This window comes from Mesorhizobium sp. YR577 (assembly GCF_900116595.1).
GTDB lineage: Bacteria > Pseudomonadota > Alphaproteobacteria > Rhizobiales > Rhizobiaceae > Mesorhizobium_M.
Genome location: NZ_FPBI01000004.1, coordinates 1 through 57,671, shown reverse-complemented (window position 1 = coordinate 57,671; position 57,671 = coordinate 1). Strand labels below are relative to the sequence as shown.

General features: G+C 60.8%; 52 protein-coding genes and 3 tRNA genes (1 of these 55 running past the window's edge). 40 read left to right on the top strand and 15 right to left on the bottom strand.

From position 1 onward, the window contains the following. Positions 1 to 577, top strand: the 3' portion of a protein-coding gene (locus tag BM413_RS07235) for an RNA-binding domain-containing protein (RefSeq protein WP_091911866.1). The gene continues 833 nt to the left of window position 1, outside the view; 577 of the gene's 1,410 nt are visible here — the last part of the coding sequence; the start codon falls outside the window, past its left edge; it ends in the stop codon at positions 575 to 577. 249 nt (positions 578 to 826) lie between these two features. Here BM413_RS07235 and BM413_RS07225 read toward each other — a convergent pair whose 3' ends face one another. Next, on the bottom strand, positions 827 to 1,582 hold the full coding sequence (locus BM413_RS07225; protein ID WP_091912256.1) for an HNH endonuclease: 756 nt from the start codon (positions 1,580 to 1,582) through the stop codon (positions 827 to 829). A gap of 365 nt (positions 1,583 to 1,947) precedes the next feature. Next, the gene (locus BM413_RS07220) at positions 1,948 to 2,136 is read right to left on the bottom strand and encodes a hypothetical protein (protein ID WP_091911864.1); all 189 of its coding nucleotides are present in this window, start codon (positions 2,134 to 2,136) and stop codon (positions 1,948 to 1,950) included. 538 nt (positions 2,137 to 2,674) lie between these two features. On the opposite strand from BM413_RS07220, the gene BM413_RS07215 reads away from it, so the two are divergent. From BM413_RS07215 to BM413_RS33030, 3 genes are all read left to right on the top strand, one after another. Continuing rightward, complete coding sequence (locus BM413_RS07215; RefSeq protein ID WP_139238561.1) at positions 2,675 to 3,511, top strand: hypothetical protein; 837 nt, start codon at positions 2,675 to 2,677, stop codon at positions 3,509 to 3,511. Further along, positions 3,508 to 4,218, top strand: a complete 711-nt coding sequence (locus BM413_RS07210) for an AbiV family abortive infection protein (protein ID WP_091911860.1) — start codon at positions 3,508 to 3,510, stop codon at positions 4,216 to 4,218. The genes BM413_RS07215 and BM413_RS07210 overlap by 4 nt, the downstream gene beginning before the upstream one ends. A gap of 210 nt (positions 4,219 to 4,428) precedes the next feature. Next, on the top strand, positions 4,429 to 4,602 hold the full coding sequence (locus BM413_RS33030) for a hypothetical protein (RefSeq protein WP_162931635.1): 174 nt from the start codon (positions 4,429 to 4,431) through the stop codon (positions 4,600 to 4,602). A gap of 55 nt (positions 4,603 to 4,657) precedes the next feature. Here BM413_RS33030 and BM413_RS07205 read toward each other — a convergent pair whose 3' ends face one another. Next, a complete protein-coding gene (locus BM413_RS07205; RefSeq protein WP_091911859.1) occupies positions 4,658 to 5,587 on the bottom strand; it encodes a lysylphosphatidylglycerol synthase transmembrane domain-containing protein in 930 nt (309 codons plus the stop codon). 275 nt (positions 5,588 to 5,862) lie between these two features. Here BM413_RS07205 and BM413_RS07200 point away from each other — a divergent pair, with 275 nt between their 5' ends. After that, entirely contained in the window at positions 5,863 to 7,227 is a 1,365-nt protein-coding gene (locus BM413_RS07200) for a Ppx/GppA phosphatase family protein (protein WP_091911857.1), read from the top strand. Next, complete coding sequence (locus tag BM413_RS07195; protein WP_091911855.1) at positions 7,224 to 7,946, top strand: RlmE family RNA methyltransferase; 723 nt, start codon at positions 7,224 to 7,226, stop codon at positions 7,944 to 7,946. Before BM413_RS07200 ends, BM413_RS07195 begins: the two co-directional genes overlap by 4 nt. Before the next feature lie 21 nt (positions 7,947 to 7,967). On the opposite strand, the gene BM413_RS07190 is transcribed toward BM413_RS07195, so the two are convergent. From BM413_RS07190 to BM413_RS07175, 4 genes are all read right to left on the bottom strand, one after another. Next, positions 7,968 to 9,395, bottom strand: coding sequence for a DHA2 family efflux MFS transporter permease subunit (locus BM413_RS07190; RefSeq protein ID WP_280141828.1), 1,428 nt, complete (start codon positions 9,393 to 9,395; stop codon positions 7,968 to 7,970). Between the two features lie 203 nt (positions 9,396 to 9,598). After that, on the bottom strand, positions 9,599 to 9,802 hold the full coding sequence (locus BM413_RS07185; RefSeq protein ID WP_091911852.1) for a hypothetical protein: 204 nt from the start codon (positions 9,800 to 9,802) through the stop codon (positions 9,599 to 9,601). Between the two features lie 264 nt (positions 9,803 to 10,066). Then, positions 10,067 to 10,261, bottom strand: coding sequence for a hypothetical protein (locus BM413_RS07180; protein ID WP_244537792.1), 195 nt, complete (start codon positions 10,259 to 10,261; stop codon positions 10,067 to 10,069). 180 nt (positions 10,262 to 10,441) lie between these two features. Further along, complete coding sequence (locus BM413_RS07175; RefSeq protein ID WP_175544268.1) at positions 10,442 to 12,565, bottom strand: M10 family metallopeptidase; 2,124 nt, start codon at positions 12,563 to 12,565, stop codon at positions 10,442 to 10,444. A gap of 370 nt (positions 12,566 to 12,935) precedes the next feature. On the opposite strand from BM413_RS07175, the gene BM413_RS07170 reads away from it, so the two are divergent. After that, positions 12,936 to 13,769, top strand: coding sequence for an aldo/keto reductase (locus tag BM413_RS07170; RefSeq protein ID WP_091911848.1), 834 nt, complete (start codon positions 12,936 to 12,938; stop codon positions 13,767 to 13,769). 2 nt (positions 13,770 to 13,771) lie between these two features. Here the strand turns inward: BM413_RS07170 and BM413_RS07165 are convergent, their stop codons facing one another. Together BM413_RS07165 and BM413_RS07160 are read right to left on the bottom strand one after the other, a co-directional pair. Further along, complete coding sequence (locus BM413_RS07165) at positions 13,772 to 14,194, bottom strand: thermonuclease family protein (protein ID WP_091911845.1); 423 nt, start codon at positions 14,192 to 14,194, stop codon at positions 13,772 to 13,774. A gap of 592 nt (positions 14,195 to 14,786) precedes the next feature. Continuing rightward, positions 14,787 to 14,861 (bottom strand) — tRNA-Asn (locus tag BM413_RS07160). A 173-nt stretch (positions 14,862 to 15,034) separates the two neighbouring features. Here BM413_RS07160 and BM413_RS07155 point away from each other — a divergent pair. Beyond that, positions 15,035 to 15,307, top strand: a complete 273-nt coding sequence (locus BM413_RS07155) for a hypothetical protein (RefSeq protein ID WP_091911843.1) — start codon at positions 15,035 to 15,037, stop codon at positions 15,305 to 15,307. Between the two features lie 13 nt (positions 15,308 to 15,320). Here BM413_RS07155 and BM413_RS07150 read toward each other — a convergent pair whose 3' ends face one another. Next, the gene (locus BM413_RS07150; protein ID WP_091911842.1) at positions 15,321 to 15,503 is read right to left on the bottom strand and encodes a hypothetical protein; all 183 of its coding nucleotides are present in this window, start codon (positions 15,501 to 15,503) and stop codon (positions 15,321 to 15,323) included. A gap of 106 nt (positions 15,504 to 15,609) precedes the next feature. After that, the gene (locus tag BM413_RS33025; RefSeq protein WP_162931634.1) at positions 15,610 to 15,762 is read right to left on the bottom strand and encodes a hypothetical protein; all 153 of its coding nucleotides are present in this window, start codon (positions 15,760 to 15,762) and stop codon (positions 15,610 to 15,612) included. Positions 15,763 to 15,971: 209 nt separating this feature from the next. On the opposite strand from BM413_RS33025, the gene BM413_RS07145 reads away from it, so the two are divergent. From BM413_RS07145 to BM413_RS07100, 10 genes are all read left to right on the top strand, one after another. Then, positions 15,972 to 16,556, top strand: coding sequence for a hypothetical protein (locus BM413_RS07145; RefSeq protein ID WP_139238560.1), 585 nt, complete (start codon positions 15,972 to 15,974; stop codon positions 16,554 to 16,556). A gap of 207 nt (positions 16,557 to 16,763) precedes the next feature. Next, positions 16,764 to 16,837 (top strand) — tRNA-Cys (locus BM413_RS07140). Between the two features lie 86 nt (positions 16,838 to 16,923). After that, positions 16,924 to 17,598 (top strand): protein-L-isoaspartate O-methyltransferase family protein, encoded by a 675-nt coding sequence (locus BM413_RS07135; protein WP_091911838.1) that lies wholly within the window; start codon positions 16,924 to 16,926, stop codon positions 17,596 to 17,598. A 179-nt stretch (positions 17,599 to 17,777) separates the two neighbouring features. Then, on the top strand, positions 17,778 to 19,166 hold the full coding sequence (locus BM413_RS07130) for a TolC family outer membrane protein (RefSeq protein WP_091912252.1): 1,389 nt from the start codon (positions 17,778 to 17,780) through the stop codon (positions 19,164 to 19,166). 214 nt (positions 19,167 to 19,380) lie between these two features. Next, positions 19,381 to 20,181: a PopZ family protein gene (locus BM413_RS07125; RefSeq protein WP_091911836.1), complete on the top strand. Its 801-nt coding sequence runs from the start codon at positions 19,381 to 19,383 to the stop codon at positions 20,179 to 20,181. Positions 20,182 to 20,263: 82 nt separating this feature from the next. Next, positions 20,264 to 20,337, top strand: a tRNA-Gln gene (locus BM413_RS07120). A 721-nt stretch (positions 20,338 to 21,058) separates the two neighbouring features. Next, on the top strand, positions 21,059 to 23,842 hold the full coding sequence (locus BM413_RS07115) for a valine--tRNA ligase (protein WP_091911835.1): 2,784 nt from the start codon (positions 21,059 to 21,061) through the stop codon (positions 23,840 to 23,842). A 361-nt stretch (positions 23,843 to 24,203) separates the two neighbouring features. Beyond that, positions 24,204 to 25,490: an OmpP1/FadL family transporter gene (locus BM413_RS07110; protein ID WP_091911834.1), complete on the top strand. Its 1,287-nt coding sequence runs from the start codon at positions 24,204 to 24,206 to the stop codon at positions 25,488 to 25,490. Positions 25,491 to 25,796: 306 nt separating this feature from the next. Beyond that, positions 25,797 to 27,521, top strand: coding sequence for a dihydroxy-acid dehydratase (ilvD, locus tag BM413_RS07105; protein ID WP_091911832.1), 1,725 nt, complete (start codon positions 25,797 to 25,799; stop codon positions 27,519 to 27,521). Continuing rightward, positions 27,508 to 28,335, top strand: coding sequence for a tetratricopeptide repeat protein (locus BM413_RS07100; protein WP_091911830.1), 828 nt, complete (start codon positions 27,508 to 27,510; stop codon positions 28,333 to 28,335). Before ilvD ends, BM413_RS07100 begins: the two co-directional genes overlap by 14 nt. Before the next feature lie 6 nt (positions 28,336 to 28,341). On the opposite strand, the gene BM413_RS07095 is transcribed toward BM413_RS07100, so the two are convergent. Together BM413_RS07095 and xth are read right to left on the bottom strand one after the other, a co-directional pair. Continuing rightward, positions 28,342 to 28,668 (bottom strand): hypothetical protein, encoded by a 327-nt coding sequence (locus BM413_RS07095; RefSeq protein ID WP_091911829.1) that lies wholly within the window; start codon positions 28,666 to 28,668, stop codon positions 28,342 to 28,344. 46 nt (positions 28,669 to 28,714) lie between these two features. Then, entirely contained in the window at positions 28,715 to 29,506 is a 792-nt protein-coding gene (xth, locus tag BM413_RS07090) for an exodeoxyribonuclease III (protein WP_091912250.1), read from the bottom strand. Positions 29,507 to 29,646: 140 nt separating this feature from the next. Here xth and BM413_RS07085 point away from each other — a divergent pair, with 140 nt between their 5' ends. Continuing rightward, positions 29,647 to 31,131, top strand: a complete 1,485-nt coding sequence (locus BM413_RS07085) for a nucleobase:cation symporter-2 family protein (protein ID WP_091911827.1) — start codon at positions 29,647 to 29,649, stop codon at positions 31,129 to 31,131. Positions 31,132 to 31,188: 57 nt separating this feature from the next. On the opposite strand, the gene erpA is transcribed toward BM413_RS07085, so the two are convergent. Beyond that, entirely contained in the window at positions 31,189 to 31,539 is a 351-nt protein-coding gene (gene erpA, locus BM413_RS07080; protein WP_091911824.1) for an iron-sulfur cluster insertion protein ErpA, read from the bottom strand. A gap of 79 nt (positions 31,540 to 31,618) precedes the next feature. Here erpA and BM413_RS07075 point away from each other — a divergent pair, with 79 nt between their 5' ends. The 14 genes from BM413_RS07075 (at position 31,619) to BM413_RS07010 (ending at position 48,270) form a co-directional block, all read left to right on the top strand. Then, positions 31,619 to 32,833, top strand: a complete 1,215-nt coding sequence (locus tag BM413_RS07075; RefSeq protein WP_091911822.1) for a deoxyguanosinetriphosphate triphosphohydrolase — start codon at positions 31,619 to 31,621, stop codon at positions 32,831 to 32,833. A gap of 61 nt (positions 32,834 to 32,894) precedes the next feature. Beyond that, on the top strand, positions 32,895 to 34,652 hold the full coding sequence (argS, locus tag BM413_RS07070) for an arginine--tRNA ligase (protein ID WP_091911821.1): 1,758 nt from the start codon (positions 32,895 to 32,897) through the stop codon (positions 34,650 to 34,652). Positions 34,653 to 34,755: 103 nt separating this feature from the next. Next, on the top strand, positions 34,756 to 38,052 hold the full coding sequence (locus BM413_RS07065) for an SPOR domain-containing protein (protein WP_091911819.1): 3,297 nt from the start codon (positions 34,756 to 34,758) through the stop codon (positions 38,050 to 38,052). A gap of 128 nt (positions 38,053 to 38,180) precedes the next feature. Next, positions 38,181 to 39,200, top strand: coding sequence for a beta-N-acetylhexosaminidase (gene nagZ, locus BM413_RS07060; protein ID WP_091911817.1), 1,020 nt, complete (start codon positions 38,181 to 38,183; stop codon positions 39,198 to 39,200). Between the two features lie 72 nt (positions 39,201 to 39,272). After that, entirely contained in the window at positions 39,273 to 40,073 is an 801-nt protein-coding gene (locus tag BM413_RS07055) for a segregation and condensation protein A (RefSeq protein ID WP_091911815.1), read from the top strand. After that, complete coding sequence (gene scpB / locus BM413_RS07050) at positions 40,070 to 40,804, top strand: SMC-Scp complex subunit ScpB (RefSeq protein ID WP_091911813.1); 735 nt, start codon at positions 40,070 to 40,072, stop codon at positions 40,802 to 40,804. Before BM413_RS07055 ends, scpB begins: the two co-directional genes overlap by 4 nt. Before the next feature lie 34 nt (positions 40,805 to 40,838). Continuing rightward, complete coding sequence (locus BM413_RS07045; protein ID WP_091911811.1) at positions 40,839 to 41,945, top strand: ABC transporter ATP-binding protein; 1,107 nt, start codon at positions 40,839 to 40,841, stop codon at positions 41,943 to 41,945. Between the two features lie 35 nt (positions 41,946 to 41,980). Next, a complete protein-coding gene (locus BM413_RS07040) occupies positions 41,981 to 42,217 on the top strand; it encodes a twin-arginine translocase TatA/TatE family subunit (RefSeq protein ID WP_091911809.1) in 237 nt (78 codons plus the stop codon). Positions 42,218 to 42,248: 31 nt separating this feature from the next. Further along, entirely contained in the window at positions 42,249 to 42,956 is a 708-nt protein-coding gene (tatB, locus tag BM413_RS07035; protein WP_091911807.1) for a Sec-independent protein translocase protein TatB, read from the top strand. After that, positions 42,953 to 43,825 (top strand): twin-arginine translocase subunit TatC, encoded by an 873-nt coding sequence (gene tatC, locus BM413_RS07030; protein WP_091911805.1) that lies wholly within the window; start codon positions 42,953 to 42,955, stop codon positions 43,823 to 43,825. The genes tatB and tatC overlap by 4 nt, the downstream gene beginning before the upstream one ends. Positions 43,826 to 43,886: 61 nt before the next feature. Next, complete coding sequence (gene serS, locus BM413_RS07025; protein ID WP_091911803.1) at positions 43,887 to 45,191, top strand: serine--tRNA ligase; 1,305 nt, start codon at positions 43,887 to 43,889, stop codon at positions 45,189 to 45,191. A gap of 5 nt (positions 45,192 to 45,196) precedes the next feature. Continuing rightward, on the top strand, positions 45,197 to 45,955 hold the full coding sequence (gene surE / locus BM413_RS07020) for a 5'/3'-nucleotidase SurE (protein ID WP_091911801.1): 759 nt from the start codon (positions 45,197 to 45,199) through the stop codon (positions 45,953 to 45,955). Next, positions 45,952 to 46,602: a protein-L-isoaspartate(D-aspartate) O-methyltransferase gene (locus tag BM413_RS07015; protein WP_091911799.1), complete on the top strand. Its 651-nt coding sequence runs from the start codon at positions 45,952 to 45,954 to the stop codon at positions 46,600 to 46,602. Before surE ends, BM413_RS07015 begins: the two co-directional genes overlap by 4 nt. A gap of 117 nt (positions 46,603 to 46,719) precedes the next feature. Beyond that, a complete protein-coding gene (locus tag BM413_RS07010) occupies positions 46,720 to 48,270 on the top strand; it encodes a LysM peptidoglycan-binding domain-containing M23 family metallopeptidase (RefSeq protein WP_091911797.1) in 1,551 nt (516 codons plus the stop codon). Between the two features lie 99 nt (positions 48,271 to 48,369). On the opposite strand, the gene BM413_RS07005 is transcribed toward BM413_RS07010, so the two are convergent. Then, positions 48,370 to 49,245 carry an ATP-binding protein gene (locus BM413_RS07005; protein WP_091911795.1) on the bottom strand — a complete coding sequence of 292 codons (876 nt, stop codon included), beginning with the start codon at positions 49,243 to 49,245 and terminating at the stop codon, positions 48,370 to 48,372. Positions 49,246 to 49,424: 179 nt separating this feature from the next. On the opposite strand from BM413_RS07005, the gene yajC reads away from it, so the two are divergent. The 7 genes from yajC (at position 49,425) to BM413_RS06970 (ending at position 57,285) form a co-directional block, all read left to right on the top strand. Next, positions 49,425 to 49,742 carry a preprotein translocase subunit YajC gene (yajC, locus tag BM413_RS07000; RefSeq protein ID WP_091911793.1) on the top strand — a complete coding sequence of 106 codons (318 nt, stop codon included), beginning with the start codon at positions 49,425 to 49,427 and terminating at the stop codon, positions 49,740 to 49,742. Positions 49,743 to 49,792: 50 nt separating this feature from the next. Further along, positions 49,793 to 52,339, top strand: coding sequence for a protein translocase subunit SecDF (gene secDF, locus BM413_RS06995; RefSeq protein WP_091911791.1), 2,547 nt, complete (start codon positions 49,793 to 49,795; stop codon positions 52,337 to 52,339). Positions 52,340 to 52,349: 10 nt separating this feature from the next. Beyond that, on the top strand, positions 52,350 to 52,736 hold the full coding sequence (locus BM413_RS06990) for an Mth938-like domain-containing protein (protein WP_091911790.1): 387 nt from the start codon (positions 52,350 to 52,352) through the stop codon (positions 52,734 to 52,736). 1 nt (position 52,737) lies between these two features. Continuing rightward, a complete protein-coding gene (locus tag BM413_RS06985; RefSeq protein ID WP_091911788.1) occupies positions 52,738 to 53,583 on the top strand; it encodes a phytoene/squalene synthase family protein in 846 nt (281 codons plus the stop codon). A 92-nt stretch (positions 53,584 to 53,675) separates the two neighbouring features. Then, positions 53,676 to 54,098, top strand: a complete 423-nt coding sequence (locus BM413_RS06980) for a hypothetical protein (RefSeq protein WP_091911786.1) — start codon at positions 53,676 to 53,678, stop codon at positions 54,096 to 54,098. Continuing rightward, positions 54,098 to 55,039, top strand: coding sequence for a sterol desaturase family protein (locus tag BM413_RS06975; protein ID WP_175544267.1), 942 nt, complete (start codon positions 54,098 to 54,100; stop codon positions 55,037 to 55,039). Before BM413_RS06980 ends, BM413_RS06975 begins: the two co-directional genes overlap by 1 nt. A gap of 83 nt (positions 55,040 to 55,122) precedes the next feature. After that, entirely contained in the window at positions 55,123 to 57,285 is a 2,163-nt protein-coding gene (locus BM413_RS06970; protein ID WP_091911782.1) for an SGNH/GDSL hydrolase family protein, read from the top strand. The last annotated feature ends 386 nt before the right edge of the window (positions 57,286 to 57,671 follow it).

Here is a 57,671-nt window from a genome sequence, read left to right as displayed (position 1 = left end):
CAAGAAACTTGAATATCCGCCGGAAGCGATCTGGGAAACGATCGTGAACGCGGTTATACATCGCGACTATTCAATTTCTGATGATATACAAATATTAGTTTTCAATAATCGTATCGAGATATTAAGTCCGGGTAAGCTACCGGGATATGTAAATGTTGAGAATATTCTTGAAGCTCGCTTTTCACGAAATCCAAAGATGGTTAGAACCCTCAACAGATATAAAAACCCACCCAACAAGGATTTGGGAGAAGGCTTAAATACAACATTTCAGAAAATGAAGGAATTCGGCTTGAAGAATCCCATAATATCGGAAGAAGGAAATTACCTTAAGGTTCTTTTGCCGCATTCATCGTTGGCTGCACCTACCGTCGCGATCATGGATTTCCTACGCATTCACGCCCAAATCACAAATCGCCAAGCAAGAGACATCACGGGGATCAAGTCTGAGAACCTAGTAAAGGTCGAGTTTTACAAACTTCGAGATGAGGGCCACATTGAACGCGTTCCCGATCTAGCAGGTCCAAAATCCGCATGGCAACTTACCGAGCAGGGAAAGCTGTACCTCGCGCAGACTTAACCATCATGCAGCAACGCTGACGACCAGGCTTCCACCGCTGTCCTAGCGATGCTCGGGAAACGACAGAACCTCCGCAGCCTTCTTAGAGTCGATGTATTCCGCAGTCAGCACCGCTTCAATCAGGAGTTCAAGTGCCTCCCGAGCTTGCCGGCTGATCATGTCATCGCCCTGAAGCTGATAAAGCGCCCTCTAGTCGCTGGCGCGCGCGAGCGCCAAATCGGGCAGTTGAACGCTCTGAGAGCGGACTGGTTATCGGCGGCTGGGCTTGTAGATCAGGTCGTTATGGTGCGCGACATACTGGTCACCAACCTGATGACCCGGCACTTGCCGCAGGGTCTCGATCTCCAAAGGACGCACACCGTAATCGAACTCAGCATGATGGTTCGGGCATAGGCAGAGCAGGTTTTCCGGCACATCGGGGCCGTTGTGCGGTCCGCCTAGTGGCTGGATATGATGGGCCTCAGCATAACGCCGTCCGTCCGGTAGGTTGATCGTTGTGCCGCACACCTGACACTCATTACGGTGAAGCACTTTTACCCGGAGCGCCATCTGCGTGTCGCGCAGCACTCGATAGGTGCGCGCTTCGACCCGCTCGGGCGGTTTGACCACGTCAGGCGGACGCGGCGTTGTGAGTTGTACCGCTCCAGGCAGAAATTGGGACCAGCTGAAGGTCTTGGATTGACGTATTTGGTCAGCCCACCATACGAAGTCATCCTCGCTCTTGCCGAACAGATTGAAATACCCTTGGCCCGGCATACGATCGTCGCCATTCACGATTAGTCCGGTAATCGCCGGTAACCCCTTGGCTGCGGTCCAGTCCGCAAGGGCCACCAATCCCTGATGCTTCAGGCTCAAACCGTAAGTTTGGCCCTGCCGAGAAAGGCCGAGGCGGTCATGGGCTTCCTTGTATGTGATAAAGGTCTCTGGCTTTTCCGGAATCGCCTTCGGTAAACGTTCGACAAGCAGCGCGAGTAGGTGTTGTCCCTGCTCATCAAGCTCAAGCATACATCTCTCCTCCTGAGCGCTCTCAGTCAGCGCCTTCAAAATAACCACACACACGGAGCTAAAATCAAAGCCAGATGTTCCAGGATGTGACGAAACGGATGATCGTTTAGCGAACGATCTAGCTATTCGCCTTACCGCAGTAATGCTCGTGGTTTTTGGCATCGGCAGCGGCGCGTATTGGCCCACTTGGCCTGCCTTTCTTATCGCCGGTCTTCTCGTCTGGATTGCGTGGGATGGAGTGATTGATCTGGTCGCCCGTGTTCGCCGCATGGGCTGGCGTCGTTTTTGGCGCGGTAGCTGACCTTCGGGATTAGCAAAGCAGCTTCGGGCGCACAGTGATCCGTTCGACCGTGCGACATACCAAGTTACCGCTTCCGGCGAAGGAGAACTCGCGCTGCAACGGCTATGATGATCGCACCAATCATCATGTAGGCAGTCAATCCACCGAGATTGGCAGCTGACGGATTGCGAAAAAACTCCGGCGCACCAAACGCCGCTCCTATGAGCGCACCTACCAACGCAATCCGGCGAATTGACCAGAACTCCTGTTCCACGTCTTTACCCTTCCTCTCCCGCTTTGCTCAGGCAGATTAGTTTCTCACGAGATATGGGAAAACACTAATCGTTAAGCGGAGGGATGCCGGCGAAGGTCGGTATCTCAGCTAGGCTAGCCATGTCGCGTTTATGTCGCGTGGAGACGCCGGGAGCGTTTTGCAAGCATTGAAATCATTGGGAAAATTTAAGAACGATTTGCAACATGCTCCACTAGAACGAAAAACCAAGTGTTTTAATAACATATTGATAATATTGCAATAATTTACGATATGATCGACCGATAAGCCTCCCAAAGCCACGGACTCTGACTCCGTTAGTCCTGGTTCGAATCCAGGTTCCCCAGCCAATTAATTTCATTAACTTGCCCGATCTGCGGAAGAAGTTCTTCATGTTCCCCCCAGTTGTTCGCGGCCTGTGATAGATTCAGCCGCGCGGGAGGGACAATACATGACATGGGGATTCGCAGACATACCGGAACCGGTGATTGACTACGTTCGCGGAGTCTTCGCTGGAGCTAACGACAAGGTGTCGAGAGCCATGGACGTTCATCCGTCCATGCACGAGGAATCCCTTGATCACATGCTCATCATGGAACTGTCGGCCGCACCGCCCGCCTTCTTTGCGAATGAGCGCATTGGCGTAGCGATCGAGTCTCATTGGCTGGGCGGGCGGCGGATGTGGCACCGATGGGAAATCGCAGACATCGCGTTCTTCATCGTCCTACGGCGGCTTGGTCACCTCCAGATGCGCAAGGTCGCACTGCTCCAGACCAAGCGGCTCTACTCGCGTGAAATACCGGTGCCAGAACTGGAGCGGGCCGACTTCGAAATTGGCATCGGACGGATCGCCGATCGCACGGACCCGTCACGGCCGCTTAGCGCCCGACGCCAGTTCACGTTCGACGGCGCATGCGTCTATGGCGCGATGCATGCAGGCGACAACCAGATTGAGGCGATCGACGACTACTTCGATGAACGAGGCATCCCGGTTTATTACGGCCTCTACAATCCTACGTCGCTGCCCTACTCGGCAGAGTATCCGGCGCTGGCAGGAAGTGCGCCAGCGGCCGTTAATGCCGTGGGTTGCCGTATCCTGCCATCGGCCGTAGTTCACGCCGTCGCCACCCAACTTCCGGCCGGGCGCTCGCCTACTGCTGATAGTCTTGTCGTGAGCCCGCCTATCGACCCTGCGGACGCCGGTTCGTCTCGTGGCTGGAGGCTGGAGCGGTTTGTTGCCGATGAGGTTCTGCGATGCCGCCAAGGCCGTCTGTTCGAGGACGCGACGGACCCGAACTTGCGCAGTCTGCTATACGCCCGGTCGGCTCCAATACAGTCCGCAATCACCATCACGATTGATTTGGGTGATGGTGCATGACGAAGCCGATAGTGCCTTCACCGAAGACCCTCGCAAAAACGATCGGGCTATGTATCCAGAATGCCGACCGGCTAATTGAAGATGCACAGATGCTCGAATTCGAGAAGCCGAAATCGACGCGTCTCTACCTCATCCTGATAGCGCAGGAAGAGCTTGCCAAGGCGTTCATGTTGATTTTGGTCTCGATGGGAGTCTTCCCGTTATCCCGCCCAATCCTACGCGCGATGAACGATCACACATGTAAGCAATTGGTCGGCATGCTGATGGAATACATGATTGCGCATTGGGATGATCTGGCGGCGCTCGACAAGATGATTGAAGAGGATTTGGACATGGGTGAGGACCATTTTCCGATCGACATTGCCAGCGCCCTTGATCTGCTGAGATACGAAAAGGTAGCTCGCTGGGAGACGGGCAACGGTGTCTACGTCGGCGACTTCAACTCTAGTCGTGCCGCCAAAGAGGTTGCAAACGGAGCGCGGGATCGACGAAAACAGGACGCGCTATATGTCAGGGTCAACCCCGATGGTTCCGCCAAAAGCACTCCTCATATAGTGACCGATGAAGAGGTGACAAAGGAAGCTGAGCGCGCGTCTCACTACAGCTACTTCGTCGAAAACATGGCGGACGGAAAGGCGTCTGGTCACCGCTACGACAAGACGATGGCGGCGTTGCGGCTGATCTTTGGTCGACATCCACCTCTATGATGCCGGGTGCCGTATTTGATTGGGAGACCGGAGCTAATCCATTGACCTGAAACACGCGATTTTGGGGTAATTTGGACAAATCCAGCCGTGCCCCGATCGCAATCCAAACAGCTTCACCCATTCGAAACCTGTTCCCGCCAAACTCCAACCCTTGGCGCTTCACCTCCTCGACCTACATGTTAGGTTCGGATGAAAATGGAGAATCAGGCGATGACGCGAAGCTTAGTGGTGTGGACCTTGTTGGGCGCTGTCGCCGTGCTTGCCGGCTGTCAGACCGCACCGGTGCCGCAGCAGCAACCGGCGGGCATCTGTCGGGACAGGCCCTTTGAGGCCGGCCTCTGCTATCAGGACACCAACTGGCGGCTGTTCTCGCCGCGCTGGTGAGTTGGCGGAGAGTTAGAGCGCGAGGTTCTTATGACTCGCGCTCGAGCCTTCAGCTTCACTCCCGCCGCGCGAATTGCGATTTCTCGAACACCAGCACCACCACCAGCGCCAGTATCAGCGGGATGATCAGGTAGAACAGGCGGAACACCAGCAGTGCCGCCAGCACGGCCGCCGGGTTCATGTCCGATAGCCCGGCGAGGAAGACGATTTCCAGCACGCCGAGCCCGCCGGGCGCATGCGACAGCAGCGCCACGGAGAACGAAATCACGAAAACGCCGAGAATGATGAAATAGCCGGGGTTTCCCTGCTCGGGCAGGGCAAAATAGATGATCGCGGCTGCCGCCATCAGTTCCATCGGCCCGATGATCAACTGCCGCGCCACGATCGGCAGGCGCGGATAGTGGATTTGCAGCCGCCCGAGCTGCAGCGGCTTTAGTCCTAGCCAGCTGCCGAAGATATAGAGGCCGATGAGCGCCAGGATCAGGCCGCCCGTCATCCGCGATGCCGAGATAGGCAGGATGTCGACGAATCGCTCCAGCACTTCCGGCTCGGACAGCAGCAGGACGGCTCCAAGCAGCAGCGCGCCGAGCGCGAAGGTGAAGCTGCAAAGCGCCACCAGAATGCCGACCTCCTGGCCGCTCAGCCCTTTCGTGGCATAGGCCCGGTAGCGGATCACGGCGCCCGAAAGCACGGAGCCGCCGATATTGTGCGACAGCGCATAGGTGGTGAAGGAGCAGACGGTGATGAAGGCGAAGGAAACCTTCTTGCCCAGATGCATCAGCGCGATGTGGTCGTAGCCGGCAAGGGCTGCGTAGGCGACGATGGAACTCAGGCCCGCAAGTATCCAGCCGTGCAGGGGAATTGCCGCCAGGCCGTCGCCGACATCCTCGACCGATATGCCCCGCAGTTCGTGATACAGCAGCCAGACGGAAAAGCCGACCGCGCAAAGTCCGATTATCGGCCAAATGTAAGATTTCAGCTTCATCGCGTTCCGGCCATGCGCAGCGAGTGTCCTTTCGTGGCGTCTTCGTGGGGGAGCGCGCCAGAACCGGCCACGCTTCGCGGTAACGTCTTTCAGCAATGCCTCATCGAAGCCGGCTGTTCAACCGTCAACGTGGCGGCAAGTCGTCGCCCGGCTAAAATTCCTCCGGCTACCCTTGGTGATTGGTCGCCGCGCTGCTATCGTTGTTCCAACTGAAAAATTGAAAAGCGTGTGCGGCGTCCGTTTCAGGTTCGCGCGGCGCAAAAAGGACATTCGACGTGGAAGACCGCGAACCCGGCGCAGAGGCGCCGGATGCGGGCGCGTACAGGGGGTTGCGGTCGCCGGATAGCGGCGCAGGCAACCCGCCGGCCAACCGGGAAAACCGGGCGCCGGGCCCTCGATCCGGCAACGGGAATGCGAGGGCCGATGCACCGCAGCAGCCAGGAAAAGGCAAGAAACGCCGCAAGCGCAAGCGCGGCCGCAAGGTTTTTGCGCGTGACGGCGTAAAGCCCGACGCTGCCGGCAAGGCTTCGCCGGGAGCGCCAAGCGCGCCGGTCGCGGCGCAGAATCCGGCAGTCGCTGCCGCCCCGACTGCGGACAGGCGACCAAATGCGCCGGACAGGCATTTCAATGCGGAACTGCCGGTCTTTGCAGCACTTGATCTCGGCACCAACAATTGCCGCCTGCTCGTGGCTGTTCCGGGCCGCCCCGGCCAGTTTCGTGTCGTCGATGCCTTTTCGCGCATCGTGCGGCTGGGCGAGGGGCTGACGGCCAGTGGCCGCCTGTCGGATGCCGCCATGGACCGCGCCGTGGAAGCGTTGAAGATCTGCGCCGACAAGCTGCGCAGCCGCAAGGTCAGGCGCGCCCGGTTGATCGCCACCGAAGCCTGCCGCTCCGCCGCCAACGGCGTGGAGTTTCTTGAGCGGGTCGAGGCCGAGGCAGGGCTCAAGCTCGAAATCATCGACCGCCAGACCGAGGCGCGCCTTGCGGTTTCCGGCTGCGGCTCGCTGGTCGAGCGCGACACCGACGGCGTCGTGCTGTTCGACATTGGCGGCGGCTCGTCGGAGATCGCGCTGATCGATCTTTCGAAACAGCGGTCGCCACGGCTCGCCAACCACATCGTTTCCTGGACCTCGCTGCCGGTCGGCGTCGTTTCGCTTGCCGAGCGCTTCGGTGGGCGACACGTTACGCCCGAGATTTTCGATGCCATGGTGGCGGATGTGACCGGGATGCTGTCGGCCTTCGAAGGCCGCGACCGCATCAACCATTTGATGGAAGGTTCGCGCTTTCACCTGCTCGGAACCTCCGGCACGGTCACCACGCTTGCCGGCGTCCATCTCGGGCTTGAGCGCTACGACCGCCGCCGCGTCGATGGGCTCTGGATGGACAATGCCAGCGTCGACCGCATGATCGAAAAGCTGCTCGGCTGGGATTTTCAGGCGCGCGTGGCCAATGCCTGCATCGGCGCGGACCGCGCCGATCTGGTGCTGGCCGGCTGCGCCATTCTGGAAGCCATCCGCCGCGTCTGGCCGTCGGAGCGGCTGCGTGTGGCCGACAGGGGCCTGCGCGAAGGCATATTGAGCGAACTTATGGCCGAGGACGGTGTCTGGCGGCGCAACTGGCGAAACGGACCACGGCAATGACTGGCCCAAAAAAACCCGGCAAATCCGGCCCCGGCGGCATACGCGTCCTGAAAACGCGCATCAAGAAGAAGAGCGGCCTGAAGGAATCGTCGCGCCGCTGGCTCGAACGCCACATGAACGATCCCTACGTTCAGCGCTCCAAGGCTGACGGCTACCGCTCCCGCGCCGCCTACAAGCTGATCGAGATCGACGACCGCCACCATCTGCTGAAACCGGGCATGCGGGTCATCGATCTGGGTGCGGCACCCGGGGGCTGGTGCCAGGTCTCGGCTGCCCGCACCAAATCGACGGCCGAACACCCGCATGTCGTCGGCATCGATTATCTCGGCATGGACGCGGTGCCCGGCGCGCCGGTGCTGATGATGGATTTTCTCGACGATGACGCTCCGGCCAAGCTCATCGAAACGCTTGGCGGCGAGCCTGATCTGGTGCTGTCCGACATGGCTGCTCCCACGACCGGACATCGCCGCACCGACCACATCCGCACCATGCATCTGTGCGAGGTGGCGGCCGATTTCGCTATTTCCGTGCTGAAGCCGGGCGGGCATTTTCTAGCCAAGACCTTTCAGGGCGGCACGGAATCCACCTTGCTGACGCAGCTCAAGCAGAATTTCCGCTCGGTTCATCACGTCAAGCCGCCGGCCTCACGTGAGGAATCGGCCGAGCTCTATCTGCTTGCCAAAGACTTCAAAGGCCGGGCGGCTCCGGACGAAGAGTAGTCGCTAATCCGCCTCAGCGGCTCAGCCTTGCGGCGGCACCGCTTCGATTGCCTTGGCGGTTCGTCCGCCATGTCCTGACACGGCGTTGCCGGCATCCGGCGCGAGCCGCAGGAAGGACAGCGAGGCGACGGCGGAGACGGCGGCAACGATGAAGAACGCGATGTGGAAGTCGGCCAGCGTCAGCGGGCCGCCATGCAACTGCGTTGAGACTTCCAGTATGCCGCCGGCCAGCGCCACGCCGAGCGCCACGCTGATCTGCTGCGCAACGGCGGTGAGCGGTGTTGCCTTGCTGGTGTCGGCGTCGGAAACCTCGGCATAGGCAAGCGCATTGACGCCGGTGAAGAACATCGAGCGGATGAAGCCGCCCATCAGCAGCATTCCAAGCATCAGCGCATAGGGCGTCTCGGGTGTGAAAAACCCGTTGATGGCAATCGTGGCCGCCGAAACCAGCGAGCCCGCGACCAGCACCCGGCGGAAGCCGGCTGCCCTGAACAGCCATGCGGTCACCAGCTTCATGCCGATCGCACCGATCGCCGAGACGAAGGTGATCATGCCGGACTGGAATGGCGTCATGCCGAAGCCGATCTGGAACATCAGGGGCAGCAGGAACGGCACGGCGCCGATGCCGATGCGAAACAGGCTGCCGCCCAGCACGGCGGACCGGAACACCTGGCTGCGGAAAAGCGATAGCGCCAGCAGCGGGTTCTGCTTGCGGCGCGCATGCAGGAGGTAGATCACGCCCGATATCAGCCCGACGATGAGCGTCGCTATGCCAACGCTCGGGGGCAGGGCAGGCAGGCTGACCACCGAGAGGCCGAAGACCACGCCGGATGCCGCCAGGCCGCTGAGAATGAAGCCGGCTGTATCCAGCGGCGGCGCGCCTGCCGACTCGGTCTCCGGCAGGAAGCGCGTCGCGAGCCACATCCCGATCACGCCGATCGGCACATTGATCAGGAAAATCCAGTGCCAGGTGAAATAGGTGGTTATGAAGCCGCCGACGGGCGGGCCGACCAGCGGCCCCACCAGCGCTGGAATGGTGAGCCATGACATTGCTGCAACGAGTTCGTTCTTCGGCGTCGCGCGCACCAGCACGAGCCTGCCGACCGGCGTCATCATCGCGCCGCCCATGCCTTGCAGGAAGCGCGAGACCACGAAGGCGGCCAGCGAATTGGACACCGCGCAGGCGACCGAGCCAATGACGAAGACGGCGATTGCCGCGCGAAAGACGTTCTTTGCGCCAAAGCGGTCGGCCATCCAGCCGCTGACCGGAATGAACACGGCGAGCGAAACGAGATAGGCGGTAAGCGCCAGTTTCAGTGCGATCGGGCTGGTGCCGATGTCGGTTGCGATTGCCGGCAGCGATGTGGCGATGACCGTCGAATCCATGTTTTCCATGAACAGGGCGACCGCGAGGATAAGCGGGATTGTGCGATTCAAGGAATTTTCCAGGATACGAGGGCTGATTGAAAAGGCTGCATGGGACAACTGCGCCGAGTTTACACGGTTCGCAGCCTATGTCGCCGCTTTTGGCCCGCTGGCAACCCCCCGAGGTTGGGCCAGGTGCCGAAATGGCGCAAAACCACGCTCAAATCTGTGTGAGAATACGCGTGCGCTATAGTTGGCGATCGTGCGCTGACGGCGAGCCAATCCCGTCAGGCCCGCAGGGCAATTTTGTCGAGCAGCGCCAGGCTGGCGGGTTTTGCCGTTATCCTGACGGCCTCGTCGAGGAGGTCCACCGAGTGGAGCATCGCCTCCAGCATGTCGGCGAGCGAAGCGCTGTAGGAATCCCCGTCGTTGCGAAGGGCGATTATCCTGCGGGCTATACCGTCGAAAGAATTGTCCAAATCCAGCAGCATCCAACCCCCAGGGGCATTTCAGGTTCCGCCGGGGGCAGGCGAGAATCACCCAGGAATCTAACGGCTTGCACTTATCGGACGCAAGCGGCCGAATTGCGTCCATGCTCGAAGAGCGGGGGAGGCCGGGCTCGACCGGCAGCATGGGAAACTCGCGCCGAGCCGCGCGAAATGCACCAAATGAGCGGTGTGAGGGGAGAAACTGGCGGGGCTACGCAATACCAGCGCCCCACGTTGCCAAGCTAGGCAAACGTGGTGAACAAATTGTTACCGAGGGCTCGATCGCTTGAGCGGAAACGCGATGACCTCGCCCTTCGGCGCCCTGTACTCGGCAGCAAGTGCCGCCTCGACCAGGATCTCGATGGCCTCGTTCATCTTTCGGCTGTCCTGGTCGCTGCCGCGCAGATAGGTCTGCGCCTTTTCCAGGTGATGCCTTACAGCGGCGAAATCCGATCGCAACATGATCCTCCATTCGCCCCCATCGCAAGGGTGGCGCAGGATACTTTCAAAACCGCGAAGGAAAATGATTGGATTTTAGGAAACTGCCGTATCGCCGGCAGGTTGTGCACAGGCGAAACTGTCGTCAAAAGCGTGAACATCCCCGGAATGGCTGGCTTCGCCGCGCAGCCGGCCTATACGATCCTACACGATAAAGAAGTCGCTTGCGGTCATCGCAAGACCTGCCGAGAGCGAGGCGAACTTGATCGCCGCGGCTCCGCCGATGCCATCCTTGTCGAACAGGAGGTCGCCAGTCGTCTTGTTGTAGATGATGCGGTCGCTCGCATCCTTGGCCGCCGATCCGACATTGAATGCGCCCGCGAGCAGCCAGCCCGTCGCAAGGCCCGTAAACACCGCATTCTCCAGTCTTATCGTGTCTTGGACAACGTTGTAGTCGCTGATCGTGTCGATGTTGGTCGATCCAGGTGCGACGTTGAAGAAAAACGTGTCGTTTCCAGCCCCGCCAATCAGCCGATCATTACCCCCTCCGCCCACGATGTAGTCGTTGCCGGCCCCGCCGTTGAGAACGTTGCTGCCGGAATTGCCGACCAGCGTATTGGCAAGACCGTTGCCGGTGCCGTTCAGATTGCCCGTACCGAGCAACTCCAGCCGTTCGACATTCGCTGCAAGCGTCCAGCTTATGGACGATCTGACGATGTCGCTGCCGCCACCGGCAGCCTCGATCGTTTGATCGCCGGCCGAGGACACGTAGTAGATATCGTTGCCCGCGCCACCGGCCATATAGTCGTTGCCGGCGCCGCCGTTGAGAATGTTGTTGCCGGAATTGCCGACCAGCGTATTGGCAAGAGTGTTGCCGGTGCCGTTCAGATTGCCCGTGCCCAGCAACTCCAGCCGTTCGACATTGGCCGCAAGCGTCCAGCTTATGGACGATCTGACGGTGTCGCTGCCGCCACCTGCAGCCTCGATCGTTTGGTCTCCGGTCGACGATACGTAGTAGATATCGTTGCCCGCGCCGCCAGCCATGTAGTCGTTGCCGGCACCGCCGTTGAGAATGTTGTTGCCGGAATTGCCGATCAGCGTATTGGCAAGACCGTTGCCGTTGCCGTTCAGATTGGCTGTGCCCAGCAATTCCAACCGTTCGATATTCGCCGCAAGCGTCCAGCTTATGGACGACCTGACGGTATCGGTCCCGGCTCCGGCAGCTTCCGTCGTTCGGTCACCGACAGAAGAGACGATGTAGATATCGTCTCCGACACCGCCCTCGAGCACGTCATCGCCGCTGCCGCCGTCCAGCGTGTCATTACCTGCGCCGCCGACAAGACGATCATTGCCAGCTTCGCCGCGCAGATAGTTGGCTGCTCCGTTTCCGATCAGCGTATCGTTGCCGCTTCCGCCGCGGGCGTCTTCTATGACGACACCCGGCCCGATCGTCACGGTCGATCGCGAGGATCCGCCGTTGAAGGTTATCGTCTCGCTCAGCGCGCTGAATGCGCCGGGATTCAGATTGATCGAGCTGTTTTCGGAACCGTTATACACGATGGTGTCGCGGCCACCGCTGTCATTGATGGCCTGCCAGTAATATGTGCCGTCATTGAAGGTGTAGGTCGTGTTACCGCTGTTGACGGTCGTGTTTTTTCCGTAAAGCGCCTGGATCGCCAGAAGATCGTAATACATCGGCGTGGTCGGGTAGAAGGACGCGGAACTGTTATTCTTGGCCGACCAGGGCGAAGCCGTGTAGCTCATGATCGTATAGAAATAATTGTCCAGATTGGCTGGAATGGCGTTCGGGCTGGCGAAGGAGTGCTTCAGCCCCAGCGCGTGCCCTATCTCATGCAGGATCGTTTGGAAATCATCGGTGCCGCGTGAGATCGTGGCGGCTCCATAAGGGTTGAAATTGTCCCAACTGAACCAGACGTCGCCGGCAGCAGGGTGCTTCCCAGGCAGATAGGCGTGTGCGGCGGCACCGGAGTCGACATTCTGGGAGTAGGTGAAACGCAATTCGCCGACTGTCGATGAGTTGTCGGCAACCTCGGTGAACTTGATATTCGCGGAACTCGACCACACAGCCAGCGCATCGCGCACGGCTGCCCTCTCGCCGGCGGTCAACGACAGCCAATAGCTCCACTCGTAGTCGGAGGAATATGGCGTGATGTAGGAGGCCGTTCCGGTCGGGAAGCTATAGGTCAGCGTAACATTGGTGCCGAGTCCGCCGCCCCATTTGGTGCCGCTGACCAGATAGATGCCGCTGCCGGTCGCAGCCGGATTGACTGCCGTCACCGGCACGTAATTCTGAGTTGGAGAAGCCACCCCTTGCCCCCTGCATAAATGCGCCCATTGCCCAATGGGATTCGTAACTATTGCCAGCGTGACTTTGCATGAATGGCGAGGCGATGGCACCCCCAAATGGGTGGTTAAGCGTAGGGTGTGACATGGGTCTGCTCATGCGCCAGCGGATAGTCGCGCCGACTGGTGAATTCAATTCAAAGCCGTTTGTCCTTCGATGCCCGTTATCTCGCCGGCCGGCGGCACCATATTGAACCAGGACGGGACGGGCTCGCCGTCTTGTGGTGGCTGCGAAGTCCTTTCGACGCTCGTTCTGCCGAACCCATCCGTGGATCTCCCGGTCCAGGCACATTCGCCCGCGTTCGCCGCGGCACATAGAATATGGAGAAAAACAATGCACAACGTCACCGCCAACGGCGCCACCATCCCGGCGCTCGGTTTCGGCACCTTCAGGATGCCGGGGGCCGACACGCTTCGCATGGTGCCGCATGCGCTGAAGCTTGGCTTCCGGCACATCGATACCGCCCAGATCTACGGTAATGAGGCCGAGGTCGGGCAGGGGATTGCCAGTTCCGGCGTCCCACGCGGCGACGTGTTCCTCACCACCAAGGTGTGGGTCGACAATTATGCCCGCTCGGCTTTCCTGACCTCGGTCGACGAGAGCCTGAAGAAGCTGAAGACGGATTATGTCGACCTGCTTCTGCTCCACTGGCCCAACGACGCGGTGCCGCTCGCCGAGCAGATCGCCTCGCTGAACGAGGTGAAGAAGGCAGGCAAGGTGCGCCACATCGGCGTGTCGAACTTCAACACCGCCCTGATGGCCGAGGCAGTTCGCCTGTCGGAGGCGCCGCTGGTCACCAACCAGATCGAAATCCATCCCTATATCGACCAGAGCGTCGTGATCGACGCTGCCCGCAAGGCGGGACTTTCGGTCACGGGCTACTACGGCATGGCCGACGGCAAGGTGTTTGCGGATGCGCTTCTCAAAGACATTGCGGCAAAGCATGGCAAGTCGGTCGCGCAGGTGGTGCTGCGCTGGCTTGTTCAACAGGATGGCGTGATCGCGCTTTCGAAGACGGTGGGTGAAGAGCGTGCGGCCGAAAACCTCGCGATCTTCGACTTCGCCTTGAGCGCCGAGGAGATGGCGGCAATCAGCGCGCTCGCCCGTCCCGATGGACGTATCGTCAGCCCGCCCGGCCTTGCGCCGGAATGGGACAAAGCTGCCTGAGGTCAGCGCCCGGCGGTAGCCTGAACGCAGGCCTCGTTCGAGGATGAGGCCTGCAACACCGCAGGTCTCGCCGATCCGGCATTCGCTTTTCGCGCGGCGCCGGCCTCGATCATCATCTCGCCGACATCGGCCCCGTCGATCGATACGGTTGCCAGCGTGTCGCCGTCCGGGCCCTTGAGGCGACCGGTGGCCGGATCGCCGCGATTGACCGTAATGAAGCCGGTAACCAGAAGGCTTTCCAATTGCCGCTTGGCCCGTTCGCCAAGCTGGTTTTCGGCCTTGCATCCGGCTGCCTGCAGTGCCGGCGCATCGATATTGGCGATGCGTATGCGTTCGCCGGCCAGCACGAATGTATCGCCATCGATCACCACATAGGCGGGTTCGAGCGAAACGCAGGCGCAGAGCAGGAAGACAAGTGCTTGCATGGCCGGACCGTCACGATGCTTTCAGTTGAGCCGAAATCTCTATGGCAGATTCTAGGCCGCAATCGTTAAGAAAATTAACCATGGAGCCGCCGGTCCGCAGCGAAAGCTTGTCTTTTGGATTTGTGCGGTGATGATGGTCCAGGGGGCATGAATACACTGAGGATGGCAAATGCAACGGCTTGCGATCTGTGTAATGCTTGCAGCGGGTGCTGCTATTTCTGGATGCCAGAGCAACTCTACCGGTCAAGACTTTCAACGGCCTTGTTCGCCAAGGGCCGAGGAAGCCTTAATGTGCGGATCACCGGCCAATTCGATACCAGTGATCGGCCCCAAACTCTTAAGCTAGAGCAAGGACGGGATTCGGGGGCAGGGCGCCTGTCGCCCGAATCCTGTCATATGCCGCAGGATTCACGTACGACTAAAACGCTATCGGTGCAGGCTGAGCCCAAAGCGGCAAGGTCGATTCCCATAGGCGAGTTTCCACCCTTGTCGAGAATCACCGGCGATACCATGAGATTGATCACCTTAAGCAGCAGGTAGCCGCGTCGGGATTCTGCGAAGCCTGGATAGTTTCAACATTATATGAAGAAAGTGGCTCCCCGGGCCGGATTCGAACCAGCGACCAACCGGTTAACAGCCGGTTGCTCTACCACTGAGCTACCGGGGAACAGCGGCTCGTTTGAACGAGGGTGCCTATAGCAAACCAAATTCAGCTTTGCAAAGCGCCAATCTGCATTTTTCATGGAATAATATGCCCGGCGCCTCGCAATTGCGACGGAAAGCCTCATATGTGGGCTTCCGGCCGGGATTTCGGTGGATATGGAAGACGGCAAACGACCCATGACGGAGCAGGCGAACCAGTCGAGCAAGACGCCCAGGCGCGTGATAACCGTGTTTGGCCGCGAAATAAAAATGCCGCAGTCGCGCAACAAGCGCGTGGCGATCGGCGTGGGGCTGACTTTTCTCGGCCTGCTCGGCTTCCTGCCGATTCTCGGCTTCTGGATGGTTCCGCTCGGGCTTCTGGTGCTGTCCTACGAATTCGCGCTGGTCAGGCGTTATCGCCGGCGCGGTATCGTCTGGTGGGAGCGGCGGCGCAACAACCGCTCGCGCTGAACCCGGCCAAGCCTCATTCAATCGGTCCCGAGAGACAAAACTCTCTTTTGTCGGCGTTCCAGACCAGATTGAACACCGCGTCGGGGTTTTCCTTCCATATTTCCACTGCCTGGCGATCGACCCGTATTTTGCGGCCATTCACCAGCACGGTTCTTGCAGTTTTCGTCTTGCCGACGTCGTCGTAGGAGATTTCCATCGCTCCCCCTTTTCTTGTCCCTCCGTTATCCTTGAGCGGCGCGGCCGATTGCCGCTATTAAATTAGACACATTGAAACAAAGAATGTTCCGCTTGCGCCGCCGGCCTCATGGCTCCTGCTGCTGGCAGCTCGGCTGGCCTTTGAACTCGCGCGACATGCAGCCATATTCGTCGAATTTGCCTGCGGTATCACGAACCGCCTTGGCTGCGCCGCAGCCGCACAGGGCAAGGGCGAGCAGAATTAGGATTACCGGTTTCAAGGCCTGATCTTTCTCTTCATTCGATTGAGGCGTTCAACCTTACTGTGGGGCGGCTGATCTCTGCTTTCCACGCCAGGTTGAGGTGCTTTAAGGAAATTTCAGCATTTCGGCGTCAAAAGTTAATCGATTGCGCTTGAGGCATGAAGCCTTGGCTCGTCTTTTTCGGTGCATCGTATCATGAGGAACGAGCGCGCCCATGGGCCTTGGCGATGTCTCCGACCTTATCGAACAGCAGCGTTGCCTTGCAGATATTGCAGCAATCCACGCCGCAGACGCAGTCGGCTGCCGACAAGCCATCGACCGCGCATGACGTTCTGGCCATTACCGGAGGTGTCTCGAACACTCAGACATCCGCCGGGCGCAGCGCGATTGCGCTGGCACAGGCCAGAATTTCCGAATCCTACTTCAGCGTGCACTACGTCGATACCGAAAAGATGAAGGTCAGGCTCTACGAGCGGGCGGGGCAGGCATTGGGAATTGAAATGGCCGATTTCGATTCGTCGGCTGCCTATGGCACCGCGATCAAGCGGGCGTTCCTGGAGTTGAAGGTGCAGCCCGGCAGCGACGAGGCCATTACCGAGATCGAAAAGAATTTGGGGCTGGATAAACTCGGTATCTCGCTGTGGGGTCTCATCAAGGCGATTCTGGACCCCGCCGGGGAGGACAGCGCCAAGCTGGACAAGGCGCTCAAGAAACTAACCGGCGAAGACGCCAAGGGCGATCAGGACGATTCCGATCAAAAAGCAGCGCTCAACCTGTTCCGGTCGGACGAAATCGGAATTTACAGCTTCTGATCGGACATCGCGTATCGGCTGGTTGCCGCCGCGATAGTGTCCTGCTCTCGCTCGGCGCGCGCACCGGCCTGTCCGATACCTCGCACTGAGAGCCGCTAAACTCTTATTCAGAATGCCGCAGAGGATTTTGTTCGGAATGAACCTTCCTCGCTTGACGGCAATTTGCCCGCAACCTATTGAAGCGGCGTAGAACGCCGGCAGCGGCGAGGCCTCGTGGCGGAGTGGTTACGCAGAGGACTGCAAATCCTTGCACCCCGGTTCGATTCCGGGCGAGGCCTCCAATCTGCCACACCGGCCGCCATACGCGGCTACAGCGTTCACGCGAAGTGAAACGCGCAAGCTTGCGCCGAGACGGGTTGTTTTGGGCATGGACACTGATTTTTCCGAACAGCGCGTGAAGATGGTCGACGGCCAGGTCCGCACCACCGACGTGACCGACCAGGCTCTGCTCGACGCCATGCTGTCGGTGCCGCGCGAAGCCTTCGTCGGCGCCAACCGCCGCAACCTTGCTTACATCGATGAGCATATCGAGATCGCCGCTCCCGCTTCCGGCCAGCCGGCGCGTTACCTGATGCAGGCTTCGCCCTTCGCCAAGCTGGCGCAGCTCGCCGAAATCCACCCGAGCGACTTCGTTCTCGATGTCGGTTGCGGCACCGGCTACTCGTCGGCGGTTCTGTCGCGCCTGGCCAGCTCGGTCATCGCGCTCGAAAGCGACCCGGCGCTCGCGCAGAGCGCGACATCGACGCTGGCAAACCTCGGCTACGACAATGTCGTGGTTGTCCAGGGCGCGTTGAACCAAGGCCATGGCGCCGAGGCGCCCTATGACGTGATTTTCGTCGGCGGAGCGGTCGAAGAGATCCCCCAGATGCTGTTCGATCAGCTGAAAGAGGGTGGCCGACTCGTTGCCGTGGAAGGGCAGGGCAATGCCGGCATCGCCCGTCTGTTTTTAAAGACTACTGGCATTGTTGGCGGCCGACGTGCATTTAATGCGGCAATTCGGCCACTGCCGGGATTCGAACGCATCCGCGCATTCGAATTTTGAGCCGGAAAGTCTTGCGACTGTCGCGACATCGTGGTGGCTTAGTGTTTGGACCATCGTTGCTGAGTCCTGTGCGTATTCGTGTGGGCATTTGGCAGGGGGCGTGAGTCGGATCGTGTTGGTAAGGCGCAATGCCTGAATTGACCGATGTGACGCCCGCAGAAACGAATGAGGGAATAGTCGTGTCGTTTATACGCAAAGGCATTTTCACTGCCGTATTTTTGTCGGCCACCGCGCTGTCTCCGATAGCCGCTTCCGCCGAAACCATTCTCGGCGCACTTTCCAAGGCCTATCAGTTCAATTCCTCGATGAATTCGAGCCGCGCCGGCCTGCGCGTTACGGACGAGGGCGTGGCGATCGCCAAGTCGGGTTACCGCCCGATCGTTCAGGGCTCATCGAGCCTCGGTTACGCCTCGACGAGGGACGTTAATAGGCAGTCGACCGCCAGCTTCGGCATCACGATCAGCCAGACATTGTTCGACGGCTTTCAGACCAAGAACAATGTCGCAGCCGCCGAATCGCAAGTGTTCGCCTCCCAGGAAAACCTGCGCAACACCGAGATGAACACGCTGTTCAGCGCCGCGCAGGCCTATATGGATGTCATCCGCGACCGTCAGATCGCCGTGCTGCGCGAGCAGAACCTCAAATTCCTGGCCGAACAGGTGCGTGCAGCCAAGTCCCGCTTCGATGTCGGCGAGGGCACGCGTACCGACGTTGCGCAGGCCGATGCCGCGCGCTCGCTGGCCGAGGCTCAGCTGGCCTCGGCGCGCGCCCAGGCAGCGGCGAGTGCCGCGACCTATCGCCAGATCGTCGGTGATGAACCGGGCAAACTGAAGGCTGCTTCGCCGCTTTCGAAAATGCTGCCCAAGAGCCTCGACCAGGCGTTCGGCCAGGCCTCGGCCCAGCATCCGGCAATCCTGTCGGCGGAGCATCTTGTCGACGCTGCCGGCTTCTCGGTGAAATCGGCAGAAGGCGCACTGCTGCCGCAGATTTCGGCGTCGGCGGGCGTTTCGCACAGCTACAATCATACCACCGGCATCCTGTCGGGGACCGGGCTGAACGGCGACAGCACGACCAATAGCGACACCGCGCAGATCGGTGCTTCGATTACTGTTCCGATCTACTCCGGCGGCCGTACGTCGGCTCTGGTGCGGCAGGGCAAGGAATCGCTCGGTCAGGCTCGCATCCAGGTCGATGTGTTCCGCGATCAGGTTCGCGCGGCGGTAACGTCAGCCTGGACCTCCTACATTGCCGCTCAGGAAAGCGTCGCCGCAAACCGTTCGGCCATCGCCGCTGCCCAGCTTGCGCTGAACGGCGTCATCGAGGAGCGGAATGTCGGCCAGCGCACGACGCTGGACGTGCTCGATGCCCAGCAGGACGTCATCAACGCACAGATCAATCAGGCCAACTCCGAAAATCAGGTCGTCGTGGCGAGCTACGGCATTCTGCAGGCCACCGGCCAGCTTTACGCCAAGCGGCTCGGCCTTCAGGTCACCGAGTACAAGCCGGAAGAGCACTACAAGGCCGTCAAGGACAAGTGGATCGGCCTGCGCACGCCGGACGGTCGCTGATTATCGTTCCATTCCGGTTCTGCCGGTTTTCGAGAGGCGCCCTTGCGGCGCCTCTTTCGATTCCGGCGCTGTCTATCCTGTTGAAATCGCCTGGGCGTCGACTTTGGGGATTCTCCAAGGCCGATCCGTCCGCTACCCTAACCGTTGATTCGAATTCCTGCGGCCTAAGCCAATGGAATCGTTAATTTTGGTCACAAGGGCGGCGGATGTGACGATGGCACAGGCAAGCAGCGTACAGCGCGAACCTTCGATGGAAGAGATTCTGGCTTCCATCCGCAGGATAATCGAAGACAGCGACACCGTCCGAAAGAGCGCCGACGAGATGGCAGCGCTTGGAGACGACGTCGATCTAGCCCCCGTCGACAATGCGGTGATCGAGGTCGATGCGTTTCGCGCCGAACTGCGCGCGGCTCGTGCGGTTCCCGAGCCCAAACCGCTGTCCATGGCCGAGGTGCAGGCGCAGATCGCCGATGAAGCGCCGCAGGACAAAGAAATTGAACAGCAGCCCGCCGAGTCTGTGGCTGTTGCCTATGCTGAGCCCGAAGTGAGCGAAGCGCCGGCTGAGACGCCGGTTCTGGCAGAGCCTGAGTGGAATGCGCCGCAAGCGGCCGAGGCACCTCAAGCCGCCGCATCGCAGCCGAATTACGAAGACGAACTGGACGCGGCTCTGGACGAGCTTACGGTAGAGCAACCTGTTGCGCCTGCGCCGGCCGTCGAATCGCCTTCGCCGTCGTACAGTGCCTATGCGCCGGTTTCGACGTCGAAGCCCGAGACTGTCTCCGCCGCACCCGATATCGCCCGTCCGGCGATCATTTCCGAGCATGCCGGCCGTCAGGTTGCAGCAGCGTTCGGCGAGTTGTCGGAAGCCTTTGCCGCCAGAAGCCGCAAGACCTTCGACGAAATGGCCGAGGAGATGATGCGGCCCATGCTGCAGGATTGGCTCGACAACAACCTGCCGACGCTGGTTGAACGCCTCGTGCGCGAGGAAATCGAGCGCGTCGCGCGCGGGGCATAACCGCGCCATTGCATTTGCCGGAAAGATCAAGCATCTAATCGCTCGATGCTCCATCGCCTTTGACTGACTGAAGCCGATCTTATCCCGCTTCGTCTAATGGTAGGACACCGCCCTTTGACGGCGTGAATCGTGGTTCGAGTCCATGAGCGGGAACCACAATATGGCTGGGCGATCCTCCGGGTCTGTAGGAAAGATTTTCGCCAGATTTCCTGTTAACCTATTGTTTTCCTTCACTTTGAACATTTTTTCACGCCCAATCTATCCACACCCCCAAACACCGCCCGCATAATCCCTCCATCGCTCCTGCGGGACCGGGTCTGGAACCGGGATCAAGGGGGAGTGGCGGTGACCTCCCGCCCTGGTGTGGTAGCCAGGGACCCGAGGGCCCGACACAGGCCGGCGTGGAACGAGCACGGCGCAAATGCCACTGCCCAAAACCATGCGGAGAACCCGCGGCGTCTTGTCCATGGAATGTACATGGAGCGGGCGTTGTGACCGGCCGACTTCGGGACAGACACCGAGCGGGGCGCGGAAGCTGCGCCACGTACTAAACATTAGGAAGGCACGGCCATGCGCCCCGCTTCCCGATATTTGACAATGGCCAGACGGTGAAAACCGGGCGTGGCGATGATGAAGTGTGCCAGCGTCCACCTCCCCCTTGAGGGGAGGTCGCGGACTGAGCGAAGCGAAGGAAGCGGGTGGGGGCATCTCGGCAGCGCTCGACGCAAACGAACGTCGAGCAGTGGCGACCCCACCCGCCGCTGCGCGGCGACCTCCCCTCAAGGGGGAGGTAAGCCTCAGCCCACTGTTGACTCGCAATGCCCCTTCCGATTTACACCGGGACAACCTATTTCCGGACAAATCGGATCACTTTCCCATGCTTGAGAAGACCTACGACGCAAAAACCGTCGAGCCGAAAATCGCCAAACGCTGGGAGGAAGCCGACGCGTTCCGCGCCGGCGCCGGCTCCAAGCCGGGTGCCGAAGCCTTCACCATCGTCATTCCGCCGCCGAATGTGACCGGCTCGCTGCATATGGGCCACGCGCTCAACAACACGCTCCAGGACATTCTGGTGCGCTTCGAGCGCATGCGCGGCAAGAACGTTTTGTGGCAGCCGGGCATGGACCATGCCGGCATCGCCACGCAGATGGTGGTCGAGCGCCAACTGATGGAAAAGCAGATCCATCGCCGCGACATCGGCCGCGAGGAGTTCATCGAAAAGGTCTGGGAGTGGAAAGCCGAATCCGGCGGCGCGATCTTCAACCAGTTGAAGCGCCTCGGCGCTTCCGCCGACTGGTCGCGCGAGCGCTTCACCATGGACGAGGGCCTCTCCAAGGCCGTGCTCGAAGTCTTCGTCACGCTCTACAAGCAAGGCCTGATCTACAAGGACAAGCGCCTTGTGAACTGGGACCCGAAATTGCTGACCGCGATTTCCGACCTGGAAGTCGAGCAGCACGAGGTCAACGGCAATCTCTGGCACTTCCGCTACCCCGTCGAAGGCGTTGCCTACGACCCGGAAAACCCCGCGACCTATGTCACGGTGGCTACGACACGCCCGGAAACCATGCTTGGCGACACGGCCGTCGCCGTTCATCCCGAAGATGAGCGCTTCAGCAAGCTCGTCGGCAAGAACGTTGTTCTCCCGCTGGTCTGGCGCAAGATTCCGGTCGTCGCCGATGAATATTCCGATCCGGAGAAGGGCACAGGCGCGGTCAAGATCACGCCGGCGCACGACTTCAACGACTTCGAGGTCGGCAAGCGCCACAAGCTGCGCGCGATCAACATCCTGACCATCGAGGCGGCGGTAAACCTCAGGGATAACGAGGACTTCCTCGAAGGTCTTGATTCAACGCCCGAGCTTGCCGCCACCATCGAGGCGCTGCACGGACAGGATCGCTTCACCGCGCGCAAGAAGGTTGTGGAGATGATGGAGGCGGGCGGCTTCCTCGACAAGATCGAGCCGCATCGCCACACCGTGCCCCATGGCGACCGCGGCGGCGTGCCGATCGAGCCGTTCCTGACCGACCAGTGGTACGTCAACGCGGCCGAAATGGCCAAGCCGGCGATCGCCTCGGTGCGCGAAGGCCGCACCAACTTCGTGCCGAAGAACTGGGAAAAGACTTATTTCGACTGGATGGAGAACATCCAGCCCTGGTGCATTTCGCGCCAGCTCTGGTGGGGTCACCAGATTCCGGCCTGGTATGGCCCTGATGGCCGCGTCTTCGTCGAGAAGACCGAAGAGGAAGCGCTGGGCGCTGCGATCGAATATTACCTGGCGCTGGAAGGCCCCTGGAAGGGCTGGGTCGAGGATAAGCTCGAAAACTTCAAGCCGGGCGAAATCCTGACCCGCGACGAGGACGTGCTCGACACCTGGTTCTCGTCAGCGCTGTGGCCGTTCTCGACGCTCGGCTGGCCGGACGAGACGCCGGAACTGAAGACCTATTACCAGACCGACGTTCTGGTCACCGGCTTCGACATCATCTTCTTCTGGGTCGCCCGCATGATGATGATGGGCCTCCATTTCATGGAAGAGGAGCCGTTCCACACCGTCTATGTCCACGCTCTCGTGCGTGACAAGAACGGTGCCAAGATGTCGAAGTCGAAGGGCAACGTCATCGACCCGCTCGAACTGATCGACGAATACGGCGCCGATGCGCTGCGTTTCACGCTGTCGATCATGGCGGCGCAGGGCAGGGATGTGAAGCTCGACCCGGCCCGCATCGCCGGCTACCGCAATTTTGGCACCAAGCTGTGGAACGCCACGCGCTTCGCCGAAATGAACGGCGTTGCCCGCAACGACGAATTCTGGCTTCAGGATGCCAAGCTCACCGTCAACCGCTGGATACTCACCGAGCTTTCCCGCGCCACCCGCGAGGTCACCGACGGCATCGCCTCCTATCGCTTCAACGAGGCGGCCGGCGCGGCCTACAAGTTCGTCTGGAACCTGTTCTGCGACTGGTATCTGGAACTGCTGAAGCCTGTCTTCATGGGCGAGGACGAGGCCGCCAAGGTCGAGAGCCGCGCGGTCGCAGCCTTCGTGCTCGACGAGATCTACAAGCTCTTGCACCCGTTCATGCCCTTCATGACGGAAGAGCTTTGGGCTCATACGGCGGGCGAAGGGCAGGAGCGGCCGACGCTTCTGTGCCTGGCTGCATGGCCGTCGCCGGAATTCGAGGACGCCGAAGCTGCAGCCGAGACCAACTGGCTGGTCGATCTCGTCTCGGGCATCCGCTCGGTGCGCTCGGAAATGAACGTGCCGCCGGCGGCGATCGCACCGCTGGTGATCGTCGGGGCCAATGATACGACGAAGGCTCGGCTGGAGCGTCACGATTCGGCGATCAAGCGGCTGGCGCGCGTCGGTGCGGTGAGCCATGAGGAGGCAGCGCCCAAGGGTTCGGCGCAGATCGTCATCGGCGAGGCCACCGCCTGCCTGCCGCTCGGCAGCCTGATCAATCTCGAAGCCGAAGCCGCCCGCCTGCAGAAGGAACTGGCCAAGGTGACCGAGGAGGTCGCGCGCATCCACAAGAAGCTCGCCAACGAGAAATTCGTCGCCAACGCGGCTGCCGAAGTGGTGGCGGCCGAGCGCGAAAAGCTTGTCGAATTTCAGGAGGCGCAGGAGAAGCTGAACGTCGCTCTGGCGCGCGTTCGTGACGCAGGGTAAGGGCACTTCGGAGGCTGATTCCTGGATGCCGCCTGAGGCGGCATCTGCTCCGAAATGGGGCATAACGCAGCGTCATGTTTTCACATCTTTGCCACTTTTTGCCCCCTTGTTGCCATAATGTTACAATTTGGCAATATGGGGTCGAAAAGCCTCGATTTTGAGCGTTTTTAGCGGGTTTCGACCCTATTTTGTGAAAAAATTCCCACAAAACGAGGCTGTTTTAAGCCTTTTTGTGGATGGTCACCTTCCTTTTACGTAAGCCTTAACCTCCCTCGAAAGGTTCACGTGTAAAAACGTGGTTGCGCCTGCTGAGGGAAATAGTTCTAGCTTGTTTCACGTACTTCTTGGGGAGGAATACCTGATGAAAAAAGCGCTACTGAAATCGGTCCTCGGAGCCGGCTCTTTGATGCTCGCGATCGTAGGATCGGCGAGCGCTGGTGGCCTCGAGCGCGGGGGTTACAACATCGATCTTCTTTTCGATACTTCGCGCTTCACCGGCGAAGTTTCCGGCACTTACGTCATGCCCGATCGTAAGCTCAACAATGTGCGCGATATCAACCCGGCTAACGGCATCGGATCCAATGGTATCGGCGGTGGCGCGACGAACGACGTCAGCGAAACCGAGGATTACTGGGTGCCTCGTATCGGCTTCAAGGCTGGCATCGGCGAGTCCATCGACTGTATGGCCGACTATTCGCAGCCCTGGGGTGCGCATTCCAATCCGGGGGCCAACTGGATGGGCGCGAACGACAACATCGAGACGAAGATTGACAGCGACAACTACGCTGCGACCTGCTCTTACAAAATGGATGCCGGTAAGGGCCAATTCCGCGTGCTTGGCGGTGTCTTCTATCAGGAAGTCAGCGGGTTCAAGGAACGTTTGGTTGCTCCCGTTCCAACGATTACCGGTACCACGGCTTTCGGCAATGGCGTCGGCCGTCTCGATCTCGAGGATAGCGGTGTTGGCTGGCGCATCGGTGCGGCTTACGAAATTCAAGAAATCGCCTTCCGCGCAAGCCTGGTCTACAACTCGGCAGTGAAGCTGGACGGTCTTTCGGGAACGCTGGATTTGACGCAGATTCCCGGCTTTATCAGCCCGACCAACCCGCTTCTTGGTCGTGTGACGGATATATACGGCTCAGCAACGATGCCGGAATCGGTTGAATTCAAGGTTCAGTCGGGCATCGCACCGGATTGGCTCGCTTTCGGCTCCGTGAAATGGGTCAACTGGAGCCGCTTGCAGACAGTTGATCTCTGCCCTGTTGGGGTCAGTGCTTCGCTTTGCTTCCCAGGCAGCCCATTTGTCGCGACCTCGCTTGATCTGCTCTATCGCGATGGCTGGACAGTTTCCGGCGGCATCGGGCACAAGTTCAACGATCAGTGGAGTGCAGCGGGTAGCATCACCTGGGATCGTGGAACCACGACCGGCCTCAGTGCCCAGACCGACACCTGGACCTTCGGCGGTGGCGTCGCCTACACGCCGACCCAGAACGTCGAACTGCGCCTTGCCGGGGCCCTGGGCATTCTAACCAGCGGTTCTGCCGGCCCTGTGACCTCAAACGGTATCAACTATGGCGAAGAGGTCACCTACGACTTCGACAACGATCTTGTCAGCGCTATCTCGGCCTCGTTGAAAGTCAAATGGTAACTCATTGGAAACAATGATCGAAAAAGCCGGGCGCATGCCCGGCTTTTTTGTTTTGGATGAGGAAAATTCTTAAGCCGGCAAGCGCAAGCTCTGCCGGCTTTTTGATGCTGGTGGGGCCGCGGCATGGTTAACAACGTCATACCGTTTGTGATGTTTCTGCAACACTCTCCGGTGAAGCATTGGGCTACAACGGGCCGGGCACAATTCGCCTAGTTCCCGCCATAAACCCGGAGCACCTCAGAGGTGTCTTCGGGCAGCATATTAGAAGCTGTGCGGAGAAACCGCGCTGGGGCGGCAAGGACAGGAATGGACGCAAAGGTAACCTCGAAAGCGAAACTGCCAAGTCGCTATGTGACCGAAGGGCCGGCGCGCGCGCCGCATCGGTCATATCTCTATGCGATGGGCCTTTCGCAGAAGGAGATTGCCCAGCCTCTGGTCGGCGTCGCAAGCTGCTGGAACGAGGCTGCCCCCTGCAATATTTCGTTGATGCGCCAGGCGCAGGTGGTCAAGAAGGGCGTCGCGGCTGCCAACGGCACGCCGCGCGAATTTTGCACCATCACCGTCACCGACGGCATCGCCATGGGCCATCAAGGCATGAAGGCCTCGCTCGTTTCGCGAGATGTCATTGCCGACAGCGTCGAGCTCACCATGCGCGGCCATTGCTATGACGCGCTCGTCGGCCTTGCCGGCTGCGACAAGTCGCTGCCGGGCATGATGATGGCGATGGTGCGGCTCAACGTGCCCTCGGTCTTCATCTATGGCGGCTCGATCCTTCCCGGCAGCTATCGCGGCCGCCAGATCACCGTTCAGGACGTTTTCGAGGCGGTCGGCCAGCATTCGGTCGGCGCTATCTCGGATGACGATCTTCTGGAGGTCGAGCAGGCGGCATGCCCGTCGGCCGGCTCCTGCGGAGCGCAATTCACCGCCAACACCATGGCGACCGTGGCCGAGGCGATCGGCCTTGCGCTGCCATATTCCTGCGGTGCGCCGGCGCCTTACGAAATGCGCGACCGTTTCAACTTCGCCTCGGGCGAAAAGGTCATGGAACTGATCGCCAGGAACATCCGCCCGCGCGACATCGTCACGCGCAAGGCGCTGGAAAATGCGGCAGCCGTGGTTTCGGCCACCGGCGGCTCGACCAACGGCGCGCTGCATCTGCCGGCGATCGCCCATGAGGCCGGCATCGAGTTCGACCTGTTCGACGTCGCTGAGATATTCAAGAAGACGCCTTACATCGCCGATCTGAAGCCCGGCGGAAAATATGTCGCCAAGGACATGTTCGAGGCTGGCGGCATTCCTCTGCTGATGAAGACGCTTCTCGACCACGGCTATCTGCATGGCGATTGCATGACCGTGACTGGCCGCACTTTGGCCGAAAATATGGAACATGTTGCCTGGAACGACAGTCAGGACGTGGTTCATCCGGCCAACAAGCCGATCACGGTGACTGGCGGCGTTGTCGGCCTGAAGGGCAATTTGGCGCCTGAAGGTGCGATCGTGAAGGTGGCGGGCATGTCGGAGCTGAAATTCTCCGGTCCGGCGCGGTGCTTCGACTCGGAAGAAGAATGCTTCGAGGCGGTGACCCATCGCAGCTACAAGGAAGGCGAGGTTCTCGTCATCCGCTATGAAGGCCCGAAAGGCGGGCCTGGCATGCGCGAGATGCTGTCGACGACAGCCGCGCTTTATGGACAAGGCATGGGCGGCAAGGTTGCCCTGATTACCGACGGGCGCTTTTCGGGCGCGACGCGCGGCTTCTGCATCGGCCATGTCGGTCCGGAGGCTGCAATCGGAGGGCCAATCGGTCTTCTCGTCGATGGCGACATCATCACCATCGACGCCGTGAACGGCAGTCTCGATGTGGCGCTCTCCGATGGGGAACTGGCCGCCCGGGCGAGGAAATGGAAACCGCGCGAGACCGACTATCAGTCCGGCGCGATCTGGAAATATGCGCAAACGGTAGGCTCGGCTCGCTATGGCGCCGTGACCCATCCGGGCGGCGCGAAAGAAACACACTGCTATGCTGACATCTGACGTCGTGAGAACAACCATCCTGTCGGCCATCGTAGCCGCAACGACCTTCGGCACTGCCGGGGGCGCGATGGCGTTCGACGACAAGGTTTTCGATGACAACGGCGCGGTAAAGGCCCAGTCGAGCCCGTGGGCGGTGTTCCAGTTCGGCTTCTCGGCCTACAAGAGCGGCCACAAGGACCAGGCCGTCGAGGCCTATCGCTATGCTGCCGAAAACGGCCAGATCGGTGCCAGCTGGAAGCTTGCGCGCATGTATGCCGAGGGCGACGGCGTCGACCGCAACGATTTCGAGGCGTTCAAGTTCTTCAGCGAGATTGTCGAGCAGGATGTCGAGCCCGGCAGCCCCGAGGAAAGCTATGTTTCGGACGCGCTGGTCGCGCTCGGCAATTATTTGCAGAAGGGCATTCCGGGCAGCCCGATAAAGGCGAACAAGGTCGCCGCGCAGGAATATTTCATGCGCGCCGCCGCCAACTATCGCAATCCCAACGCCCAGTTCGAAATGGGCAAGATGTTCCTGAAGGGCGAGGGCGGCGTTAAGGCCAGCGTGCGTCAGGCCGGACGCTGGTTCCAGCTTGCCGCCGAAAAGGGCCATGCCGGCGCACAGGCGACGCTCGGCAACCTGCTGTTCCAGTCGGGCAAGGTCGTGCGCGGGCTTGCCATGATGACGGCTGCACTCCAGCGCGCAGCGCCTGCCGATCAGCCGTGGATTCGCGGCATGCAGGAAGAGGCGTTCGCGCTTTCCGGTGAATCGGATCGCCGCACCGCGATTGCGCTTGCCGAGGATATTCTCACCAAGGGTGATACCGGGCAGCAGTAACGGGCGCTAGCCGTTCGCGTCTGTAGATGCCGAAGGCTGTGTGAGAGGCAGCGCGCCGTGCTCGCTAAAACTCTCCGGCGGCTGTGAAGACGATCCCGCAGGCCTCGAAAGAAGCTCTGCTTGCGGGCAACCATCCGAGATTTTCTTCCACGCCGAGTTGTTAAGCACCATGTCGCAGCGCGCCAGCTGATTGCCGTTGGGCAATTTCAGGCAGGCCAGTTCGCCGTGATGATAGACCTTGCCATTGGCGAGGCACTGGCAATCAGCCAAAGCCGCAGTCAGCGACGAAGCGAGCATCGCGATTGAAAGCAGGCATGCGCGTGGCAACTGCATCGCCGCATATTAGCACTTGCCGAAACCCAACGCCACAAAGGGAATTTCAGGCCGGCTGGAGCGCCAGTTCGGCTGCCACCGGCACATGGTCGGACGGTTTTTCCCACGCCCGGACATGCTTTTCGATCGAGGCAGAAGAGAAGCGGTTGGCGGCTTCGGGCGACATCAGCAGGAAATCGATGCGGATGCCGTTGTTCTTCTGCCAGGCGCCGGCCTGGTAGTCCCAGAACGTGTAGGTGTCGGGCGCGTCGGTCACGGCGCGGGTGGCCTCGGTGAAGCCGAGATTCAGGAGCCGCCGGAAGGCCTGACGGGTTTCGGGCTGGAACAGCGCATCGCCAAGCCACGCCTCGGGATTGCGGGCGTCGATCGGTTCGGGAATGACATTGTAGTCGCCGCACAGAAGCAGCGGCTCCTCGAGGAGCAGGCGTTCCCCGGCCCATTTCTCGAGTCGCGCCATCCACGACAGCTTGTAGGGGAATTTTTCGGTGTCGATCGGATTGCCGTTCGGCAGATAGAGCGAGACGACGCGCAGCACACCCTTGTCGGTCGAGAACACGCCTTCGATGAAGCGCGCCTGCTCGTCGCTGTCGTCGCCGGGCAGGCCGCGATTGACCTCATCGAAACGCAACTTGGACAGGATGGCGACGCCGTTGAAGCCTTTCTGGCCATGCGTTTCGACGTGATAACCAAGCGCCTCGATCTCGGAGCGCGGAAACTGGTCGTCGACCGACTTGATCTCCTGCAGGCAGACGATGTCGGGATCGCTATCCTTCAGCCACACCAGCAGGTTGCCGATGCGAGCCTTGATGCCGTTGATGTTCCAGGTAACGATTTTCATGAAAATCACGCGAGAATTTCAAATAGTTCTTGATGGCGCACGCGCCGATTGCAGACGATCCTGCACCATCCTTCATCAGAAGGAAACCGGTCCTCTTCGGCATTCTCAGGTCCGGATAACGAAACAAGGGGAATAATGCCATGTCTTCAGTTCCACATTCTGTGGACGAGGTGCTGCCGGCGCCGCGTCTGTTCGCGCTCGCAATCCAGCATGTGCTGGTCATGTATGCCGGCGCAATCGCTGTCCCGCTCATCATCGGCAGGGCGCTCAAGCTCGACCCGGAGCAGGTGGCCTTTCTGATTTCCGCCGATCTGTTCGTCTGCGGCCTTGTCACCATCATCCAGTCATTCGGCGCGACGCAGTGGTTCGGCATCAAGCTGCCGGTCATGATGGGCGTCACCTTTGCCTCGGTCGGTCCGATGGTGGCGATGGCAGGCGCCAATCCCGGCACAGACGGTGCGCGCATGATTTTCGGCGCGATCATCGGCGCCGGCATCGTTGGCATTGTGATTGCGCCGCTGGTCAGCCGCATGCTGCGGTTCTTTCCGCCAGTGGTGACGGGCACGATCATCGTCGTCATCGGTGCTTCGCTGATGCGCATCGGCATCAACTGGATTTTCGGCAATCCGGTCGGGCCGACAGCGCCGAAACTGGTTTCACCCGAACATGCGGCGTGGCTGAAGTCGATTTCGGACGCGGCATCGGCTGCCGGCTCGACCTTGCCTCCGATGCCTGCCGGCCTGTCGCTTGCGGCAACGATTCCGAATGCTGCCTATGCGCCGGTCTCCAACATTGTGATCTCGGCGATCGTGTTATTTTCGATCCTGTTGATCGCCAAATTCGGCAGGGGCTTTCTGGCAAACATCGCGGTGCTGCTCGGCATCATCGTCGGGGGTGTCATCACCGCCGCACTCGGCATGATGCATTTCGAGAAGGTCGCCTCCGCCGGCTGGTTCGAACTGGTGACGCCTTTGCGCTTCGGCATGCCGATCTTCGATCCGATCCTCATCCTCACCATGACGCTGGTGATGATCGTCGTGATGATCGAATCGACCGGCATGTTCCTGGCGCTGGGCGAGATGACGGGCCGCAAGATCAGCCAGCCGATGCTTTCGGCCGGACTGCGCACCGACGGGCTCGGCACTGTCATCGGCGGCCTGTTCAACACCTTCCCCTATACCAGCTTCTCGCAGAATGTCGGGTTGGTCGGCGTTACCGGCGTGAAAAGCCGTTTCGTCTGCGTGGCCGGCGGCATCATCCTGATAGTGCTCGGTCTCGTGCCGAAGATGGGCGCGCTGGTGGAAGCACTCCCGACCTTCGTGCTCGGCGGGGCAGGGCTCGTGATGTTCGGGATGGTGGCTGCGACCGGCATCCGCATCCTGGCGGCAGTGGATTTCAAGACGACGCGCAACAACCTGTTCATAGTCGCGGTCTCGGTAGGTCTTGGGATGATCCCGCTGGTCGCGCCGGACTTCAAGATGTGGCTGCCGCACGACATCCATCCGCTGGTCGAATCCGGCATATTGCTGGCTTCCGTGTCAGCCGTGGTTCTCAACGCCTTCTTCAACGGCGTGAAGGGCAACGAGGCTGACGCCCGCGAGGCGGCAATGGCGGCGGAAGCGTAGTCATCAAAAGAAAAGGCTGCCAGTTGGCAGCCTTTTCAATTCTGGCATTGGTTCAGATTAAATGGAAAAGCTGGTGCCGCAGCCGCAGGACGCCACGGCGTTTGGGTTCCTGATCTGGAACGACTGGCCCATCAGGTCGTCGACGAAGTCGATCACCGACCCGCCCATATAGACCAGAGACAGGTCGTCGATCAGCACCGTCGCGCCGTCTCTCTCGATGGCGATGTCGTCGTCGTTCTTCGCGTCGACCAGATCGAATTTGTAGGAGAAACCCGAGCAGCCACCGCCTTCGACGGAAACGCGTAGCGCGATCTTTCCCGGTTCACCGGCGACGATCTTCGCAATCCGCTTCGCAGCGGCCTCGGAAACGTCTACACCCTTCATGGCAGTCTTGGCATCTGCGCCCATTGGCGTCACCTTGCATTCGCGTTGTTACCATAGGTATGAAGCGCGAAGGGGCAAGTCAACCAGCGGCGGCAAGTCAAAAATGGCGAACGAGCTTGGCGACATCGGTTTCGGCTATCGGCCGCGCGCTGCCTATGCCTGTGATCCGGCGCTTTCGCGCGGGCGATTTTTCGATGAGGTTGAAAGCCCGACGCGCACGCCATTCCAGCGCGACCGCGACCGCATCATCCATTCCACGGCATTCCGGCGTCTCAAGCACAAGACGCAGGTGTTCATCGCCCATGAAGGCGATCACTATCGCACGCGGCTGACGCATACGATCGAAGTCGCCCAAATTGCGCGCGCTCTGGCGCGGGCGCTGCGTTGCGACGAGGATCTGGCCGAGGCCGTGGCGCTGGTCCATGATTTCGGCCACACGCCCTTTGGCCACACCGGCGAGGACGCGTTGAACGAGAAGATGGCGGCCTGGGGTGGCTTCGACCACAACGCCCAGTCGCTGCGCGTGGTCACGCGGCTGGAACGCCGCTATGCCGAGTTCGATGGGCTGAACCTGACATGGGAAACGCTTGAAGGGCTGGTCAAGCATAATGGCCCGCTGACGGACGCCAAGGGCAATGGCCTGAAAGGCGCGGTGCCGCAGGCGATTCTTGACTATTCAGAGCTTCACGATCTCGAACTCGATCAGTTCGCCAGCCTTGAGGCGCAATGCGCGGCAATAGCCGACGACATCGCCTACAACACACATGACATCGACGATGGCCTGCGGGCAGGGCTGCTGACGCTCGACATGCTGGAGGAGGTGCCTCTGCCGGCCTCGATCCTGAAAGGGGTGCGAGAACGCTATCCGGCGCTCGACCCCGCGCGCACCGGGCACGAACTCATGCGGCGGCAGATAACCATCATGGTCGAGGACGTGATCAAGACCGCCTCGGCGCGGCTGGCTGAGCTGAAGCCGCAAAGTGTCAAAGACGTTCATGCCGCCAAGTCAGCCATTGCTACGTTCTCTGACGAAATGGCACCGGCGGAAAAGGAACTGAAGGCGTTTCTGTATAAGAATATCTACCGCCACAAGGACGTGATGCTGGTGCGCGAGGGCGCCGACCAGATCGTGCGCGAGCTGTTCGACGCTTATTTTGCCGATCCACGCGAGATGCCGGACGGCTGGCGCGAGGGGCTCGATCGTGCTGCCGAGCGCATAAAAGCGCGCCATGTCGCCGATTTCCTGGCCGGTATGACGGACACTTATGCGATCAAGGAACACCGACGGCTGTTTGACCGCACGCCCGATTTGGGCTAGGCGGAACCGGTTTTCCGGCATTGAGCCGGCATAAAGTGCCGATTTTCCAGAGTAGCCATCCATGAATATCTTCGCCGATTTCAACGAGCGGATCATAAAGATCGTTGAAGCGCTTGATCTTAAAGACAAAGACGGCCAGCCAGCCGATCTCTCGCGTATTGCCGTAGAGCCGCCGCGCGATGCCACGCATGGCGATCTGGCGACCAATGCCGCGATGGTGCTGGCCAAGCCGACCGGGCAGAACCCGCGCGCGCTGGCCGAAAAGCTCGCTGAGGTGTTGCGTCAGGACAAGGATATTGCAGCTGTTGATGTCGCCGGCCCAGGTTTTGTCAATCTGCGGCTGACGGACGGTTTCTGGCAGGCGCATCTGACCAGCCTGCTGGGTGTAGGCGCCGATTATGGCCGCTCGACGGTTGGCAAGGGCATCAAGGTCAATGTCGAATATGTCTCGGCCAACCCAACCGGCCCGATGCATGTCGGCCATTGCCGCGGCGCGGTGGTGGGCGATGCGCTGGCTAATCTGCTCGGCTTTGCTGGCTATGACGTGACCAAGGAATACTACATCAATGACGCCGGCGCGCAGATCGATGTGCTCGCGCGCTCGGCCATGCTGCGCTACCGCGAGGCTTTGGGCGACGAGGTCGGGGAAATCCCGGCGGGACTTTATCCGGGCGATTACCTGGTGCCCGTGGGGCAGGCTCTGGCCAAGGAATTCGGCCGCGATCTGCTGCAGAAGCCTGAGGACGAGGCACTTGCGCTCATCAAGGACCGCACGATCGACGCCATGATGGTGATGATCCGCGAGGATCTGGCCCTGCTGAACGTGCATCACGAGGTGTTTTTCTCCGAGCGCACGCTGCACGCCAACAACGCCGCCGCCATACGCTCCGCCATCACCGACCTGAAGCTCAAGGGCCACGTCTACAAGGGCAAGCTGCCGCCGCCCAAGGGGCAGAAGCCTGAGGACTGGGAAGACCGCGAGCAGACCTTGTTCCGCTCCACGGACGTTGGTGACGATATCGACCGGCCGCTGGTCAAGTCGGACGGCGCGTTCACCTATTTTGCCGCCGATGTTGCCTACCTGAAGGACAAGCTGGATCGCGGCTTCAACGAGACGATCTTCATTCTCGGCGCTGACCACGGCGGCTACGTCAAGCGGCTGGAGGCGCTGGCCAAGGCTTTGTCAGGTGGTTCGCTGAAGCTGACCGCGCTTCTGTGCCAGCTGGTTAAGCTCTACCGCGATGGCGAACCGGTGCGCATGTCGAAGCGCTCGGGCGACTTCATCACCCTGCGGGAAGTGGTGGAGGAGGTCGGACGCGATCCGATCCGTTTCATGATGCTCTATCGCAAGAGCGATGCGCCGCTCGACTTCGACTTTGCCAAGGTGACTGAGCAGTCCAAGGATAATCCGGTCTTCTACGTACAGTATGCTTCTGCGCGCTGTCATTCCGTATTCCGGCAGGCGAAGGAGCAATTGGGCGAGGGCGCTTTCGACCGGGCCTCGCTTGCCGAATCGGCTGCGCGGCTGACTGACGAGAGCGAGATCGGGTTGATCAGAAAGCTTGCCGAATATCCCCGGCTTGTCGAATCGGCAGCACTTGCGCATGAGCCGCATAGACTGGCATTTTACTTGTATGATCTGGCTTCCAGCTTCCACGGACACTGGAACCGAGGCACGGAAAATCAGGACTTACGTTTTGTTAAGGTTAACGACCGACAATTGACGTATGCCAGACTCGGGCTGGTGCAGGCTGTCTCGGACGTTTTGACGTCCGGCCTGGCGTTGATCGGGGCCGATGCGCCCGCGGAAATGCGCTAGGTTTTACGGGAAAACCTGTCACCATTTGCCCACATTGCGCTGGTAAGGCCCAACCTTACGTGACGCCCATTGCGTCCGAATAGTGCGAGTATCGGGAAAGAGTATGGTAGACAGAACCCAGCTTAAAATCGCCGATCGGGACCAGTTGTCGAACGATGATCCGTTCGCCGAACTAACCCGGATCATGGGATTTGACCCGCGCCAACCTGTTCAGCAGGAACCGGCGGCAGCGCCTTCTTCGGTCGCAGGTGTCGAGGCGGACGATTTCGGCATCGATCTGGAAAAGGAACTGATGGGCGAGTTCGCCCAGGAAGATTCCGTGCATGACAATGTGCACGCTTTCCAGCCGGCCTATCGCACGGAAACGGCCTATCAGCCGGATGCCCCGGCGGCATACGAGCCCGAGGTTTCGTCTGGAGAACTGGAGGTTGCTGAGTTTGAAGCTCTAGAGCCTCAGGCTTCGGAGGCCGAACCTGCTTTTGCCGCCCAGCCGGAATATGAGCCGACGGTCGCTTTCGAAGCTGCTCCCCTGGAGGCTCTCGCCCCCGAGGCAGGCAACTTCGACGATGTCGTCGCCGCTGAGTTGGAAGACGAACTGTCTCTGGATGGCGAGTGGTCCCACGCGGAAGTCGTCGTTGAAGAGGCTGCGTCGCCTGAATATCAGGCCGTCACGGCCGCCGAATATGAACCGGCAGATGATCAGCAGCCCGTCGTGGATTATGAATCTGAAGGTGAATACGAAGCTGCAGGTGAATATGAACCCGCAGCTGAATATGCTCCCGCAGCCGAATTCACTCCGGTGGAAGTCCCTGCCGAGCAGCCTGACGCTGTTGATCCTTTCGACCAGGCGGTAGCCGCTTCTTTCGAAGACGATCAGCCGCTTGAGGGTGAATGGTCGTCAGTCGATGCCGGCACTCATGCCGCCTATGAAGACGAGGCTGAGCCAGCCTACGAAGCTGCACCTGCCTACGAGACCGCGGCGACGGAAGAATACGCTCAGCCTGTGGCCGCAGCCGCTTCGGAAGAAGCGTTCGCCGATGATTTTGACGCTGCCCTGGCTGAAGTGGACATGGACTTCACTGCCGTGCCGCTGAAGTCGTCCGGTCATGGTTCTATCGATCCGGAATTGGATCGGGAACTTGAGATCGCTTTGCAGCCGGAAGAGCCGGTTTCCATCGTAGACGAGGGTGGGCCGAGCCTTGAGGACGAACTCAATGCGCTTCTCGGCAATGCGCCGGCGTATCATGCCGAAGAGGCTCCGGTCGTAGAGGCCGCTGCCGAAGAGCCGGCCTATGCCGCTGCCGAAGAGCCAGCATATGCGGTTGCCGACGAGCCTGCCTATGCCGTCGCTGCGCAGGACGTAGACGACGAAATCGAACTGGAACTCGCAGACGAAGACGTGCTTGCCGAGACGCCTTCCGCCGAGGCTGCGCAGCCGGTCGTTTCCACGCCTTACTCGCTCAGCAATTATCGCACCGGTCAGCCGGTCTATGCGGCTCCCGCCGATGAAGCCAGCTATGCGGCCGAGCCTGTCGCGGAGGCCGAGGCGGATATCGATCTCGAATTCGACGATGAGGCTTTCGATGCCGCATTCGCCAATTCGATTGAAGATGTCGACCTCGCTTTGGATGAGGACGAGCATGCGCCGGTCGAGGAGCCGGCAGTCGCGGCTTCCAGCCAGGCTAATGATCCCTATGCCGATCTGGCCGCGCTGACGGCTCAGTTCACGCCGACCGGACCGGTAAGCTCGTGGAACAAGCATGAGCCTGAACCGCAGCCGGTTGTCGCGCACTATGAGGAAGCGGCCGACGAAGACTTCGCAGCACCCGCCGCCAGCTACAACGATATCCCGGACATTGAAACGATCGACGTGCCGGAGCAGGCGGTTGCGCTCGCAGAAGACCTCGATATTCCGGAACTGGCTTTCGAAGAAGACGTTCCGGCAGCACCCGCGTACGATGACATCGACGCGGAGTTCGCAAGCCTTCTCAACGACATGAATTCGCCGGAACCGGCATCTACCGCACAGCCGCAGCAGGCTGCAGGCGATGCCGACGACTTTGCCGCCGATTTCGAGCGTGAGTTCCAGATCGACGAGGATGCGCTGACGCAGGGCCATCCCTATCAGACTGCAGCCGTTGCCGGGGCCGCCGTAGCTGGCGTGCTTGGCGCAACCGCCGCTCATACAGCCTATGCACCTGCTGCTACCCAGCCTGCCTTCGACACTGGCGCGCTTTCGGGTTCGCAGGGACGGGGGCAGTATCAGCAGCCCAATCTCGATGATTTCGATTATGACCCTGACGCTGATGAAGAGATGTCGGCAGCTGCCTATGGCGCGGCTGGTGAGAGAGAACGTCCGCAGCGGCGTGGAATGCTCATCGCTGCCGTTGTCGGCGGAATCGCGGTCATCGGCGCTATCGGTGCCTATGCGCTGTCGGGCAGCAATGTCGGGTCCGGTGCGCCGGCGCTCGTCAAGGCAGATGACGGCCCGATAAAGATCCGACCGGAAAATCCCGGCGGCACGGTTGTCCCCAACCAGGACAACAAGGTCTACGACACCGTTTCGCGAACGCCTTCCAGCGCTACGCCGACGCAGGAAAAGCTGGTGACGACGGCTGAAGAGCCGATGGATATGGCCGCCCAGGATCCGGAGCCGGCGCTGGACGAGACGGACATAGCATCCGAGACCGACGGCGACGCCGCCGCTCCCATGGCCAAGTCCGAGGATCGCATCCAGCAGATCATGCAGGAAAACGGTGGCGACCAGAACCCCGAAGTGGCGGCAGTCACGCCACGCAAGGTGCGCACCATGGTCGTGAAGTCGGACGGCACGCTGGTCCCACGTGAGGATCCGGCTCCTGCCGCCCCGGCGATCGACCCGGCAACGACGGCGTCTGAGAGCGTTACCGATCCGGTCGGCGCAACCACCACGGCTTCGGTGCCCGCCACCAAACCTGCCGCATCGCTTAATGCCAACGAGCCTGTACCTGCCGAAGCCAATGCCGCTCCGAAGGCTGCAGCCAAGCCGCAGAACTCGACCACGCCGAAATCAGTGGCGATCGCGCCGACGCGTCCTTCCGACCAGCCGGTCGATGTTGTTGGCGAAGTGAAGGCCGATCAGGTTGCAGCCCTTGCTCCTGCAAGCGCTGCTGCGGCTGGTGCATGGTCCATGCAGATCGCCTCTCAGCCGAGTGAAGCGGCCGCCCAGTCGTCCTATCAGGACCTGCAGCGCCGCTACGGCAGCGTGCTCAACGGCCACCAGGCGAACATCGTCAAGGCCGAGATTGCCGGCAAGGGTACGTTCTGGCGCGTTCGCGTGCCTGCACCGAGCCGCAACGAAGCGATCTCGCTTTGCGAAAGCTACAAGGCTGCTGGCGGCAACTGCTTCGTCTCGAAGTAGGCAACTGGCAAAATTCGAAGAGAATGAAAACCGGCGCGACATGTTCGCGCCGGTTTTGCTTTGCGCAGGGCCGATAGCCGATTTCGAATGGATTCCCTCGAAGCCCATGTTGCTCTAATCTGAGGGCCATGACCGAATCAAAATCCATGATCCTCGGCTGTGCCGGGAAAACGCTCACTTCTGATGAAATTCGCTTTTACGGCGATGAACGCCCCTGGGGGTTCATCCTGTTTGCCCGCAACATCGGCGAACCGGAGCAGATCCGCGATCTGGTCGCTTCCATGCGTGACAGCGTTGGTCGGCCGGAAGCACCGGTCTTCATCGATCAGGAAGGCGGCCGGGTTCAACGCCTGCGCCCGCCGATCGCGCCCAATTATCCGGCCGGTGCAGCCCTTGGCGCACTCTACAGGAGCGATCGCGAGGCAGGCCTGCGCGCGGCTTGGCTTCTGGCGCGGCTGCACGCCTTCGATCTTCTGCGTCTCGGCATTACGGCCGACTGCCTGCCGGTTCTGGATGTGCCGATCGAGGGCGCAAGCGATGTCATCGGTACCCGCGCTTATGGCAAGGAGCCGCAAAGCGTGATGGCATTGGGCAAGGCTGCGGCCGAAGGACTGCTTTCCGGCGGCGTTCTGCCGGTGATGAAACACATTCCCGGGCACGGTCGGGCATTCTCGGATACGCATTTCGAACTGCCGACCGTCGATACGCCGATCGAGGAATTGCGGGCCCATGATTTCGCCCCGTTCAAGGCGCTAAGTCATCTGCCGATCGCAATGACCGCCCATGTTGTCTATTCGGCGATCGATCCTGATGGCCCCGCGACCACTTCCGCGAAGGTGATCCGGGAGATCGTGCGCGGTGAGATCGGTTTTGACGGCCTGCTGGTCAGTGACGATACGTCGATGAAGGCACTTTCTGGGGATTTCCCGTCCAAAGCCGCTTCGATCCTTGCGGCTGGATGCGATCTGGTCCTTCACTGCAATGGGGTGATGGAAGAAATGACGGGCATAGCTTCACGCACCACGGCGCTTGCAGGAAAGTCGCTGCAACGCGCCGATCGCGCGCTAAGCTACATTCGTGAGCGTGATGCAGCCGACGAGGCGCAGATACGGGCCGAGTTTGCGAACTATTTCGAAGCGGTGGCATAGCCGCCGATTTTAAGGAGAGAAGGCACCGAATTGGCGGAGACATTGGAGAGCCGGGCCGGGAAGGCCACGCCGATGGACCGTCTCTGGGCGGAAAACGACGATTCACGCGGCGTCAGCGAACCAGCGATGCAGGTCGACGTTGCCGGCTTCGAAGGCCCGCTTGATCTCCTCTTGCATCTGGCGCGCAACCAGAAGGTTGACCTCTCCCGCATCTCGATCCTGGCGTTGGCCGAGCAGTATCTGAAATTCATCGACAGCGCCCGCGCCATCCGGCTGGAACTCGCCGCCGACTATCTCGTCATGGCGGCCTGGCTCGCTTTCCTGAAATCCAAGCTGCTCATTCCCAAGCAGCCCGGCGACGAAGGCGAGAGCGGCGAGGAGCTTGCCGCCGTTCTGCAATTCCGCCTCAAGCGGCTTGAAGCGATGCGGGACGCGGCCTCGCGGCTCGTCAATCGCAACCGGCTTGGCCGTGACGTTTTCGCGCGCGGCATGCCGGAAATGGTCATCGTTGACAAGAAAAACGAATATTCGGCCTCGCTCTATGATCTGTTGACCGCCTACGCCATCCAACGGCAACGGCAGGCGATTACCAATGTACGGATCGCCAAGCGTGGCGTCTGGTCGCTGAAGGAAGCGCGCGACATCCTCACCCGCCTGGTCGGGTCGTTCAAGGACTGGACGGCGCTCGATCAGTTCCTGCTCGTATACATGACCACGCCCGAGGAGCGTGCGACGGCCATCGCCAGCTCTTTTGCCGCCACGCTGGAATTGGTGCGCGAGGGGCATATAGAGATGCGGCAGCAGGATGCCTTCGCGCCGCTCTATCTGCGCAGCCGCGCGCCGGCCGAGAAAGCAATCGAAGGTGCGCCATGAGTGACAGCGCAAATGCCACGGTGATCCCGTTCACGGTTGATGAAGAGGCCGAGGCCGAACGCAATCCGGCAGAGCGCCTGATTCTGGCGGAGGCTGCGCGCATGGCCGAGGCCATCGTCTTCGCCAGCTCCGAGCCGGTGACCGAAAAGCAGCTTACGGCACGTCTGCCTGAAGGTGTCGACGTTCGTGCTGCAATGACCGAACTGCAGAAAATCTATGCGCGGCGCGGCGTGAACCTCGTTCGTGTCGGCGACGCCTGGGCTTTCCGGACAGCCGGCGATCTGGCCTTCCTGATGAACCGCGACGCCATACAGCAGAAGAAGCTGTCGCGCGCCGCTCTCGAGGTGCTAGCCATCATCGCCTATCACCAACCAGTGACGCGGGCCGAGATCGAGGACATCCGCGGTGTTGAAACCTCGAAAGGCACGCTCGACACGCTGATGGAAACGGAATGGGTGCGGATGCGCGGCCGTCGCCGCACGCCCGGCCGGCCTGTTACCTACGGCACCACCGAAAAATTCCTCGACCATTTCGCACTCGAAGAAATCCGGGATCTGCCGGGTATGGAAGAGCTGAAGGGGGCAGGGCTGTTGTCGGCCCGGATGCCGTCGAATTTCTCTGTCCCGCTTCCGCCATCCGATCTTGATCTGCTGACCGAGGACGAAGATCCGCTGACCGATATCGACCTTGAAGAGCTCGGGCTGTTGACACCCAAGGTTACAGATGATTGACCAGGGCCGGGTTGGGTCAAGGGTTGTGTTTTAAGTGAAGAATGGGGAAGCGCAGACCGCAAGCCGGGTGACCGCGGGTGTCACTTTTGCCGCGCGCCTTGCTTTCGAAAATATCTGCCATTCATTTGGGCCGGAAGCCGAGACGCTGCGCGACGTTTCGCTCGCCGCCGAGCCGGGCGAGGTTCTATGCCTCCTCGGGCCGTCCGGTTCGGGCAAGACGACGCTACTTCGCATTGCTGCAGGCATCGAAAGCCAATCGACCGGGCGCGTTCTGCTCAACGATCGCGAGATCGCGGGGCCGTCGATTTTCCTGCCGCCGGAAAAACGCTCGATCGGCCTTGTCTTCCAGGATTTCGCGCTGTTTCCGCATTTGACGATCCTCGATAATGTCCGCTTCGGCCTGACCGCACTTTCGGGCGAAGAAGCGCGGCGCGAAGCTTTGATCGCGCTGTCACGCGTCGGGCTGGAACATTACGCAGGCTCTTATCCGCATGTGCTGTCCGGTGGCGAACAGCAGCGTGTGGCGCTGGCGCGCGCCTTGGCGCCACGTCCGGCGGTGCTTTTGATGGACGAGCCGTTTTCCGGGCTCGATTCGCGCCTCAAGGACAATGTGCGCGCCGAAACGTTGGCGATCCTGCGCGAAAGCCGTGCGACCGCGATTGTCGTGACGCATGACGCCGAGGAAGCGATGCGCATGGCAGACCGGATCGCGCTTCTCAGGGGCGGCCGCCTTGTCCAATCCGGCCGTGCCGAAGAGCTTTACCTCCGCCCTGCGAATCTCTTTGCAGCTGGATTCTTTTCCGAGCTGAACGTCTTCGATGGCCGGGTTGCGAAGGGTGCGGTGGACACGCCGGTGGGCAAGATTCCGTCGCCGGACCTCTCCGAAGGCGCGAAGGCGACGGTGGCGGTGCGGCTGACAGGCTTCGACGTCAGCGAAACGGAAGGTGAAATCGAGGCAAGAATCCTGTCACGCCGCTTCCTCGGCGTCATGGAATTGCTGGAATTCGCCGTCTCAGGTGCTGAAAAGCCTGTGCGTGCCCGCATACGCTGCGGCGCTTTGTCTGCCAAAGCACGTGACATCTGGCTTTCCTTGCGAAAGTCTGACGTACTTATGTTTGAAACGCAGCGCGAAAGCGCATAGATCAATCTCAGGAAATCGTTCGAGAGAGAGTTACAATGGGTTCGTTTTCGATATGGCACTGGCTCATCGTGCTGGTTGTGGTTCTGCTGCTGTTTGGCCGTGGCAAGATCCCGGAACTGATGGGCGACATGGCTAAGGGCATCAAGAGCTTCAAGAAGGGCATGTCTGACGAGGACGCTGATGAAGGCGTCAAGACCGTCGATGGCCGGACCGTGGAGCATCGCTCCGACGAGACCATCCAGGCAGCCAAGGAAAAGGCCAGCAAGAGCTGAACCGTTTCCCAGCTAGTCAGGTTGGATAGTCATGTTTGATATCGGCTGGACCGAAATGCTGGTGATCGCGGTCGTTATGATCGTGGTCGTCGGGCCGAAGGATTTGCCGCGCATGCTGCGCACGTTCGGCAAAACGACGGCGAAACTGCGCACCATGGCGGGCGATTTCCAAAAGCAATTCAACGAGGCTTTGAAAGAAGCCGAGCTCGACGACGTCAAGAAGTCCGTCGATGAGTTGCGCAGCCTGAACCCGACCGCCGAGATCAAGAAGCAGCTCAATCCGTTCGAAAAGGCGGCGTCGGATGTGCGTGCTGGTCTCGACGCGGCGATGAAGCCGAAGCCCTCCACGGCGGCGGAACCTGCTTCCGATGCGGTGCATGCGGCCGAGCCGTTGAAGAATGGTGCGACCACCATGCCCGGCGTTGCCGGTCCTGAAGCGATGCCAACTGCGGCGCCGGTATTTCCAGCGCCAACGCAGGAGCCCGCGCCTGTCGCCAAGCCTGCCAAGTCAGCGCCAGCCTCCAAGCCTGCCAAGGCTGCCGCAGCACCAAAAGCGGCTGTGAAAGCACCGGCGGCAGCCAAGCCCGCTGCCAAAGCTGCCGCGCCGAAAGCCGCAAGCAAGGTTGCTGCTGAACAGCCGGCAGCCAAACCAGCCGCAGCCAAGCCCGCCAAGGCTCCGGCAAAAAGTCCGGCCAAGCCGGCAACGACCAAGAAAAAACCAGCGGGAACTGCCAAGTGAGTGAACCGGAAGACGAAATCGAAAAGTCATCGGCCCCGCTGATCGAGCATCTGATCGAACTGCGCACGCGTCTTATCTGGGCGATCGGTGGGTTTTTCGTAGCCTTCCTCGGCTGTTTCTTCTTCGCCAAGCAGTTGTTCAACCTGCTGGTCATCCCGTTCAAATGGGCGACCGCATGGGCCGGCCTCGACCCGCACAAGGTCGAGCTGATCTATACGGCGCCGCAGGAATTCTTCTTCACGCAGATCAAGTTGGCCATGTTCGGCGGCTTGGTCATCGCCTTTCCGCTTATTGCCGCCCAGATCTACAAATTCGTCGCTCCCGGCCTCTACAAGAACGAACGCAGTGCGTTTTTGCCGTTCCTGATCGCGTCGCCCATCCTGTTCCTGATGGGCGCATCGCTGGTCTACTTCTTCTTCACCCCCATGGTGATGTGGTTCTTCCTGGCCATGCAGCAGGCCGGCACGGACGACCATGTGCAGATTTCGCTTCTGCCGAAGGTTTCGGAATATCTCAGCCTGATCATGACGCTGATCTTCTCGTTCGGCCTGGTCTTTCAGCTTCCGGTCGTCACCACGCTTATGGTGCGTGTCGGGCTGTTGTCGTCGCAGGCGCTGATCGACAAGCGCAAATGGGCGATCGTGCTGGCCTTCATCGTGGCAGCGGTGCTGACCCCGCCCGATCCGGTCAGCCAGATCGGTCTTGCCCTTCCCACCATCCTTCTTTACGAGATTTCAATCTGGACCGCCCGGATGATCGAACGGAATCGCGAACAGGAACGCGTGGCGCGCGAGAAAAAGGAAGCCGCTGAAGCGGTAGCCGAAAAAGCGCCATTGAGTGGGACTGGAGACGGTACCGCCGCGAGCTGACAGCCTTTCGATCCGCCGTCGCGGCCGCCTCTAGAACTCATACTGCGACCGGACTTCTGACATGCTTGACATCAAATGGATTCGCGAGAACCCGAAAGCCCTCGTTGACGCCCTGGTGAAGCGCTCATGGTCCTCGGACGAAGCGCAGGCAACCGTCGATGATCTGCTGTTGAAGGACGAGCAGCGCCGCGCGCATCTTGGCGAACTCCAGGTCCGGCAGGAGCGCCGCAACGCCGCGTCGAAGGAAATCGGCAACGCCATGCGCTCAGGCGATTCGGTGCTTGCCGAACAGCTCAAGCTTGAAGTCGCCGACATCAAGAGCTTCATCCAGAATGGCGAGGCGCGCGAGCGCGAACTCGACAAGGCGCTGGAAGATGCACTGGCCGTCATTCCCAACGTGCCGTTTGATGACGTTCCGGTCGGCGCTGACGAAAACGACAATGTCGAAGTCCGCAAGGTAGGCGCGATAAAGCTCCGCCCGAACTGGGTGAAGGAGCATTTCGAAATTGGCGAAGCGCTTGGCCTGATGGATTTTGAGCGCGCTGCAAAGCTTTCCGGCAGCCGATTTACAGTGCTGAAGGGCAAGCTTGCGCGGCTCGAGCGCGCCATCGGCCAGTTCATGCTCGACCTGCACACGACCGAGCACGGCTATCAGGAGGTAATCCCGCCACTGCTGGTTCGCGACGAGGTTCTGTTCGGCACCAATCAGCTGCCGAAGTTCGAAGATGACCTCTTTTTCGTGCCTCACGGCGACGGTCGCTTGGGCCTCATCCCCACCGCCGAAGTCCCGCTCACCAACCTCGTCCGCGAGGAAATCCTGGCGCAGGAAAAACTGCCGCTGCGCATGACGGCGTTGACCCCTTGCTTCCGCTCGGAAGCGGGTTCAGCCGGTCGCGATACGCGGGGCATGCTGCGCCAGCATCAGTTCTACAAGGTCGAACTGGTCTCGATCACCGATGCCGACAGCTCGATTGCCGAGCATGAGCGCATGACGCAATGCGCGGAGGAGGTGCTGAAGCGCCTTGAACTGCCGTTCCGCACCGTCACGCTGTGCACCGGCGACATGGGGTTCGGCGCGCGCAAGACCTACGACATCGAGGTCTGGCTGCCGGGCCAGAACGCCTATCGCGAAATCTCGTCCTGCTCGGTCTGCGGCGATTTCCAGGCGCGGCGCATGGATGCCCGCTATCGCGTCAAGGACGAGAAGGCGACGCGCTTCGTCCACACGCTCAACGGTTCGGGCACGGCTGTCGGTCGCGCGCTGATCGCGGTGCTTGAAAATTACCAGAACGAGGATGGCAGCGTAACCATTCCTGAAGTTCTGCGTCCTTACATGGGCGGCGCAGCCAAGATCGAGGCGAACTGACCCTTATGCGCATTCTCCTGACCAATGATGATGGCATCCACGCCGAAGGTCTGGCCTGCCTCGAGCGCATAGCGCGCACGCTGTCCGACGATGTCTGGGTGGTCGCACCGGAGACGGACCAGTCCGGCTTTGCCCACTCGCTGTCGATCTCCGAGCCGCTTCGCCTGCGCAAAATCGGCGAAAAGCATTTCGCCGTGCGCGGCACACCGACGGACTGCGTCATCATGGGCGTGCGCAAGGTGATGCCCGAGCCGCCGGATCTGATCCTTTCCGGTGTCAATTCGGGTGCCAATCTCGCCGACGACGTGACCTATTCGGGCACGGTGGCCGGGGCGATGGAGGGCACGATGCTCGGCATTCGCTCCATTGCGCTTAGCCAGGCATACAATGTGCAGGACGGCGCGCGGCTGGTGCCGTGGGAAACGGTCGAGGCGCTGGCGCCGGCGCTGCTGCAGCGGCTGCTCAAGATTGACCTGCCGGACGGCACATTCCTGAATGTGAATTTCCCAAACTGCCCGCCCGAAGAAGTCGAGGCGACCCGCGTCACCACCCAGGGCAAGCTAGTCCACAGCCTGTGGATCGACGAGCGTGCGGACGGGCGCGGCTTTCCCTATTTCTGGCTGCGTTTCGGCCGCGAGCCACCCGAATTGAAGGAAGGCACCGACGTTCACGCCGTGCGCAGCAAATTCGTTTCGGTGACGCCGCTGAAGCTCGACCTTACCGCCCATGAGATCCGCGACCAGTTGACGAAGGCGCTGGCATGAACTCCATCGACGACCGCGAAGGCTTTGCAGCATTTCTCCTGAGGTTGCGCGGGCGCGGCATCGTCCCCAAGGACATGATCACCGCCTTCGAGGCAACGCCGCGCCACGCGTTCATTTCCGCGCAGTGGCACAGCATCGCCTGGTCGGAGCGGACGCTGCCGATCGAATGCGGCGAGACGATCGAGGGCGCCGATCTGCAGGCAGCGGTGATCGCAGCGCTTGCAATCGAGCCCGGCAGCCGCGTTCTCGAGATCGGCACCGGCTCCGGCTATACCGCAGCCGTCATGTCGCGGCTTGCCGCGCGCGTGGTGACGGTGGATCGCTTCAAGACGCTGACCGAACAGGCGCGCCAGCGTTTTGAAGCGCTCGGCATCACCAATGCGTTCGTGCGTCAGGCCGACGGCTCGAACGGGCTGGCGGGTGAGGGGCCGTTCGATCGCATCGTCGTCTGGGCCTCGTTCGACGGCTTGCCGCGCAGCTTCGTCGATCAACTGTCCAGCGGCGGCATCATGATCGCGCCGATCGGCCCTGACGAGGACGAGCAGGTCATGGCCAAGCTGACCAAACTCGGCAGCCGCTTTGAGCGCGAGGATATCGGCATCGTGCGTCTTCAGCCGATCGCACGCAGCGTTGCTGCCGTGATCTGAGTCGTCGCTCTCACGTTCGCGTATTTCTTACTATCTTCTCCAGCCTCTTAACCGACCAGTAACATTAACGCGCTTTAATCATACCAGTTGGGTATCGAGTATACGCGGGTTATTGCGATGCGAATCAGTATTTTAGCCAAGAACGAACGCGCTCTGGCGCGCAGTGCGGCCATATTCCTGGTCGCGAGCATGGCGGCGGGTTGCAGCGCCCAGGTCTCGCGATTCGGTGGCGGCGGTGTCGATGACATCTTTACCGCCTCGACGCCAAATCAGCGCCAGATTCTCGGGCAGCAGAACCAGCCTTATCCGGGCGATGCTCAGATGGCGGCAGCGCCAGTTGCTCCCGCCCAGACAGAATCGGTCACCCGTGGCGCGCTGACCCCGGTTTCCTCCCAGCCATTGCCTCCGCCGCCGACGACACAGGCTGCGATGAACACGCCGCGCGCCTCCAATCCCGCTCCGGCTTTGGCTCCGGTCGCTGCCGCAAGGTCGCTGGACCAGACCGTGACGGGCACCGTCGCGCAGACAAAGCAGCCGGTCATGGCGAGCGTTGAGGAAGAAGTCGCAGGCTGGTCGCGTGCCGGCGGCACCCAGGTCACCGCCAAGGAAGGCGAGACCGTCTACAATCTCTCGCGCCGCTTCGGCGTGCCGGCCAATGTGTTGATGAAGGTCAATGGCATTTCCGAGCAGGGCGGGTTGCAGGCTGGCCAGAAGGTGGTCATCCCGACCTACGTCTATTCCAGCAAGGCGCCGGTTTCGGCACCCGACAGCAATCCGAACGTTGCGGACGCCAGGTCCTCGACAGGCACGAAGTATGACGTTCCGGCCCACAAGGTGCCGGTGCCGACGGGTGCGCCTGCGGGCAATCTCGGCGTGTTGCCGCAGACGCCGAAGCTGAAGGAAGGCGAGAATGCGCCGCAGCCGACCGCCACGGCTGCCAACGACGCCAAGGCATCGACCGCGCCCGGAACCTACAAGGTTCAGGAAGGCGACACGCTGAGCAAGATCGCCCGCAAGACGGGTGTGAGTTCGGCTGCGCTGAAGTCGGCTAATGGTCTCCAGGACGGCACCATTCGCATCGGCCAGACGCTACAGATTCCGGCTGCCGGTGCTGCCACCGTGGCTGCTGCGGCGCCCGCACCGAAGGCTGCCGATCCCGTCGTTACCGGCGCGACCGTACCCTCGAAGCCGTCGACTGCGGCGGCTCCGACGGTTGTGGCCTACACGCCGCCGAAGAAAGAAAAACTCATCGAGCAGGTCGAGCAGGATGACTCGGCAGCACCAGATGCCACAGGCATCGGCCGCATGCGCTGGCCGGTTCGTGGCCGCGTCATCACCGCTTTCGGCAAGGGCGGCGGCAAGTCCAACGACGGCATCGACATTCAGGTGCCGGAGGGCACGCCGGTCAAGGCTGCCGAGAATGGCGTCGTCATCTATGCCGGCGACGGGCTCAAGGAATTCGGCAACACCGTTCTGGTTCGGCACGAGAACGGACTGGTTACCGTCTACGGTCATGCCAGCGAGCTGAAGGTTTCGCGCGGCGAAAAGGTCAAGCGCGGCCAGGAGCTTGCGCTTTCGGGCATGAGCGGCAGCACGGACTCGCCAAGGTTGCATTTCGAGGTGCGCAAGAACTCGTCTCCGGTCGATCCGTCGACCTTCCTCGAATAAACGATTACCGGCTCCCTGAATCCCGGTCCATCATCTGTGCCCGCCCCCGACAGGGGCGGGTTTTTGCATTCTGGAATGACTATGAGCGCATGAAGACGCTCAGTCTTTCAGCGGTTGGCCAAGCCGGCCGGCGAGATCCTGAATGAACTGCCACGCCACGCGGCCGGAGCGGCTGCCGCGCGTCGTTGCCCATTCCAGCGCGTCGGCACGCAGGAGATCCGGTTCGATCTTGAGGTCGTGGTAGCGGACATAACCGTCGACCATCTCGAGATATTCGTCCTGCGAGCATTTGTGGAAGCCGAGCCAGAGGCCGAAGCGATCCGAAAGCGAAACCTTCTCCTCGACAGCCTCGGACGGATTGATCGCCGTCGAGCGCTCATTGTCGATCATATCGCGTGGCAGCAGGTGCCGGCGATTCGACGTCGCATAGAAGATCACATTGGCCGGGCGGCCTTCGACACCGCCCTCGAGTGCGGCCTTCAGTGACTTGTACGACGTGTCGTCATGATCGAAGGAGAGATCGTCGCAAAACAGGATAAAGCGGAAGGGGGCCGCCTTCAGGATCGTCATCAGCTTCGGCAGTGTGTCGATATCCTCGCGATGGATTTCGATCAGCTTGAGCGGTGCTTCCTGCTTGCGCGAGGCGTTGATGGAGGCATGCACCGATTTGACCAGTGACGATTTGCCCATGCCGCGCGCGCCCCAGAGCAGCACGTTGTTGGCCGGCAGGCCCGCAGCGAAACGCTCGGTGTTGTCGACCAGGATATCGCGAACGCGATCCACGCCGCGGATGAGCCCGATGTCGATGCGATTGACGCGATGCACCGGCTCTAGAAAGCCGGGATCGGCCGCCCAGACGAAACAGTTGGCTTCATTGATGTCCGTCTGCGGCACGGCGCGGGGCGCCAGTTTGCTGACAGCTTCGATAAGAAGATCGAGCTTCTGGGTGAGCGTTTCGATGGTATTTTCGGTCATTTCGCATTCCGCATTCGTGGCAAACAACGTCGCGAACGCTCTAACACGCTCAAACAGGCCGGGAAAGCGGCTGCCGAAGGCGCTTACGCGGTTGCAAAGGTGGCTTTAGCGACTATATTCCCGCCAACTTTCACGAAGGGCTGGGGTAGTGGCCCTCCCATAATTTTCAGGAGTTTTTTATGCCAGGCACAGGCGCAAGCCCCGACATGTTGATCAGCGTTCTGCCGTTCGTCCTGATCTTCGTGATCATGTATTTCCTGATCATCCGTCCGCAGCGTACGCAGCTGAAGAAGCGCGGCGAGATGCTGGCCGCCGTTCGCCGCGGCGATACCGTTATCACTGGCGGTGGCTTCATCGGCAAGGTGACCAAGGTCATCGACGACAATGAGCTGGAAATCGACCTTGGCAACGGCACGAAGGTGACGGCGCTGCGTTCGACGATCGCCGATGTGCGCGTGAAGGGTGAGCCTGTCGCCAACCAGAACGCCAAGAAGTAGTCTCTGACGAGGAGACTCGGCTGCAGAGTCGTCTGAACTGACGAGGCAAAATGCTCTATTTCTCGCGCTGGAAGACGATTTCTATCTGGGCCATTGTGATTTTGGGGCTGCTTTTTGCGGCCCCAAATCTGTTTTCGAAGGCAACGCTCGAGGCGCTGCCGGATTGGCTGCCAAAGCGTGCGATGACGCTGGGCCTCGACCTTCAGGGCGGTTCGCACATTCTCCTGGCGCTTGACCGCAAAGACCTCATCAGCGAGCGCCTTGCGGTAACCCGCGACGATATCCGCACAAAATTGCGCGACGCCAAGATCGGCTACACCGGCCTGACCGGAGCCGACAAGAGCGTGCAGGTCAGCATTCGCGAGGCAAATGAGGTCGACAAGGCCAAGGCCGCGCTCGATTCGCTGCTGCAGCCGGTGTCTTCCGGAATGTTCGGAACGGGTTCGACACAGGAATTGACCCAGGACGAACCCCAGCCAGGCGTTTTGCGCTATACGCTGACTGACGGCGGTATCGACTACCGCGCGGAGGCGGCATTGGCGCAGTCGGTCGATGTAGCCACTCGCCGCGTCAATGAACTGGGCACAAACGCGCCGATCGTCGAGCAGCAGGGCGCAAACCGTATCCTCGTTCAGGTCCCGGGCCTTCAGGACCCGCAACGCCTGAAGGAGATCCTGGGGCAGACCGCCAAGCTGACCTTCCAGATGGTCGACCAGACCATGCCGGCGCAGGACGCGATTTCGGGCCAGCCGCCGGCCAATTCGACGGTGATGTATTCCCCCGACGATCCGCCCGCTGCCTATCTGATTGAAGATCGCATTATGGTGTCTGGCGAAAGCCTGATCGACGCCCAGGCTATCAGCCGGTCGGACGGCGAGCCGGTGGTTTCGTTCCAGTTGAATCCCGAGGGCACTGCACGCTTTGGCGAGGCCACCCAGCAGAATGTAGGCCGGCTGTTTGCCGTCGTTCTCGACAATCAGGTTATTTCCGCCCCGCAGATCAGGGAGCCCATTCTCGGTGGTGTCGGCCAGATTGCCGGAAATTTCAGTGCTGAGAGCGCGGCCGATCTGGCAGCATTGCTGCGCGCCGGTGCCTTCCCGGCTCCGCTGACGATCGTCGAGGAGCGAACGGTCGCCCCGAACCTCGGTACGGATTCCATCAAGGCCGGTGCAACTGCCGCCTTGATCGGCGGTCTGCTTGTGCTGGTTTTCATGGTGGTCGCTTATGGCGGCCTGGGCGTCATCGCCAACCTGGCGCTCATTGCCAATGTCGTGCTGATCATCGCCATACTTTCGCTCTTCGGCCTGGCCCTGACTATTCCCGGCATTGCCGGCATCATTCTCACCATGGGTATGGCGGTCGATTCCAACGTTCTCATCTATGAGCGCGTCAAGGACGAGCGGCGGCAAGGAAAATCGCTCGTACAATCGCTCGATGCCGGCTTCTCGCGAGCCATGGCCACCGTCATCGACGCCAACGTCACCACGCTCATTGCAGCGGCGATCCTCTTTTACCTCGGCTCAGGTGCGGTGCGCGGCTTTGCCATCACTCTGGCCGTCGGCATCATCACCACAGTCTTCACTGCATTCACCTTCACGCGCTGGATGATCTCGTTCTGGCTGCGCCGGACACGGCCGACCGAAATCCCGCGCGGCATCGTCAAATTCGTGCCGGACGACACCAGAATTCCGTTCATGAAGATGCGCAAATATGCGTTCGCCCTTTCGGCCATCCTGTCGATCGGCACCGCGGTGCTGTTCGTGACCAGGGATTTGAACTACGGCGTCGATTTCCTGGGTGGATCGGTCATCGAGATGCGGGCCAAGACCGGCTCAGCCGATGCGGCCGACGTGCGGGATCGCCTGGGTGAGGTCAATCTCGGCGAGGTGCAGGTGCAGGGCTTCGGATCGCCGCGCGACCTCCTCGTCAAGATCGCGGCGCAGGGCGGCGGCGACAATGCCGAACAGTCCGCCGTCGAAAAGGCGCGGCTTGCCGTGGGCGAGTATTATGACTTCCGCCGGGTCGAGGTTGTCGGCCCGAACGTCTCGAACGAACTGGCAAAAGCCGGCGCCCTGGCTGTGCTCGCAGCACTGGCGGCGATGCTCATCTATATCTGGATCCGGTTCAAATGGCAGTTCGGCCTAGGCGCGGTCATATCGACGGTTCACGACGTCATCGCCATGATCGGCTTCTATGTCGTCACCGGCATCGACTTCAACCTCGCCAGCATCGCCGCGATCCTCACCATCATCGGCTATTCGATCAACGACACCGTAGTGGTCTATGATCGCGTTCGCGAAAACCTGGCAAAGTTCAGGACGATGTCGATCCGGGATGTCGTGGACCTGTCGCTGAACCAGACCTTGTCGCGCACGATCCTGACGGGTGCGACGACGCTGCTGGCACTGATTGCGCTTTATCTTTTCGGGGGCGAGATCATCAGCTCCTTCGCGCTGGCATTGATTTTCGGCGTGGTGTTCGGCACCTACTCGTCGATCTTCGTCGCTGGTCCGCTGTTGATCCTGTTCAAGCCGCGACCGGACACGTTCGACAACGACACCAATGTCGTGCGGACGGCCCAGCCGTCGAATTCTTAAGCAGGCAACAATGTCGGGCATTTTCATTCGAGAGGCACATTTTCCCGGCCGCGCGCCGATCGAAGCCTATGGCAATGGCGGTTTTCGCTTTGCCGACATGTCGCATCGCGGCTCGATTCTGTGCCTGCCATCCGGCATTTACGGTTGGGAACCGGCAGATCCGAACGCGCTGACAGCAGAAGATTTTGCGCGGCTTCTTTCGGAAGCCGGCGATGTCGAAATCCTGCTGGTCGGAACGGGCAAGGATTTGCGGCCTTTGCCGGCCGCACTCAAGGCGGCGCTGAAGGATGCGCGCATCTCGTCCGATCCGATGTCTACCGGTGCTGCCGTGCGGACCTACAATGTGCTGCTCGCGGAAGACCGCGCGGTCGCAGCAGCTTTGATGGCCGTCGATTGACATGAGTGATCACGCCCAGATCGTGATGGAGGCGGTGCGCGCTGCCGACCGAGATCGTTACCTCTCGGCGCTTTATGCGCCTGAAGCCAAGCGCGCCGGCCTCTTCGCGCTCTATGCTTTCAACGCGGAGATTGCCGGCGTTCGCGACCGCATCCGCGAAGCGCTGCCCGGAGAGGTGCGTCTGCAATGGTGGCGCGACGTGATTGCTGCTGGCTCCGTTGAAGCAGCGTCAGGTCATCCCGTGGCCGAAGCGCTGGTCGGCACGATCGCGACCTACGGTCTGCCGCAAAGCGCCTTCCAGAACTATCTCGATGCGCGGATTTTCGATCTCTACGACGATCCGATGCCGTCTAGAAACGACCTCGAAGGCTATTGCGGCGAAACGGCCGCAGCACTCATTCAGCTTGCGTCGATGATCCTCAATCCGCAAGCTGCGCCGAAATTCGCAGAACTCGCAGGCCATGCCGGCTGCGCGCAGGCCATCACCGGCCTTCTGCGCCTGATGCCGATCCACCGCGCGCGCGGGCAATGCTTCGTGCCGAAAGACATCCTGGCCGCCGCCGGTTCATCGCCGGAGGAGTTTGTCGCTGGCGATGGCGGGGCAGGAGCTTCTCGTGCGGTTGAGGCGATGATCGCGCTTGCACAAGACCATCGCACCACCTTCGAGCGTGGAGCGCGCGACCTTCCCGATACGCTGCGGCCAGCCTTCCTGCCGGCTACGCTGGCAGGCGCTTATCTGCAGAAGCTCGCCAAAGCGCCCGCGAAAGCGCTGACCTCGGTGTCGGATATTTCGGCATGGCGCAGGCAATGGATTCTCTTTCGCCGTGCCACGCGCGGTTGGCGATGAAACTCCTTTGACGTAAACGTCAATTATGATATTTCTCTCGCGACGCCGCCGCGGATAGCTGGACGCTTCGGTCGGGAGGAGATTTTCGGCCCATGAGCTTGCCTGTACTCGTCGCCATTGTGGTTGTCGGGATCGCTTTGTGTGTTCTGGCCGTCCACCTGACCGGCGGCAGCAAGGGCTCGTCGATCACTGCCGCTGACGACGCGAAAAGGCGCTTTGGCGAAGATTTTCCTGAAGAAACGGTCTGGACCGTCCGGCTGACCGCCGACGGCAAGACGGCGTTTCTGGAACTCGACGGCGACCGAACCGGCATCGTCCAGAGCTTCGGCGACAAGTTCCTGACGCGCATCGTGACGCAATCCGACGTGGTTTCGCTGACGAGTTCCGACCCGAAAGGCTTGTCGATCCGGCTCAAGGATTTCACCTGGGCCGGCGGAGATTTCACCTTCGCCGACGCTACCGATGCGAGCGCGGTTCGCAACGTGCTGCAACCTGCAAAGAGAGACGCATCTTGATGGAAAATTACGATTTCCCGCAGGTTACGCAGCTTGCGATTCCCTTCTTCGTCGTCGCCATCCTGATCGAGCTTTGGCTGGTGCGTACGGGCAGGGCCAGGGGCGCTTTCGAGACGCGCGATACGCTGACCAGCCTGATGATGGGCACCGGCAATGTCGTCGCCGGCATCCTGCTCGGTGTCGTTTCCTACACGGCGCTGCTCTGGGTCTGGCAGTTCCGCTTCTTTGATCTCGGCCTCTCGATCTGGGTGTTCCTGGCGGCGTTCCTGCTCGATGACCTGCGCTACTACTGGTACCACCGCATCGCGCACCGCGTGCGCTGGGTCTGGGCCGAGCACGTCAACCATCATTCCAGCCAGCACTACAACCTCTCCACGGCGCTGAGGCAGAGCTGGACCGGCCTTTTCACCGGCATGTTCATCTTGCAGGTGCCGCTGGTGCTGCTCGGTTTCCACCCGGCGGTGATCGCCTTCGTCTTCGGCTTCAACCTTGTCTGGCAGTTCTGGATCCATACCGAGACGATCGGGAAGATGTGGGGCTGGTTCGAAATGATCTTCAACACGCCGTCCCACCACCGCGTCCACCACGCCACCAACCCGCGCTATCTCGACGCCAACTACGCCGGCACGCTGATCATCTGGGACCGGATGTTCGGAACCTTCGTCGAGGAATTGCCCGAGGATCTGCCGCGCTACGGCATCGTCAAGAATATCGGCACGTTCAACCCGGTGAAGGTCGCGTTCCACGAGTGGGTCGGCATGTTCCGCGACGCCGCAGCACCGGGCCTGACGCTGAGCCAGCGCCTCTCGTATCTGTTCCAGCCGCCGGGCTGGAGCCACGACGGGTCGCGCAAGACTTCGCAGGACCTGAAGCTGGATTATGTCCGCCTTCATCCCAGTGAATCCGGAAAGCCTGGCCTTCCGGTTACCTCACAAGAATGATGCCGGCCTGATTGAAATGAGGATAAAGCGCCTCTATTCCTTTTCAGCGGAGACATAATCTTCGATATGCGAGGTATAGTGGCATGCTTCGTCTTGTATTTATTACATTGATTTTCTCCATATCGACCGCTGTACACGCCGCGCCGGCAATCGACTGGCGCGTAGAGCACCCGTTTCGCTACTTCATCGAAACCCGCGACTTCGACATGCAGCGCGCAGCCATGGCCGATGTCATGGCCGCCAATGGCGGCGCACTGTCGGCGACCGCAGTGTCCGATCTCGAACGTTCGCTGAACGATCCGCGCTGGCTGCGCGAATGGTACAGCCAGGATTCGACGCTTTACGCCAATCCGCGCAGTGCCGGCCGGCCGGAGCGGGGGTGGGCGCATCACATCAACCGCCGTCGCGCCACCTGCTGGGACAGCCGCCAGCAATGGCACGCCTCCTGCAGGAGCGACAGTTTCGGCGCATCGCTGCGCACCGACTATGTCAGGCCGCAGCGCCATACCGTGATCCTGTCGCTGACCGAACCACCGTCGGGGCAATGCAAATGGCAGGCGGCGAGGGCGATCTTCATTGACGGTAGCTCGCTCGTCGCCACGGCGGAAAAGCCCTGCGCCGCGGATGTCGAGACACGCATTCCCTTCGAGCCGGATGTCCCCGAGGCGCAGCGCGGCGTGGCGGTGACCGTGCAACTGCCCGACGGCACGAATGTCTCGCATGAGCCGATATGGGTACGCGACCGCCTGGTCGTCGGCATGGGCGACAGCTATTCCTCGGGCGAGGGCAATCCCGACACGCCGGTTGAGATCGACCGCTTTTCGCGCCGGGCCGGGCTCAACATCTCCTATCTTTACGATCCCGACACCCAGGCGATCCGCTCGAACGCTGCCTATTCGCTTCCGGTGCGCTATCAGAACGGACCGGCCGGCTGGCTCGACCGTAAATGCCACCGTTCCGCCTATAGCTACCATCTGCGCACGGCTCTGGAGATCGCGCTTAGCGACGTCAAGCATTCGGCGGTGACCTTTCTCGGCTTTGCCTGTTCGGGCGCGGAACTGACCGAGGGCTTTCTGTTTCCTTATGCCGGCGTCGAGACTGTCGAGCCCAGCTACTTCACCGCCGGCGGACGGCTGCGCCGTGACATGCCGCAGGTCGACCGCCTGATGGTCGAGCTCTGCAGCGACGACCTGATGCGCAGGCTTCCACGTCGCACGATCTCGCTGGATCAGCCGGTGACCGCCCCGAACGGCCGGTCGGTGCGCAGCGTCAGCCTGCTCGATTGCCCCGGCGGAAAATTCCTCCGGCCGGTCGACCTGCTGATCGTTTCGATCGGCGGCAACGATATCGGCTTCACGCCGCTGATCGTCGATACCCTGACCAAGACGCGGCCGCCTTATGCCAACCTCAACACGGAGATTCGCGCCAGGGCACAGGGCAATGACCTTATCCGCCTGGCCGCGCGACTGACCAAGGCGCATGGTATCGAGCGCGCGCAGGAGAGGGCGCGGGAACTGCCGGCGCGCTTTGCCGCCTTGCGCAAGGCGCTGGCGCCGATCCCGATCGTCAAAGGGGACGCCGGCAAGCCCAATATCGTCCTGACGGCCTTTCCCAAGGTCGAGTTCAACGAAAACGGCCGCCTTTGTGGCGAAAGCGATCCGCGCGAGCGGCTCGAAGGGTTCAATGTCGGCGGCGTGCTGTCGATCGACGTGCCGGAATTGCGGCTGGTCAGCCGCTTCGCCAACGAGGTTCTTTATCCGGCCACCCGTGACGCCGCGCGGGCCGGCAACTGGTATTTCGTTGACGCCCACCGCGAGCCGTTCGCCAGGCATGGCATATGCGCGCAGAAGCGCGATGCCAACGGCAATGTCTCGGCGGCCGAGAACCTGATGCTGCCCTATTATCATTTTGCCAGCCCGGTAAACCGCTGGTCGGATTTCGAGCCCTTTGCCGAAAATCGCGAAACCGGCTTCAACCGGCTGCGCGACACGCGCGCCTATGCACCGCGCGAGCGCTGGTTCCGCACCCTCAACGACATCTGCCTGTTCGTGCAGTACAAGGCCAGCGGCTCGCCACCGCCAACCGGACAATGGGGCCTGCTCGACCTGATCGAAGCCTGCCTTGGCGGCCCGTTTCATCCGACCGCGGAAGGTCATGCGCATATCGCCGATGCGGTCTTTAATACCGCGCGGCAAATCCTGAAACTGCCGGCGCCGAATGTTGCGGATTTGAGATCCGGGTTGTAGCGCGGCTTTCTCCTTCTCCCCTTGTGGGAGAAGGTGGATTGGCGCGCAGCGCCAAGACGGATGAGGGGTGTTGGAAGAAACTCCAACGTCTGCGATCCGTCCAACACCCCTCATCCGAACTCCCCTTCGGGTCGGCCACCTTCTCCCACAAGGGGAGAAGGAGAGGCGCGTTTCATCATCGCCACGCCCGGTTTTCACCGTCTGGCCATTGTCAAAGAGCCGGGAAGCGGGGCGCTTGGCCGTGCCTTCCTAGTGTTTAGTACGTGGCGCGACTTCCGCGCCCCGCTCGGTGTCTGTCCCGAAGTTGGCCGGTCACAACGCCCGCTCCATGTACATTCCATGGACAAGACGCCGCGGGTTCTCCGCATCCTGCGCGATCTACCCTT

Bases quoted from the DNA above. Each gene is read 5' to 3' on its own strand.
- BM413_RS07225 (WP_091912256.1), bottom strand. From the start codon at position 1,582: ATGCTTGAGCTTGATGAGCAGGGACAACACCTACTCGCGCTGCTTGTC.
- BM413_RS07215 (WP_139238561.1), top strand. From the start codon at position 2,675: ATGGACGTTCATCCGTCCATGCACGAGGAATCCCTTGATCACATGCTC.
- BM413_RS07210 (WP_091911860.1), top strand. From the start codon at position 3,508: ATGACGAAGCCGATAGTGCCTTCACCGAAGACCCTCGCAAAAACGATC.
- BM413_RS33030 (WP_162931635.1), top strand. From the start codon at position 4,429: ATGACGCGAAGCTTAGTGGTGTGGACCTTGTTGGGCGCTGTCGCCGTG.
- BM413_RS07205 (WP_091911859.1), bottom strand. From the start codon at position 5,587: ATGAAGCTGAAATCTTACATTTGGCCGATAATCGGACTTTGCGCGGTC.
- BM413_RS07195 (WP_091911855.1), top strand. From the start codon at position 7,224: ATGACTGGCCCAAAAAAACCCGGCAAATCCGGCCCCGGCGGCATACGC.
- BM413_RS07185 (WP_091911852.1), bottom strand. From the start codon at position 9,802: ATGCTGCTGGATTTGGACAATTCTTTCGACGGTATAGCCCGCAGGATA.
- BM413_RS07180 (WP_244537792.1), bottom strand. From the start codon at position 10,261: ATGTTGCGATCGGATTTCGCCGCTGTAAGGCATCACCTGGAAAAGGCG.
- BM413_RS07170 (WP_091911848.1), top strand. From the start codon at position 12,936: ATGCACAACGTCACCGCCAACGGCGCCACCATCCCGGCGCTCGGTTTC.
- BM413_RS07165 (WP_091911845.1), bottom strand. From the start codon at position 14,194: ATGCAAGCACTTGTCTTCCTGCTCTGCGCCTGCGTTTCGCTCGAACCC.
- BM413_RS07155 (WP_091911843.1), top strand. From the start codon at position 15,035: ATGACGGAGCAGGCGAACCAGTCGAGCAAGACGCCCAGGCGCGTGATA.
- BM413_RS07150 (WP_091911842.1), bottom strand. From the start codon at position 15,503: ATGGAAATCTCCTACGACGACGTCGGCAAGACGAAAACTGCAAGAACC.
- BM413_RS07145 (WP_139238560.1), top strand. From the start codon at position 15,972: ATGTCTCCGACCTTATCGAACAGCAGCGTTGCCTTGCAGATATTGCAG.
- BM413_RS07135 (WP_091911838.1), top strand. From the start codon at position 16,924: ATGGACACTGATTTTTCCGAACAGCGCGTGAAGATGGTCGACGGCCAG.
- BM413_RS07125 (WP_091911836.1), top strand. From the start codon at position 19,381: ATGGCACAGGCAAGCAGCGTACAGCGCGAACCTTCGATGGAAGAGATT.
- BM413_RS07115 (WP_091911835.1), top strand. From the start codon at position 21,059: ATGCTTGAGAAGACCTACGACGCAAAAACCGTCGAGCCGAAAATCGCC.
- BM413_RS07110 (WP_091911834.1), top strand. From the start codon at position 24,204: ATGAAAAAAGCGCTACTGAAATCGGTCCTCGGAGCCGGCTCTTTGATG.
- ilvD (WP_091911832.1), top strand. From the start codon at position 25,797: ATGGACGCAAAGGTAACCTCGAAAGCGAAACTGCCAAGTCGCTATGTG.
- BM413_RS07100 (WP_091911830.1), top strand. From the start codon at position 27,508: ATGCTGACATCTGACGTCGTGAGAACAACCATCCTGTCGGCCATCGTA.
- BM413_RS07095 (WP_091911829.1), bottom strand. From the start codon at position 28,668: ATGCAGTTGCCACGCGCATGCCTGCTTTCAATCGCGATGCTCGCTTCG.
- xth (WP_091912250.1), bottom strand. From the start codon at position 29,506: ATGAAAATCGTTACCTGGAACATCAACGGCATCAAGGCTCGCATCGGC.
- BM413_RS07085 (WP_091911827.1), top strand. From the start codon at position 29,647: ATGTCTTCAGTTCCACATTCTGTGGACGAGGTGCTGCCGGCGCCGCGT.
- erpA (WP_091911824.1), bottom strand. From the start codon at position 31,539: ATGGGCGCAGATGCCAAGACTGCCATGAAGGGTGTAGACGTTTCCGAG.
- BM413_RS07075 (WP_091911822.1), top strand. From the start codon at position 31,619: ATGGCGAACGAGCTTGGCGACATCGGTTTCGGCTATCGGCCGCGCGCT.
- argS (WP_091911821.1), top strand. From the start codon at position 32,895: ATGAATATCTTCGCCGATTTCAACGAGCGGATCATAAAGATCGTTGAA.
- BM413_RS07065 (WP_091911819.1), top strand. From the start codon at position 34,756: ATGGTAGACAGAACCCAGCTTAAAATCGCCGATCGGGACCAGTTGTCG.
- nagZ (WP_091911817.1), top strand. From the start codon at position 38,181: ATGACCGAATCAAAATCCATGATCCTCGGCTGTGCCGGGAAAACGCTC.
- BM413_RS07055 (WP_091911815.1), top strand. From the start codon at position 39,273: ATGGACCGTCTCTGGGCGGAAAACGACGATTCACGCGGCGTCAGCGAA.
- scpB (WP_091911813.1), top strand. From the start codon at position 40,070: ATGAGTGACAGCGCAAATGCCACGGTGATCCCGTTCACGGTTGATGAA.
- BM413_RS07040 (WP_091911809.1), top strand. From the start codon at position 41,981: ATGGGTTCGTTTTCGATATGGCACTGGCTCATCGTGCTGGTTGTGGTT.
- tatB (WP_091911807.1), top strand. From the start codon at position 42,249: ATGTTTGATATCGGCTGGACCGAAATGCTGGTGATCGCGGTCGTTATG.
- serS (WP_091911803.1), top strand. From the start codon at position 43,887: ATGCTTGACATCAAATGGATTCGCGAGAACCCGAAAGCCCTCGTTGAC.
- surE (WP_091911801.1), top strand. From the start codon at position 45,197: ATGCGCATTCTCCTGACCAATGATGATGGCATCCACGCCGAAGGTCTG.
- BM413_RS07015 (WP_091911799.1), top strand. From the start codon at position 45,952: ATGAACTCCATCGACGACCGCGAAGGCTTTGCAGCATTTCTCCTGAGG.
- BM413_RS07010 (WP_091911797.1), top strand. From the start codon at position 46,720: ATGCGAATCAGTATTTTAGCCAAGAACGAACGCGCTCTGGCGCGCAGT.
- BM413_RS07005 (WP_091911795.1), bottom strand. From the start codon at position 49,245: ATGACCGAAAATACCATCGAAACGCTCACCCAGAAGCTCGATCTTCTT.
- yajC (WP_091911793.1), top strand. From the start codon at position 49,425: ATGCCAGGCACAGGCGCAAGCCCCGACATGTTGATCAGCGTTCTGCCG.
- secDF (WP_091911791.1), top strand. From the start codon at position 49,793: ATGCTCTATTTCTCGCGCTGGAAGACGATTTCTATCTGGGCCATTGTG.
- BM413_RS06990 (WP_091911790.1), top strand. From the start codon at position 52,350: ATGTCGGGCATTTTCATTCGAGAGGCACATTTTCCCGGCCGCGCGCCG.
- BM413_RS06985 (WP_091911788.1), top strand. From the start codon at position 52,738: ATGAGTGATCACGCCCAGATCGTGATGGAGGCGGTGCGCGCTGCCGAC.
- BM413_RS06980 (WP_091911786.1), top strand. From the start codon at position 53,676: ATGAGCTTGCCTGTACTCGTCGCCATTGTGGTTGTCGGGATCGCTTTG.
- BM413_RS06975 (WP_175544267.1), top strand. From the start codon at position 54,098: ATGGAAAATTACGATTTCCCGCAGGTTACGCAGCTTGCGATTCCCTTC.
- BM413_RS06970 (WP_091911782.1), top strand. From the start codon at position 55,123: ATGCTTCGTCTTGTATTTATTACATTGATTTTCTCCATATCGACCGCT.